At 62.4% G+C, this 41508-nt stretch carries 39 protein-coding genes and 1 tRNA gene; 26 read left to right on the plus strand and 14 right to left on the minus strand.

Annotated elements, in window-relative coordinates; translation table 11 throughout:
- From BUB53_RS20565 to BUB53_RS20645, 17 genes are all read left to right on the plus strand, one after another.
- The coding region (locus BUB53_RS20565; protein WP_200797770.1) for an EF-Tu C-terminal domain-related protein at positions 1-92 on the plus strand (92 nt) is incomplete at its 5' end.
- A gap of 156 nt (positions 93-248) precedes the next feature.
- Positions 249-905 (plus strand): CatB-related O-acetyltransferase, encoded by a 657-nt coding sequence (locus tag BUB53_RS20570; protein ID WP_073037718.1) that lies wholly within the window; start codon positions 249-251, stop codon positions 903-905.
- 288 nt (positions 906-1193) lie between these two features.
- Positions 1194-2054: an HTD2 family dehydratase gene (locus BUB53_RS20575; RefSeq protein WP_073037720.1), complete on the plus strand. Its 861-nt coding sequence runs from the start codon at positions 1194-1196 to the stop codon at positions 2052-2054.
- The gene (locus tag BUB53_RS20580; RefSeq protein WP_073037722.1) at positions 2051-3289 is read left to right on the plus strand and encodes a CoA transferase; all 1239 of its coding nucleotides are present in this window, start codon (positions 2051-2053) and stop codon (positions 3287-3289) included. Before BUB53_RS20575 ends, BUB53_RS20580 begins: the two co-directional genes overlap by 4 nt.
- 97 nt (positions 3290-3386) lie before the next feature.
- Positions 3387-3462 (plus strand) — tRNA-Trp (locus tag BUB53_RS20585).
- A gap of 225 nt (positions 3463-3687) precedes the next feature.
- Positions 3688-4425 (plus strand): hypothetical protein, encoded by a 738-nt coding sequence (locus BUB53_RS20590; protein WP_073037724.1) that lies wholly within the window; start codon positions 3688-3690, stop codon positions 4423-4425.
- Between the two features lie 117 nt (positions 4426-4542).
- Positions 4543-4740, plus strand: a complete 198-nt coding sequence (gene secE, locus BUB53_RS20595) for a preprotein translocase subunit SecE (protein WP_073037726.1) — start codon at positions 4543-4545, stop codon at positions 4738-4740.
- 193 nt (positions 4741-4933) lie between these two features.
- Positions 4934-5467 carry a transcription termination/antitermination protein NusG gene (gene nusG, locus BUB53_RS20600; protein ID WP_073037728.1) on the plus strand — a complete coding sequence of 178 codons (534 nt, stop codon included), beginning with the start codon at positions 4934-4936 and terminating at the stop codon, positions 5465-5467.
- Between the two features lie 106 nt (positions 5468-5573).
- A complete protein-coding gene (gene rplK, locus BUB53_RS20605) occupies positions 5574-5999 on the plus strand; it encodes a 50S ribosomal protein L11 (protein WP_073037730.1) in 426 nt (141 codons plus the stop codon).
- Between the two features lies 1 nt (position 6000).
- A complete protein-coding gene (gene rplA / locus BUB53_RS20610; RefSeq protein ID WP_073037732.1) occupies positions 6001-6699 on the plus strand; it encodes a 50S ribosomal protein L1 in 699 nt (232 codons plus the stop codon).
- 245 nt (positions 6700-6944) lie between these two features.
- Positions 6945-7463 (plus strand): 50S ribosomal protein L10, encoded by a 519-nt coding sequence (gene rplJ / locus BUB53_RS20615; RefSeq protein ID WP_073037734.1) that lies wholly within the window; start codon positions 6945-6947, stop codon positions 7461-7463.
- Positions 7464-7539: 76 nt separating this feature from the next.
- On the plus strand, positions 7540-7920 hold the full coding sequence (gene rplL / locus BUB53_RS20620; RefSeq protein WP_073037737.1) for a 50S ribosomal protein L7/L12: 381 nt from the start codon (positions 7540-7542) through the stop codon (positions 7918-7920).
- 240 nt (positions 7921-8160) lie between these two features.
- Entirely contained in the window at positions 8161-12303 is a 4143-nt protein-coding gene (gene rpoB / locus BUB53_RS20625; protein ID WP_073037740.1) for a DNA-directed RNA polymerase subunit beta, read from the plus strand.
- A gap of 102 nt (positions 12304-12405) precedes the next feature.
- Entirely contained in the window at positions 12406-16650 is a 4245-nt protein-coding gene (gene rpoC / locus BUB53_RS20630; RefSeq protein ID WP_073037742.1) for a DNA-directed RNA polymerase subunit beta', read from the plus strand.
- A gap of 155 nt (positions 16651-16805) precedes the next feature.
- Entirely contained in the window at positions 16806-17822 is a 1017-nt protein-coding gene (locus BUB53_RS20635; protein WP_073037744.1) for a C4-dicarboxylate TRAP transporter substrate-binding protein, read from the plus strand.
- Between the two features lie 93 nt (positions 17823-17915).
- The gene (locus BUB53_RS20640) at positions 17916-18563 is read left to right on the plus strand and encodes a TRAP transporter small permease (RefSeq protein ID WP_073037746.1); all 648 of its coding nucleotides are present in this window, start codon (positions 17916-17918) and stop codon (positions 18561-18563) included.
- Complete coding sequence (locus tag BUB53_RS20645; protein WP_073037748.1) at positions 18563-19963, plus strand: TRAP transporter large permease; 1401 nt, start codon at positions 18563-18565, stop codon at positions 19961-19963. Before BUB53_RS20640 ends, BUB53_RS20645 begins: the two co-directional genes overlap by 1 nt.
- Positions 19964-19968: 5 nt before the next feature.
- Here the strand turns inward: BUB53_RS20645 and BUB53_RS20650 are convergent, their stop codons facing one another.
- The gene (locus tag BUB53_RS20650; RefSeq protein ID WP_073037790.1) at positions 19969-20637 is read right to left on the minus strand and encodes an NnrU family protein; all 669 of its coding nucleotides are present in this window, start codon (positions 20635-20637) and stop codon (positions 19969-19971) included.
- A 163-nt stretch (positions 20638-20800) separates the two neighbouring features.
- Here BUB53_RS20650 and BUB53_RS22880 point away from each other — a divergent pair, with 163 nt between their 5' ends.
- Positions 20801-20950 (plus strand): hypothetical protein, encoded by a 150-nt coding sequence (locus BUB53_RS22880; protein ID WP_159437886.1) that lies wholly within the window; start codon positions 20801-20803, stop codon positions 20948-20950.
- Positions 20951-21007: 57 nt separating this feature from the next.
- On the opposite strand, the gene BUB53_RS20655 is transcribed toward BUB53_RS22880, so the two are convergent.
- The 11 genes from BUB53_RS20655 to BUB53_RS20705 all read right to left on the minus strand — a co-directional run bounded on the left by BUB53_RS20655 (position 21008) and on the right by BUB53_RS20705 (position 30763).
- The gene (locus BUB53_RS20655; RefSeq protein ID WP_073037749.1) at positions 21008-21241 is read right to left on the minus strand and encodes a hypothetical protein; all 234 of its coding nucleotides are present in this window, start codon (positions 21239-21241) and stop codon (positions 21008-21010) included.
- Positions 21238-21978 (minus strand): CbiX/SirB N-terminal domain-containing protein, encoded by a 741-nt coding sequence (locus BUB53_RS20660; protein WP_073037751.1) that lies wholly within the window; start codon positions 21976-21978, stop codon positions 21238-21240. The genes BUB53_RS20655 and BUB53_RS20660 overlap by 4 nt, the downstream gene beginning before the upstream one ends.
- Positions 21935-23482, minus strand: coding sequence for a nitrite reductase (locus tag BUB53_RS20665; protein WP_073037753.1), 1548 nt, complete (start codon positions 23480-23482; stop codon positions 21935-21937). The genes BUB53_RS20660 and BUB53_RS20665 overlap by 44 nt, the downstream gene beginning before the upstream one ends.
- A complete protein-coding gene (nirJ, locus tag BUB53_RS20670) occupies positions 23457-24674 on the minus strand; it encodes a heme d1 biosynthesis radical SAM protein NirJ (RefSeq protein ID WP_073037755.1) in 1218 nt (405 codons plus the stop codon). Before nirJ ends, BUB53_RS20665 begins: the two co-directional genes overlap by 26 nt.
- 1 nt (position 24675) lies before the next feature.
- Positions 24676-25164 carry a siroheme decarboxylase subunit beta gene (ahbB, locus tag BUB53_RS20675; protein WP_073037757.1) on the minus strand — a complete coding sequence of 163 codons (489 nt, stop codon included), beginning with the start codon at positions 25162-25164 and terminating at the stop codon, positions 24676-24678.
- Positions 25161-25610, minus strand: a complete 450-nt coding sequence (locus BUB53_RS20680) for an Lrp/AsnC family transcriptional regulator (protein WP_073037759.1) — start codon at positions 25608-25610, stop codon at positions 25161-25163. The genes ahbB (BUB53_RS20675) and BUB53_RS20680 overlap by 4 nt, the downstream gene beginning before the upstream one ends.
- Positions 25607-26596 (minus strand): siroheme decarboxylase subunit beta, encoded by a 990-nt coding sequence (gene ahbB, locus BUB53_RS20685; protein WP_073037761.1) that lies wholly within the window; start codon positions 26594-26596, stop codon positions 25607-25609. The genes BUB53_RS20680 and ahbB (BUB53_RS20685) overlap by 4 nt, the downstream gene beginning before the upstream one ends.
- Before the next feature lie 3 nt (positions 26597-26599).
- Positions 26600-27715, minus strand: coding sequence for a cytochrome D1 domain-containing protein (locus tag BUB53_RS20690; protein WP_229709615.1), 1116 nt, complete (start codon positions 27713-27715; stop codon positions 26600-26602).
- A 128-nt stretch (positions 27716-27843) separates the two neighbouring features.
- Entirely contained in the window at positions 27844-28146 is a 303-nt protein-coding gene (locus BUB53_RS20695) for a c-type cytochrome (RefSeq protein ID WP_073037764.1), read from the minus strand.
- Positions 28139-28924: a uroporphyrinogen-III C-methyltransferase gene (gene cobA, locus BUB53_RS20700; RefSeq protein WP_073037766.1), complete on the minus strand. Its 786-nt coding sequence runs from the start codon at positions 28922-28924 to the stop codon at positions 28139-28141. The genes BUB53_RS20695 and cobA overlap by 8 nt, the downstream gene beginning before the upstream one ends.
- An 81-nt stretch (positions 28925-29005) precedes the next feature.
- Positions 29006-30763 (minus strand): nitrite reductase, encoded by a 1758-nt coding sequence (locus BUB53_RS20705; protein WP_073037768.1) that lies wholly within the window; start codon positions 30761-30763, stop codon positions 29006-29008.
- A 112-nt stretch (positions 30764-30875) separates the two neighbouring features.
- On the opposite strand from BUB53_RS20705, the gene BUB53_RS20710 reads away from it, so the two are divergent.
- The 8 genes from BUB53_RS20710 to BUB53_RS20745 all read left to right on the plus strand — a co-directional run bounded on the left by BUB53_RS20710 (position 30876) and on the right by BUB53_RS20745 (position 39654).
- The gene (locus BUB53_RS20710; RefSeq protein ID WP_073037771.1) at positions 30876-32939 is read left to right on the plus strand and encodes a NosR/NirI family protein; all 2064 of its coding nucleotides are present in this window, start codon (positions 30876-30878) and stop codon (positions 32937-32939) included.
- 4 nt (positions 32940-32943) lie between these two features.
- The gene (locus tag BUB53_RS20715) at positions 32944-34143 is read left to right on the plus strand and encodes an NnrS family protein (protein ID WP_073037773.1); all 1200 of its coding nucleotides are present in this window, start codon (positions 32944-32946) and stop codon (positions 34141-34143) included.
- 93 nt (positions 34144-34236) lie between these two features.
- Positions 34237-34689 (plus strand): c-type cytochrome, encoded by a 453-nt coding sequence (locus BUB53_RS20720; RefSeq protein ID WP_073037775.1) that lies wholly within the window; start codon positions 34237-34239, stop codon positions 34687-34689.
- A gap of 15 nt (positions 34690-34704) precedes the next feature.
- A complete protein-coding gene (locus BUB53_RS20725; protein ID WP_073037778.1) occupies positions 34705-36069 on the plus strand; it encodes a cbb3-type cytochrome c oxidase subunit I in 1365 nt (454 codons plus the stop codon).
- A gap of 5 nt (positions 36070-36074) precedes the next feature.
- Positions 36075-36887, plus strand: a complete 813-nt coding sequence (locus BUB53_RS20730) for a CbbQ/NirQ/NorQ/GpvN family protein (protein ID WP_073037780.1) — start codon at positions 36075-36077, stop codon at positions 36885-36887.
- A 9-nt stretch (positions 36888-36896) separates the two neighbouring features.
- Entirely contained in the window at positions 36897-38834 is a 1938-nt protein-coding gene (locus tag BUB53_RS20735; RefSeq protein WP_073037801.1) for a nitric oxide reductase activation protein NorD, read from the plus strand.
- A complete protein-coding gene (locus BUB53_RS20740; RefSeq protein ID WP_073037784.1) occupies positions 38831-39379 on the plus strand; it encodes a cytochrome c oxidase subunit 3 in 549 nt (182 codons plus the stop codon). The genes BUB53_RS20735 and BUB53_RS20740 overlap by 4 nt, the downstream gene beginning before the upstream one ends.
- A gap of 5 nt (positions 39380-39384) precedes the next feature.
- A complete protein-coding gene (locus BUB53_RS20745; RefSeq protein WP_073037785.1) occupies positions 39385-39654 on the plus strand; it encodes a hypothetical protein in 270 nt (89 codons plus the stop codon).
- A gap of 201 nt (positions 39655-39855) precedes the next feature.
- Here the strand turns inward: BUB53_RS20745 and BUB53_RS20750 are convergent, their stop codons facing one another.
- Together BUB53_RS20750 and BUB53_RS20755 are read right to left on the minus strand one after the other, a co-directional pair.
- Positions 39856-40416: a DUF4202 domain-containing protein gene (locus tag BUB53_RS20750; protein WP_073037803.1), complete on the minus strand. Its 561-nt coding sequence runs from the start codon at positions 40414-40416 to the stop codon at positions 39856-39858.
- Positions 40413-41120, minus strand: a complete 708-nt coding sequence (locus tag BUB53_RS20755; protein WP_073037788.1) for a Crp/Fnr family transcriptional regulator — start codon at positions 41118-41120, stop codon at positions 40413-40415. Before BUB53_RS20755 ends, BUB53_RS20750 begins: the two co-directional genes overlap by 4 nt.
- Positions 41121-41508: the final 388 nt, after the last annotated feature.

The raw sequence follows: 41508 nt of genomic DNA on the forward strand, positions 1-41508 counted from the left end.
CCCCGATTGCCATGGAAGACGGCCTGCGCTTCGCCATCCGCGAAGGCGGCCGCACCGTCGGCGCCGGCGTCGTCTCCAAAATCATCGACTGATCCGACGATCATATCGGTTCGGAAAGGGCGCCTGTTCGGGCGCCCTTTTCTTTTTCCGGTGTGCGATATAGATTGAAGCACTTCGATGGAGGATATCGTGAACAAAGCTGCCTGACCAAATCCTTATGCCTTGATCCCGGTAGAGGCCGCTTTCCGATGCCCAATTCCTTTCCGCCTCCGCACCTGCGCCATCCACTGATCTTGCCGGACGGCACGACCCATATCGGCACGGTGTTCCTGAAGGCCGTCATCGACCACCCACGTATCGAGGTCGGCGAGTATACCTATGCCGATGCCTTTGATCCGCCCGCAAACTGGGCGGCGCGGTTGGCCCCGTACCTGCATCCGCAATCGTCCGAGCGGTTGGTGATCGGCAAGTTTTGTCAGATCGCCGATGGCGTGGAATTCATCACCGCGTCGGCCAATCACCGTTATGACGGAGGATCGAGCTATCCTTTCGCCCTTTTCGATGGTGGTATCGGCACCGAACGTGCCTCGTTACCCAGACCGGGGCCAGACACGGTGATCGGGAACGATGTCTGGCTTGGTCGTCGGGCAATGATCTTGCCGGGTGCGCAGGTTGGTGACGGGGTGATTGTCGGCGCGGGTGCCGTGGTGGCAGGTGAGGTGCCGGCCTATTCCATCGTGGCCGGCAACCCAGCGCGCGTGGTACGCCAACGATTTGCATGCCGAACTGCCGAACGCTGGCAGGCTTTGGCGTGGTGGGACTGGCCGATTGCCATGATCCTTGAGCATGAAGAGGCGATCTGCGGTGGTGATCTGTCTGTGCTCGAACAGGTTAGGCCGACCTGAAGGCAAGGCCTGAGCGATCCGAATGAACGGGGTTTCGGGCAAAGCTGGGTCAATCCGCCGCAATGTGCGGTCGGTGGATCATCGGGTTTTCAGGTGCAGAAACAGCCGGTTTTCCCGCTGCGTTTCTGTTGGAACAGATCGGATTTTTCCGATGTAAAACAATGCGGCTGCAAGTTTTCTGCATATGCAGTATCGGGGAATGCATACCATGGTATTCAGCTAAGTCATTGAAAACTTGATTTTTTTCCAACTTCCCGCAGGCTTTAGGGAGCAGCGGAGGAGAGGCTTATGGATCAGTTGAACGTCAAGGCCTGGGAGGGGCGGACCGATCACGAGGAAGGCTGCATTTCCGAGCGGCGGGCTGCGGAAATCCATGCGACGCTGGGTGCAGGGCACGGACCGGCCCCGCGCGAGGGGGAGGAGATGGGCCCGCTGTGGCATTGGTGTGCGTTCAACCCGACGGTTCCGCTGAATGAACTGGCGCGCGACGGGCACCCGGCGCTTGGGGATTTCCTGCCGCCCGTCCGGCTGGAGCGGCGCATGTGGGCCAGTGGCCGCCTGACCTTTGGTGCGCCGCTGCGTGTGGGCGAGAGGCTGAGCAGACGGTCCTTCATCCGCTCCGTGGCCGAGAAGGAGGGCAAGACCGGGCCGATGGTGCTGGTTTCGGTCGATCACAGGATTTATGGCGAGCGGGGGCTGGCCATCGAGGAACGCCAGGACATCGTTTACCTGGACATCCCCGACAGGTTCCGCCCGCCCGCCGAGCGGCCCTTGCCGCCCGATCCGGTTCTGCACAGGCGACAGCCGATCAGCGAGGCCTTGCTGTTTCGCTATTCGGCGCTGACCTTCAACGCGCATCGCATCCATTACGACCTGCCTTATGCGCAGGAGGTCGAGCATTATCCCGGCCTTGTGGTGCATGGCCCGATGCAGGCGACATGGCTGATTCAGGCCGCGTGCCGGTACAGGGGCCGCCGCCCGCGCCATTTCGATTTCCGGGCGGTGCATCCGGTGTTCCTGACGCCGGGGGACAGCCACGAGCTGGATATCATGGCGAGTGAGGATGAGACCGGCGCGCTTCTGCTGTGCACGGGGCAGGGTGGGTATCAGGGGATGCAGGCCACCGCGATGTGGGAGGAAACCGTATGACCCGGATTTTGAAAGGGATGCGCGTGGTCGAGGGATCGGCCTTTGTGGCAGTGCCGCTTGCGGGGATGCAACTGGCGCAGATGGGCGCCGAGGTGATCCGGTTCGACCGTATCGAGGGCGGGCTGGACGCGGGGCGCTGGCCGCTGGCGCCATCGGGGCGCAGCCTGTTCTGGGCGGGACTGAACAAGGGCAAGAAATCCATTGCCGTCAACATGCGCAGCCCCGAGGGGCAGGAACTGATCACCCGGATCGTGACCGCGCCGGGCGAGGATGCGGGGCTGTTCCTGACCAACCTGCGGGTGCGTGGCTGGATGGATTACGAGACGCTCAGCCAGTATCGCCGCGATCTGATCATGGTGACGCTGATGGGTGACAGGCATGGCCGGCCGCAGGTGGATTACACGGTGAACCCGGCGCTCGGCATTCCCGACATGACCGGACCCGAGGATCATGACGCGCCCGTGGCCAGTGCGCTGCCGGCATGGGACCTGATCGCGGGGAACATGGTGGTGTCCTCGCTGCTGGCCGCTGAAAGGTACCGTTTGCGCCACGGCGAGGGGCAGGAGGTGGAAATCGCGCTCAAGGACGTGGCGGCGGCGACCATCGGCCATCTGGGCATGATCGGCGATGCGGTTCTGAACGACGAGGAGCGCGGCAAGGCGGGCAATTCGCTGTATGGCGCCTATGGGCAGGATTTCATTTGCGCCTGCGGCCAGCGCGTGATGGTCATCGGCCTGACCGCGCGGCAATGGTCGGGGTTGGTCAAGATCACCGGGACCGGCCGGCAGATGGAGATGCTGGCCAAACGCTCGGGCCGCGATCTGCGCGATGAGGGTGTGCGTTGGGCGTTGCGCCACGAGATCACGGATATTCTGGCCCCGTGGTTCGCCGCGCGACGGGTCGGGGATTTTGCCGACTCGTTCGACAAGGCTGGTGTCACGTGGTCGATTTTCCGCAGCGTGAAAGAGGCGGTTCGGCACGATCCCGATCTGGGCGAGGCCAACCCGATGTTTTCCATGCTGGATCAGCCGGGGCTGGGCCGGTTTCCGGTGCCGGGCTGCGCGGCGGAGTTTTCGGCGCGGGCGCGCACCAAGCCTGCCCCGGCCCCGGACCTGGGCGAGCATACCGAGGAAATCCTGGGCGATGTGGCACGGCTGAGCGACACCGAGATATCGCAATTGTTCGACAAGGGCGTGGTGGAAAGCCCCCGTTATACGGCGCGGTCTGCCGCCTGAGCCGCGCGAAAGGGGGATATTTTCGGAAAAGCCGCGACAAAGTCCTGAAAGGCGGCTTGATTCCCGTGCGCATGTGCCTTAATTCGGCGCGAGGTACAGGGGTATAGCTCAGCTGGTAGAGCGACGGTCTCCAAAACCGTAGGTCGCGGGTTCGAACCCTGCTGCCCCTGCCAAAATCTCCAGCAGAATTGATGTTGTTTGTTGCGCCGGATCGCCCGGTTCCGCGGTTTTCCGGGGATTGTGTGCGCTTTGGAAACTGCGCCACGATTGTGGCCCGTGTCTGCCATGATTTTGCCCGATTTCGGCCCCACTAATACCGTGAATCGACTGGGTCGCGGCAGGTGTCTGTATTTCCGGATATTGCTGCGTTGGGGGTGTTGATTTGAATGAGTGCTGCCATGACCGATGTACCGGCGTCCAGTAAGCGCAGGGTGTCATACCTGCCGCATGATGGCGAGGAATTGCAGGGGAAAACCCCGGAAGACGCGTGTTCGCCCGAAGTGGCGGAGCAAACTGCGGATCGCCTGATCCAGCGCATGATGCTGGACCAGAAGCGCGAGATGAATCGCAAGAGCCTGCCCGAGATCGCGCCGAGCGAACCAGAGCCCGCGCCTGCCCCGAAGACCCGGCCCGCGCGGCACAGCCGGAATATTTCGAAGCAGGTGGCCGAGGGGATTTTCGATCATGGAGACCCCGAGCCGGATGCGGCGATCCCATCGCGCCTGCCGGGTATCCTGACCAGAGTGAAAGCCTACCGCCCGAACCGCCGGACGCTGGTATTGTGCGGGCTTGCCGCGATCGTGATCTGGCGGCCCCTGCTGATTCCGTCGCTGGTGCTTATCTTTGTTCTGGTCACGGCGATTGCCTATCTGACGCTTGGGCATGACCGGTTTTTTGAAATCCTGTCGGCGCGCTGGACACGCTTTGCCATGCGCCGCCCGGCAATGGCCGAAGGATTCAGGCGGCGGGCCGATGGGATGGCATTGCGTTGGGATGCGATTCTGGACCGGCTGCCGGAAAAATGGGCCGGGCGCCTGGCCTTGCCCGATTTCTCCGATGCCGGAGCGGATCAAATGAAACTGGACGATGCGCCCGATCCGTTCGACCGTCTGGCCGCCGAACGACATCAAGGCTGAAACGCCGTCAGCATTTGGATGCATGGATATGGCCAGGGGGCGACCCTTGGCCCTTGAATTTGTGCGCTGGCCCGCGTATGTGCCCCGTCAACCCGTATGAGAAAGAAGACAGCGCCCATGGCACGCACCAATCCGCTTCAATTCATTCAGCAGGTTCGCTCGGAAGTGGCCAAGGTTGTCTGGCCGACCCGCCGCGAAGTGCTGTTGACCACGGTGATGGTCTTTATCATGGCCGCGCTGACGGCTGTGTTCTTTGCCCTCGTCGATCTTGGCATTCGCAGCGGATTGCAGGGGATTCTGGCGCTGTTTGGCTGATCGGGCAGAAAATCCGGCCTTGGACCTTGAAATCAGGGGCGATGGGCGGTAATTGGCTGCACACTTCGGGACATGGCGCGCGGCGATTCGGGTTGCGCGCCGCTTTTTGTTTCGGAGACACGGGGTGAAACTCCCCTGAGAATTCTGGAATTTTCGGTCTTGTGGCCGGTAACGACAAGGGCATGGGTCGGACATGGCAAAACGGTGGTACTCGGTCAGTGTTCTCTCGAACTTCGAGAAGAAAATCGCCGAGCAGATCAGACAATCCGTTGCCGAGCAAAGCCTCGAGGATCAGATCGACGAAGTTCTGGTTCCCACTGAAGAAGTGATCGAGGTGCGTCGCGGCAAGAAGGTGACGACCGAGCGTCGTTTCATGCCCGGTTACGTGCTGGTGCACATGGAAATGTCGGATCAGGGGTATCACCTGATCAACTCGATCAACCGGGTGACCGGATTTCTTGGCCCGCAGGGCCGCCCGATGCCGATGCGCGATGCCGAGGTGAACGCGATCCTGAACCGCGTTCAGGAAGGCGAAGAGGCGCCGCGGACCCTGATCCATTTCGACGTGGGCGAGAAGGTCAAGGTGAACGATGGCCCGTTCGAGGATTTCGACGGCATGGTCGAGGAAGTGGACGAAGACAACCAGCGCCTGAAGGTGACGGTGTCGATCTTTGGCCGGGAAACCCCGGTGGAACTGGAATTCACTCAGGTCACCAAACAGGCCTGACGTGTGAGCCGTGGGAGGCGAGGGCGCCGCGGCGCCCGGACCGCACCACACAACTGAGACCCCGAGGGGCGCGCCCTGACGGGAGTTGGAAAGAAGGAGAGGCCAGATGGCCAAGAAACTCGCAGGCACGATGAAGTTGCAGGTGCCCGCAGGTCAGGCGAACCCGTCCCCGCCCGTGGGGCCGGCGCTTGGTCAGCGTGGGATCAACATCATGGAATTCTGCAAGGCGTTCAACGCCAAGACGCAGGAAATGGAGCCCGGTGCGCCGTGCCCGACCGTGATCACGTATTATCAGGACAAGTCCTTTGACATGGACATCAAGACGCCCCCCGCGTCTTACTACCTGAAGAAGGCCGCCAAGCTGAAATCCGGGGCAAGCACTCCGGGCCGCGCGACCGCAGGGTCGGTGACCACCAAGCAGGTGCGTGAAATCGCCGAAGCGAAGTGGAAAGACCTGAACGCAAACGACGTCGAAGCCGCGATGAAGATCATCCTCGGCAGCGCGCGTTCCATGGGCATCGAGGTGAAGTAAGATGGCAAAGCTTGGAAAACGTACCCGCGCTGCCCGCGAAGCCTTTGCCGGCAAGGAAAACCTGAGCGTCGAAGACGCCGTTGCCCTGGTCAAGGCCAATGCAAACGCCAAGTTCGACGAAACCATCGAGATTTCGATGAACCTGGGCGTCGATCCGCGTCACGCCGATCAGATGGTTCGCGGTGTTGTCGGCCTGCCGAACGGCACCGGCAAGGACGTACGCGTTGCCGTGTTCGCCCGTGGTCCGAAGGCCGAGGAAGCCCAGGCCGCCGGTGCCGATATCGTCGGTGCCGAAGACCTGATGGAAACCATTCAGGGCGGCACGATCGAATTCGATCGCTGCATCGCGACCCCGGACATGATGCCGATCGTCGGCCGTCTGGGCAAGGTGCTGGGCCCGCGTAACCTGATGCCGAACCCCAAGGTGGGCACGGTGACCATGGACGTGGCGGATGCCGTCAAGAACGCCAAGGGTGGTGAAGTGCAATTCAAGGCCGAAAAGGCCGGTGTGGTTCACGCCGGTGTCGGCAAGGCGTCCTTCGACGAAGGCAAGCTGGTCGAAAACGTACGCGCCTTCGTGGCCGCCGTTTCCAAGGCCAAGCCGACCGGCGCCAAGGGCACCTATATGAAGAAGATTTCGCTGACCTCGACCATGGGTCCGGGTGTCAGCATCGACGTGGCCAACGCCGCGTCGGAATAAGAATTTGCGCCGGTCCGGACGGGCCGGTGTGAATGGCGGGGCCGCGAACCGGCCCCGTCCTGTCCGAGATGGAGGGTTGGGCGAACGTCCAATAATTCCTTCCTGAGATGGGGAACGAGATGAGATTCAGCGAAGGTTACCGCCTTCGGGTGATCTTGGGCTCGGGACCCTGAAATTGGACCCGAACGGCGGGGCGACCCGCCAAACTTGAGCCGGGGGGAGACCCCCAAAACTGGAGTGAAACTGTGGATAGAGCCCAGAAAGAGAAAGTGGTCGAGGAACTCGGCCAGATCTTCGAAAGCTCTGGCGTCGTAGTGGTTGCCCACTACGCGGGTCTGACAGTTGCCGAGATGCAGGATCTTCGTGCGCGTGCCCGCGACGCCGAAGCCTCCGTTCGCGTCGCCAAGAACAGGCTCGCCAAGATCGCCCTAGAGGGCAAGCCGTGCGAAAGCATTGGCCAATACCTCTCGGGTATGACCGTTCTGACCTATTCCGAAGACCCCGTGTCGGCCGCCAAGGTCGCCGAAGGGTTCGCCAAGGACAACTCGAAATTCGAGATCCTCGGCGGTGCAATGGGGTCGGACGCTCTGGACCGTGCCGGTGTCAAAGCCGTGTCCGACATGCCGTCGCGCGAAGAGCTGCTTGCTCAGATCGCTGGTATGCTGGGTGCGCCCGCTTCGAACATCGCCGGTGCAATTGGCGCCCCTGCTTCGAATATCGCGAGCATCCTTTCGACCATCGAAGAGAAGGCGGAAGCTGCGTAAGCGAGCAACTGGAATATCTGCGTATGGGTTATTGCCCGACGTTGGAACACATCTTTAATACGGAAAGAGCTGAAAAATGGCTGATCTGAAAAAACTGGCTGAAGAGATCGTTGGTCTGACGCTTCTCGAAGCACAAGAACTGAAAACCATCCTGAAGGACGAGTACGGCATCGAGCCCGCAGCAGGCGGCGCTGTCATGATGGCGGGTCCGGCAGGCGACGCAGGCGGCGCAGCCGCTGAAGAGCAAACCGAGTTCGACGTCATCCTGAAGTCGGCCGGCGCCTCCAAGATCAACGTGATCAAGGAAGTCCGCGGCATCACCGGCCTGGGCCTGAAAGAAGCCAAAGAGCTGGTCGAAGCCGGTGGCAAGGCCGTCAAGGAAGGCGCTTCGAAAGAAGAAGCCGAAGACATCAAGTCGAAGCTGGAAGCAGCCGGCGCAGAAGTCGAGCTCAAGTAATCGGCTTTCCGGGGCAACCCGGAGCGATTTGTCAGGCTGGGTCCGGATTTCCGGGCCCAGCCGAACCTGTCTCAGAAAGGCCCTGACGGAACAGGGGTTTTCTAAGGCGAGGTTCACGCGATCGGGAGGCCCCTGGTGGGACAGGGGCCGGGAATGGATCGCACCCGCCATCTCGGATGGTTGCGCTGCTGGGGCCCGACAGCGCGCGCAGCCAGTGAGAAACGAAAGGTGACCAGACACATGGCTCAGACCTTCCTTGGCCAGAAACGTTTGCGCAAATATTTCGGCAAAATCCGCGAAGTGCTGGATATGCCGAACCTGATCGAGGTTCAGAAATCCTCGTATGATCTTTTCCTGAAATCCGGCGATCAGCCCGAGCCGCAGGACGGCGAGGGGATCAAAGGGGTTTTCCAGTCGGTCTTCCCGATCAAGGATTTCAACGAAACCAGCGTGCTGGAGTTCGTGAATTACGATCTGGAACGTCCGAAATACGATGTCGAAGAATGCATGCAGCGCGACATGACCTACAGCGCCCCGCTGAAGGTGACGCTGCGCCTGATCGTGTTCGATGTCGACGAGGATACCGGCGCCAAGTCGGTGAAGGACATCAAGGAACAGGACGTGTTCATGGGCGACATGCCCCTGATGACGCCGAACGGCACGTTCATCGTGAACGGTACCGAACGCGTGATCGTCAGCCAGATGCACCGCAGCCCCGGCGTGTTCTTCGACCATGACAAGGGCAAGACCCACAGTTCGGGCAAACTGCTGTTCGCCTGCCGGATCATTCCCTATCGCGGCTCGTGGCTGGATTTCGAATTCGACGCCAAGGACATCGTGTTCGCCCGGATCGACCGTCGTCGCAAACTGCCGGTGACGACCCTGCTCTATGCCCTCGGGCTGGATCAGGAAGGCATCATGGATGCCTATTACGACACGGTCGATTACAAGCTGAAGAAGAACAAGGGCTGGGTCACCAAGTTCTTCCCCGAGCGTGTGCGCGGTACGCGCCCGACCTATGATCTGGTCGATGCCAAATCGGGTGAGGTGATTGCCGAGGCGGGCAAGAAGGTGACACCGCGCGCGGTCAAGAAACTGATCGACGAAGGCGAGGTGACCGAACTCCTGCTGCCGTTCGAGCTGATCGCGGGCAAGTTCGTGGCGCGCGACATCATCAACGAGGAAACCGGTGCGATCTATGTCGAGGCCGGTGACGAGTTGACGATCGAGCGCGACAAGGATGGCGACATCATTGGCGGCACGGTCAAGGAACTGCTGGATGCGGGGATCAGCGACATTCCCGTTCTGGACATCGACAACATCAATGTCGGCCCCTACATCCGCAACACCATGGCCGCGGACAAGAACATGAACCGCGAAACCGCGCTCATGGATATCTACCGCGTCATGCGCCCCGGTGAACCGCCGACGGAAGAGGCCGCTTCGGCCCTGTTCGACACGCTGTTCTTCGACGCCGAGCGCTATGACCTCAGTGCCGTGGGCCGTGTGAAGATGAACATGCGCCTTGCCCTGGACAAGCCGGATACGCAACGCACGCTGGACCGCGAAGACATCGTCGCCTGCATCAAGGCGCTGGTCGATCTGCGTGACGGGAAGGGCGATATCGACGATATCGACCACCTCGGCAACCGTCGTGTGCGTTCTGTTGGCGAGTTGATGGAAAACCAGTACCGCGTCGGCCTGCTGCGCATGGAGCGCGCCATCAAGGAGCGCATGAGCAGCGTCGAGATCGACACTGTCATGCCGCAGGACCTGATCAACGCGAAACCCGCCGCGGCTGCGGTGCGTGAATTCTTCGGCTCGTCGCAGCTGTCGCAGTTCATGGACCAGACCAACCCGCTGTCGGAAGTCACCCACAAACGCCGCCTGTCGGCGCTTGGGCCGGGTGGTCTGACGCGTGAGCGCGCGGGCTTCGAGGTGCGCGACGTGCACCCGACGCACTATGGCCGGATGTGTCCGATTGAAACGCCGGAAGGGCCGAACATCGGCCTGATCAACTCGCTGGCGACGTTTGCCCGCGTGAACAAGTACGGCTTTATCGAAACGCCCTATCGCAAGGTCGATAACGGCAAGGTCACCGACGAAGTGGTCTATATGTCCGCGACCGAGGAAATGCGCCATACCGTGGCGCAGGCCAACGCCAAGCTGGACGATGACGCAAAGTTCGTGAACGATCTGGTTTCGACCCGTCAGTCGGGCGAATACATGCTGGCGCCGAACGAGTCTGTCGATCTGATCGACGTGTCGCCCAAGCAGCTGGTCTCGGTTGCCGCGTCGCTTATTCCGTTCCTGGAAAACGACGACGCCAACCGCGCGCTGATGGGGTCGAACATGCAACGTCAGGCCGTGCCGACGCTGCGCTCGGAGGCGCCGCTGGTCGGCACCGGGATCGAGGGCGTCGTGGCCCGCGACTCGGGCGCGTCGATCATGGCGAAACGTGCCGGTGTCATCGACCAGGTCGATGCGGCCCGTATTGTTGTGCGCGCCACCGAGGATCTGGAAATCGGCGATCCGGGTGTCGATATCTACCGGATGCGCAAATTCCAGCGTTCGAACCAGAACACCTGCATCAACCAGCGTCCGCTGGTGAAAGTGGGTGACAAGGTGCAGAAAGGCGAGGTGATCGCCGATGGCCCGTCCACCGATATGGGGGAACTGGCGCTTGGCAAGAACGTCATCGTCGCCTTCATGCCCTGGAACGGTTACAACTACGAGGACTCGATCCTGATCTCGGAACGGATCGCGCAGGATGACGTATTCACCAGCGTCCATATCGAGGAATTCGAAGTGGCCGCGCGCGACACCAAGCTGGGGCCGGAAGAGATCACCCGCGATATCCCGAACGTGGGCGAGGAAGCGCTGCGCAACCTTGACGAGGCGGGTATCGTCTATATCGGTGCCGATGTGGAGCCGGGCGATATCCTGGTGGGCAAGATCACCCCCAAGGGCGAAAGCCCGATGACGCCGGAAGAAAAACTCCTGCGCGCCATCTTCGGCGAAAAGGCCAGCGATGTGCGTGACACGTCGCTGCGCGTGAAGCCGGGGGATTATGGCACCGTGGTCGAGGTGCGTGTGTTCAACCGCCACGGCGTCGAAAAAGACGAGCGTGCGCTTCAGATCGAGCGCGAGGAAGTCGAGCGTCTGGCCCGTGACCGGGACGACGAACTGGCGATCCTTGATCGTAACATCTATGCGCGTCTCAAGTCGCTGATCCTGGGCAAGGTTGCCGTCAAGGGGCCGAAAGGCGTCAAGGCAAATTCCGACATCACCGAAGAGTTGCTGGAAACGCTGACCAAGGGTCAGTGGTGGCAGCTGGCCCTGAAGGATGAAAAAGACGCCCAGATCGTCGAAGCCCTGAACGAGCAGTACGAGCAGCAGAAACGCACGCTCGAAGCCCGCTTCGAGGACAAGGTCGAGAAAGTCCGCCGTGGCGACGACCTGCCGCCGGGTGTGATGAAGATGGTCAAGGTCTTCATCGCCGTGAAGCGCAAGTTGCAGCCGGGCGACAAGATGGCCGGTCGTCACGGGAACAAGGGTGTGATTTCCAAGGTCGTGCCGATGGAGGACATGCCGTTCCTTCAGGACGGGACGCCGGTCGATTTCTGCCTCAACCCGCTGGGTGTGCCGTCGCGGATGAACGTTGGTCAGATCCTCGAAACCCACATGGGCTGGGCCGCGCGCGGCCTTGGCATCAAGGTGGACGAGGCATTGCAGGAATACCGCCGGTCGGGCGATCTGACCCCGGTACGCGAAGCGATGAAACTGGCTTATGGCGAGGATGTCTATGACGAAGGCATCGCTGGCATGGACGAAGGCCAGCTTGTCGAAGCGGCGGGTAACGTGACCCGCGGTGTGCCGATCGCAACGCCGGTCTTCGACGGTGCGAAAGAGGCCGACGTGAACGACGCGCTCAAGCGTGCCGGGTTCGATGAATCGGGCCAGTCCGTTCTGTATGACGGGCGCACGGGCGAACAGTTCAGCCGTCCGGTGACGGTGGGTGTCAAATACCTGCTGAAACTGCACCACCTGGTCGACGACAAGATCCACGCACGTTCGACCGGGCCGTACAGCCTTGTCACGCAGCAGCCCCTGGGCGGTAAGGCCCAGTTCGGCGGCCAGCGTTTCGGCGAGATGGAAGTCTGGGCACTGGAAGCTTACGGCGCCGCTTACACCCTGCAGGAAATGCTGACGGTGAAATCGGACGACGTGGCAGGCCGGACCAAGGTCTACGAGTCGATCGTCAAGGGCGAGGACAATTTCGAAGCCGGTGTGCCGGAATCGTTCAACGTTCTGGTCAAGGAAGTGCGCGGCCTCGGCCTCAACATGGAACTCCTGGATGCGGAGGAGGAAGACGCGGAGTGATGTGCGAGCGGTGCGCAGTAAATGCGCACCCTACACCCACGCCGCAGGGTGTGCCCTTGGGGCGCACCTTCCCCCGCACCCTCTCAGAATTGAGGACATCAAATGAACCAGGAACTCACAAACAACCCGTTTAACCCGGCCGCCCCGGCCAAGGTGTTCGACGAGATCAAGGTCAGTCTTGCCAGCCCCGAGCGTATTCTCAGCTGGTCCTATGGTGAGATCAAGAAGCCCGAAACGATCAACTACCGCACGTTCAAGCCTGAACGCGACGGTCTGTTCTGTGCGCGCATTTTCGGCCCGATCAAGGACTACGAATGCCTGTGCGGCAAATACAAGCGGATGAAATACCGCGGTGTCGTCTGCGAAAAATGCGGTGTCGAGGTGACGCTGCAAAAGGTCCGCCGCGAGCGTATGGGCCATATCGAACTGGCTGCGCCCTGTGCGCATATCTGGTTCCTCAAGTCGTTGCCGTCGCGCATCGGCCTGATGCTGGACATGACCCTGCGTGATCTCGAACGCGTCCTGTATTTCGAAAACTACGTGGTGATCGAACCCGGCCTGACCGATCTGACCTATGGCCAGATGCTGACCGAAGAAGAATACATGGATGCCCAGGATGCCTATGGCATGGATGCCTTCACCGCCAATATCGGCGCCGAGGCGATCCGCGAGATGTTGCAGAACATCGACCTCGAAGCCGAGGCCGAGCAACTGCGCGCCGACCTGGCCGAAGCCACGGGTGAGCTGAAGCCCAAGAAGATCATCAAGCGTCTCAAGGTCGTGGAATCCTTCATCGAATCCGGCAACCGCCCGGAATGGATGGTGATGACGGTGATCCCGGTCATTCCGCCCGAGCTGCGCCCGCTGGTGCCGCTGGACGGTGGCCGTTTCGCCACGTCGGACCTGAACGATCTGTATCGCCGGGTGATCAACCGGAACAACCGCCTCAAGCGCCTGATCGAACTGCGTGCGCCCGATATCATCGTGCGTAACGAAAAGCGGATGCTGCAGGAATCGGTGGATGCGCTGTTTGACAACGGCCGCCGTGGTCGCGTCATCACCGGCGCCAACCGTCGTCCGCTGAAATCGCTTTCGGACATGCTGAAGGGCAAGCAGGGCCGTTTCCGCCAGAACCTTCTGGGGAAACGGGTCGACTTTTCGGGCCGTTCGGTCATCGTGACCGGCCCGGAACTGAAGCTGCATCAGTGCGGCCTGCCCAAGAAGATGGCGCTGGAACTGTTCAAGCCGTTCATCTACTCGCGGCTGGAAGCCAAGGGCATGTCCTCGACCGTGAAGCAGGCTAAGAAGCTGGTGGAAAAGGAACGCCCCGAAGTCTGGGATATCCTTGACGAGGTGATCCGCGAACACCCCGTGCTGCTGAACCGTGCGCCAACGCTGCACCGTCTGGGCATTCAGGCGTTCGAGCCGGTTCTGATCGAAGGCAAGGCCATTCAGTTGCACCCGCTGGTCTGCTCGGCCTTCAACGCCGACTTCGATGGCGACCAGATGGCCGTGCACGTTCCGCTGAGCCTCGAGGCGCAGTTGGAAGCGCGTGTGCTGATGATGTCGACGAACAACGTTCTGTCGCCCGCCAACGGCGCGCCGATCATCGTTCCGTCGCAGGATATGGTTCTGGGCCTCTACTATACCTCGATCATGCGCGAAGGCATGAAGGGCGAAGGCATGGCCTTTGCCTCGATCGAAGAGGTGCAGCACGCGCTGGACGCGGGTGAAGTGCATATGCACGCCAGGATCACGGCGCGCGTTCCTCAGATCGACGAGGAAGGTAACGAGGTCATGCAGCGGTTCGAGACCACGCCGGGCCGTGTACGCATCGGCGCGCTTCTGCCGCTCAATGCCAAGGCGCCGTTCAGCCTTGTCAACAAGCTGCTGCGCAAGAAGGAAGTGCAGCAGACGATTGACACCGTGTACCGTTATTGCGGGCAGAAAGAGTCGGTCATTTTCTGTGATCAGATCATGTCGATGGGCTTCAAGGAGGCGTTCCGCGCCGGGATCAGCTTTGGCAAGGACGACATGGTGATCCCCGACCAGAAATGGACGATCGTCGAAGACACCCGTGAGCAGGTGAAAGGCTTTGAACAGCAGTACATGGACGGCCTGATCACTCAGGGCGAAAAGTACAACAAGGTGGTCGATGCCTGGTCGAAGTGTAACGATCAGGTCACCGACGCGATGATGAACACCATCTCGGCCGAGGTGCGTGACGAGAATGGCGCGGTGAAAGAACCCAACAGCGTTTACATGATGGCCCACTCGGGCGCGCGGGGCTCGGTCACGCAGATGAAACAGCTGGGCGGCATGCGCGGCCTGATGGCCAAGCCGAACGGCGACATCATCGAAACGCCGATCATCTCGAACTTCAAGGAAGGTCTGACCGTTCTGGAGTATTTCAACTCCACCCACGGTGCCCGTAAGGGTCTGTCTGATACCGCCCTGAAGACCGCGAACTCGGGCTATCTGACCCGCCGTCTGGTCGACGTGGCGCAAGACTGCATCGTGCGCGAGCATGATTGCGGGACCGACCGCGCGATTACCGCCGAAGCGGCTGTCAACGACGGCGAAGTCGTCGCGACGCTGGGTGAACGTGTTCTGGGCCGTGTCGCGGCAGAGGATATCGTGAACCCGACCACCGAAGAGGTGATCGTCAAGGAAGGCGAGCTGATCGACGAACGTACCGCCGATGCGATCGAGGCTGCCGCCGTTCAAACGGCGCGTATCCGCAGCCCGCTGACCTGTGAGGCCGAGGATGGCGTTTGTGCGATGTGCTATGGCCGTGACCTGGCGCGCGGCACGATGGTGAACACCGGCGAAGCCGTGGGCATCATCGCGGCGCAGTCGATCGGCGAGCCCGGTACGCAGCTGACGATGCGGACCTTCCACATCGGCGGCGTTGCGCAGGGTGGTCAGCAATCCTTCCAGGAAGCCAGCCAATCGGGCATGATCGTGTTCGAAAATGCTCAGACGCTGGAAAACGCGTCGGGTGAAACGCTGGTCATGGGTCGCAACATGAAGCTGCGGATCATGGGCGAAAACGACGCCGAACTGGCCAGCCACAAGGTGGGCTACGGTACCAAGCTGTTCGTCAAGGACGGCGACAAGATCGAACGGGGTGACAAGCTGTTCGAATGGGACCCGTATACTCTTCCGATCCTGGCCGAGAAGGCGGGTACCGCCAAGTTCGTGGATCTGACCAGCGGCGTATCGGTGCGCGACGTGACCGACGATGCCACCGGCATGACCCAGAAGATCGTGACCGACTGGCGCGCAGCGCCCAAGGGCAACGAACTCAAGCCTGAGGTCCTTGTCGTGGGTGACGATGGCGAGCCGGTCCGCAACGATGCGGGCAATCCGGTGACCTATCCGATGTCGGTGGACGCGATCCTGTCGATCGAAGACGGCCAGAAGATCGAGGCCGGCGACGTGGTCGCGCGTATCCCGCGTGAAGGCGCCAAGACCAAGGATATCACCGGCGGTCTGCCGCGTGTGGCCGAACTGTTCGAGGCGCGCCGTCCCAAGGATCATGCGATCATCGCCGAGATCGACGGGTATGTGCGGTACGGGCGTGACTACAAGAACAAGCGCCGTATCAGCATCGAACCCGCCGACGAGTCGCTGGAGCCGATCGAGTACATGGTACCCAAGGGCAAGCACATCCCCGTTCAGGAAGGGGATTTTGTCCAGAAGGGCGATTATATCATGGACGGCAACCCGGCGCCGCATGACATCCTGTCGATCATGGGGGTCGAGGCCCTTGCCGATTACATGATCGACGAGGTGCAGGACGTCTATCGCTTGCAGGGCGTGAAGATCAACGACAAGCACATCGAGGTTGTCGTGCGCCAGATGCTACAGAAGTGGGAGATTCTCGATAGCGGGGATACCACGCTTCTGAAAGGCGAGCATGTGGACAAGGCCGAGTTCGATGCGGCGAACGAGAAGGCGATTGCCAAGGGCGGTCGTCCGGCACAGGGCGAACCGATCCTGCTGGGCATCACCAAGGCATCGCTGCAGACGCGTTCGTTCATCTCGGCGGCATCGTTTCAGGAAACGACTCGCGTGCTGACCGAAGCCTCGGTTCAGGGCAAGCGCGACAAGCTGGTGGGTCTCAAGGAGAACGTCATCGTGGGCCGTTTGATTCCGGCTGGCACGGGTGGCGCGACCCAGAAGGTCCGTCACATTGCGCAAAGCCGCGATAACGTCGTGATCGAAGCCCGCCGCGAAGAGGCCGAGGCCGCTGCGGCCCTGGCGGCGCCGGTCGAAGACGATATCGTCGGTGGCGACGATTTCGACAACCTGGTGAATACGCCGGAAAGCCGCGAAGACTGATCCCGGATCGGGACGGTTCAGAAAATCAGGCCCCGCCGGATGTTCCGGCGGGGTTTTTTCTTGCTATGGCTTGCGGTTTACAAGTGCCGCGGGGGCGGGCAATCTCCCTGTAACGGGCTTTAGCCCGGTCAAAATATAAATAAGGGAGAACACTGATGCGCAAACTGCTTGGAAAAACCGCGATTGCGGCACTGACGCTGGCCTTTGCCACCGAAGCGATGGCAACCGAATGGAATGTCTCGCTGTGGGGCAAACGCCGTGCGTTTACTGAAAACACCGAAAAGCTGGCGGAACTGGTCGCCGAGAAGACGAATGGCGAGTTCACCCTGAATATCAGCTATGGCGGCCTGTCCAATAACCGTGAGAACCTTGACGGTATCAGCATCGGTGCATTTGAAATGGCGCAGTTCTGCGCGGGCTACCACCGCGACAAGAATCCGACGATCACGGTTCTGGAGTTGCCGTTCCTCGGTGTCGAGACGCTGGAACAGGAACGTGAATTGTCGATGGCGCTCTATGAGCAACCCGCCGTCAAGGAGGATCTTGCCCGCTGGAACGCGACCCTGCTGATGCCGTCGCCGATGCCGCAATATAACCTTGTCGGTCTTGGCGATGCGCCGCGGACGCTGGAGGATTTTGCCGGTCTGAGCGTGCGCGCCACCGGCGGGATCGGTGCGGCGATGGAAGCGGTCGGCGCCGTGCCGACCTCGATGTCGGCCACCGAGGTGCGACAGTCTCTGGATAGCGGCGTGATCACGGCGGCAGCCTTTGCGCCGCATGCGCATATGTCGTTCGGCACGATCGAGAACGCCAAGTGGTGGACCACCAACCTGAACCCCGGCACCGTGAACTGCCCGGTGGTGGTGAATACCGACGCTCTGGAGGGGCTGTCCGATGAGCATCGCGAGGCGCTGCTCAGCTCGGTTGACGAAGCGTTGGACTATTACGTGGACAATTACACCAACAACACCATGAGTGCCTGGGGACCGGCGCTGGATGAGCGCGGGATCGAGCGGATCAGCTATGATGCCGATGCGCTGGCCGCGTTCCGCGATCAGGTTGCCGGCCCTGCTGCCGAGGCATGGATCGCAGACATGAGCGCCCGTGGCCTGCCCGCGCAGGAGCTTTACGATTTCGCCACTGCGAAACTGGCCGAACTGAAGGGCGAGTGATCGCCGGGTGCGATTGATGCCTCTGGCTGCGTCCGGTCGTGTCCGGGCGCGGCCCATTGGGTTATGCCGTAATCGAAAACAAAGGGGGCCGGGATGGCAGGTGCCGCATCTGTGCTGTCAGATGACAGCCGCCTCAGCCGGGTTGACCAGACGCTCTATAAACTGGAGCGATTGCTCGCGCTGTTGAGCGGTCTGGCGGTATTCGCGTTGATGATCCTCGCGGTGATCTCGGTCGCAGGGCGTAATTTCTTCAATCAGCCCTTGCCCGGCTATGTCGACTGGATCGAACAGGCGATGCCGTTGATCGCCTTCATGGGGGTCGCCTATACGCAGCGCGACGGCGGACATATCCGTATGGATATCGTTGTGGGAGCGCTCAGGGGGCGGTGGCTGTATCTGGCCGAGATCGTCACGACGCTGGCCATCCTGATTTTAGTGGTGCTTCTGGTCTGGGGCAGTTGGGCGCATTTCGAGCGCAGCTTTGATTGGAACTCACCACTCTGGAGCCGGGACAGTTCGATGGATATCGCCTTGCCGCTTTGGCCTGCCAAATTGCTGGCGCCCGTGGCGTTCTCGGTGCTGTGCCTGCGTCTGATCCTGCAACTTTGGGGATTTGGCCGGGCGTTCTGGCTCGGTGAGGCGCAGCCCGTTGCCGTGCCTCTGGTTCTGGACGCGGCGACGCAGGCCGCGCAAGAGGCCGAACATGTCAGTACCCGTGAAGACGGCGGGGGAGAGGTCTGATGGACACGATCGACATCGGACTTGCCGTTACCGGCGGATTGCTTGTTCTGGTGGTGCTTGGAATGCGCGTGGCTTTTGCTGCGGGTTTGGCCGGGCTGGTCGGGCTGATCTGGATATTCTGGTCCAAGAAGGGCTATGCGCCCGATGACTTTGGCTGGGCGCTGACCGTGGCGGCTAAAACCGCCGGTCAGGTGCCGCATTCCAAGGTCAGTTCCCAAGCGCTGAGCCTGATCCCCACCTTCATCCTGATTGGGTATCTGGCCTATTACGCCGGGCTGACCCGCGCGCTGTTCGAGGCGGCCAAGCGCTGGATCGCGTGGGTGCCGGGCGGATTGGCGGTGTCCACCGTCTTTGCCACGGCCGGGTTCGCGGCCGTATCGGGGGCGAGCGTGGCCACGTCAGCGGTTTTCGCGCGTATCGCCATCCCCGAGATGCTGAAGATCGGCTATGACAAGCGGTTCGCCGCGGGGGTCGTGGCCGCGGGCGGGACACTGGCCAGCCTTATCCCGCCATCGGCGATTTTGGTGATCTATGCGATCATCGTGGAGCAGGATGTTGGCAAGCTGCTGCTGGCCGGGTTCATCCCCGGTGCCTTTTCGGCGGTGATCTATGGGCTGTTGATCGTCGGGCTGGCCTTGACGATCAAGGGCTTCGGCCCGCCGGTGGGCGGGTTTACATGGCGCGAACGGCTGGTGTCTCTTCCGCCGGCGCTGCCCATCGTTCTGGTCGTCGTGACGATCATCTTTTTCGTTTACAATCCGTTTGGTGGCGATGCCTGGGGCACGCCCACCGAAGGCGGAGCCATCGGGGCGTTCATCGTGTTCCTCATGGCGGTCTGGCGTGGGATGCGCTGGGCCGAGTTGAAAGACGCCCTGCTGGAAACCGCCAAGCTGAGCGTGATGATTTTCACCATCATCTGGGGCGTGCTGATCTATGTGCGCTTTCTGGGGTTTGCCGATCTGCCGGGGGCGTTTGCCGACTGGATCACGTCGCTGACCCTGCCGCCCATGCTGATCCTGATCTGCATCCTGCTGGCCTATGCGGTGCTGGGGATGTTCATGGATGCCATCGGCATGCTGCTGTTGACGCTGCCGGTGGTTTACCCGGCGGTCATGGCCCTGAACGGGGGTGAGTTCGTCAGCGCCGCTGACAGCGCCTTTGGCATGTCGGGGCAGATGTGCGCGATCTGGTTCGGCATCCTCGTGGTCAAGATGGCCGAGTTCTGCCTGATCACGCCGCCCATCGGGCTGAACTGCTTTGTCGTGGCCGGGGTGCGCCCCGACCTGAGCGTGCAGGACGTGTTCCGGGGCGTGATGCCGTTCTTTATCGCGGATGCGATCACCATTGGCCTGCTGGTGGCATTCCCGATGATCGTGTTGTGGCTGCCGGGCCTGGCCTGATCCACTCAGGGCAGGGGGCTGACCCCGAACAGCCAGGGATGCATCGCGATCAGCCCGATGTAGAGCGCTGCGCCAAGAGCGATGCGTAGCACCGCGCCGGACACCGAGGCGGGCGCAGGCAGGAGGGGGGCGGCCCGCACGGCGTTGTTCAGTTGTTGCCAGCGGGGGCCCAATTCACGCTTGCGCCGCCGGGCGATCAAGGGCTGGCCCAACAGGGCAAACAGCGCGAAGACGCCGAACACGATCGCATGCGCCAGATCCCCGTTCGGGACCATATGCGCCAGCGCCCAGATCGCCAGTGCCGCCAGCAAGGGATGGCGCAGGTAGCGGACGATGCCGGGATGTGCGGGATCGAACCTGTCGTTATGTGCGCCGCCAAAGGAAAACGGGTTGGGGCGGCCAGGCGACAGCGCAACGATCAGGCAGACAATGCCCATGGCCGTCAAGGGCACATGGGTTTGCCACGCTGCGCGGTCCCACAGGGCCACATAGGGCGCGCGCCCCGCCGCCGCGATGATCCACCCCAGTATGGCCACGGACAAGGCGGAATACACTGCGGTGAATCCGGTCTGCCCCAGACGCCGTACCAACCACGGCCGCACCGGGGGGCGTACCGGAATCGAATGGCTGAGGAAAAAGACCACAAAGGCCAGTATGAATTCGCTCCACCCCATGTCCGTGCCTCGATTGTCCGGGGCATCACCCCCTTTGTGCAAATGATCGCGTTCGCGCGTGTATAGCATTGACGAAAGTCAAACACCTGAATTGTGCTGTCTTCTAGCGTTTTCGGAAAGGTCAGCCCATCCCGGACCAATCGAAAGGTAAGGCACGCATGACATGGACACGCCGACGGTTCTGACGATCACGGCAGCGGCTGTGGCCGCGCCTTCGGTGGCCCTGTCAGGCGGGGACGCGCAATGGAACGGGTATGCGATGGAGGCGCGTGCGCGGATGACCCTGTCAGGTGTGAGGCCCGACAGGCGGTGACGTGTTTCAACGGCGCGCGGATTGAATTTCTGGGCTAGGGGGATCGTCCCTCGCGGGTCATTTCCGCCCTTCAGCCTCGTCGATCAGGCCTTGTACCCAGCGGGTGGTGGCCCAGTTGATCGGTATTCCCAAAGGCACGCATAGGATCAGCGCCGTTACAGGTGACAGGGCGGGCCAGCCGATGGCCTGCCACATCAGCCCCAGCATGAACAGGTTGATCGCCACCGCCAAAGCGGTGAACGGGTAAAGCAGCAGGTAAAGCCGCCCAAAGCGGGGGTGAGTTCCGGTCATGCTGTCACCTTTTCGTGGGTCAGGGCCTGCGCCACAAGGGCCGGAACCTGCGGTGCGCAGCCGATGGGCTCAAGGCAAGCGCCCTTGAAATCGGCCAGTGTCAACGCCTCGGGGATGTCCTCCTGCACATGCCCGCCAGCCGCCGCAAAGAACGGCAGGCAGATGGATTTTTCCCCCAGACCAAAGGCCATATCGGCCAGAGAGGGCGATTCTTCCACGAAGCCCACGCGCATCTCGGCAAAGGCGAGGTGGCGGGCCAGCGCACGGGCGAAATCCTGTGTGTCGCATGCCGAGCGATTGCTGCGCCCGGACCCATGTGCGGCGATGAACAGCCGGGTATCGGCAGCCTGCCAGCCATGTTCGGCCAATACAGTGTTCAGCAGATCGACGGCCATTTCCGGCAAGCTGCTGTCCTGTCCGAAGGGCGGCAAGACGTGCCCAGATCGCGCGGCGATACGTTCTTGCAGGGCGTCGCTGGTGAACCACCCGCCGGTCATGAACAGCGGATAGATCGCCGCGCCGGGCCCGGTGGCCTGAAAGGCGCGGTCCAGCGCGCCGGGGTTGGCCAGTGTCGCGCTTTCGATCTGCCAGCCGGGCAGGGCGCGCGCCACCTGTGCGGCAAACCCTGCAAGGGCCGCTTCGGCGGGGGCCGGATCGGACGGTTGTCCGTGGCTGACGATGATCGCGCGGCCCTTAATGGCTGGTGCCCTCCGAGAAGGTGATCTTGTTGAACACATTATATTTTCCCGATGGTTTTCGCATGGGCAGGCGTTTCACGATCTCAAGGGTTTCGGCGTCATAGACCAGCACCTCGCCGTCATCCTCCCAGACCGAGACGAGCGCGTATTGTCCGTCGCGGGTGAATTCCACATGGGCCACGGTGGCCCCCGGGACGGGTTGCAGCGTCTTGACGATTTCCAGCGTCTGCTTGTCGATCACGTGCATCAGGTCGCGGTTCGGCCCGAAGAACACGTCGGCCCAGAAATAGGGGCTGTTTTCGTGACTGCGCAGGAAGAACCCCGGTCCGGCGGTTTCGATGGTGTCGGTGACGCTCCAGTCCTGCGTGTCGATGATCGACAGCATCCCCTCTTCCAGGTGGGGGGTGGCCATCACCCGGCGGCCATCCTTGTCCCATGAAATGCCCGAGCCCAGATGCGGCATGCCGGGCAGGGGCAGCTCGGCGATCTCGCGCCCGACATTCAGGTTGACGACGACGCCCTTGCCGGTGGTGCGCGCCGCGCCGATCAGGTTGCGGTAATCGTCGGTGAAAAAGAAATCGTCCAGCGGCGCGCTCAACATGATCCGTCGGCGGGCGAACAACCCTTCGGAGGAGGGCAGCCCCTCAATCATGCCTTTTTCGCGCGAGTGAACGAAGCCTTCATAGACGGCGTCGGCATCCGGATCGGTCGCGACCTCCCAGATTTCCGGCGTGTCCTTGAGCGCCAGGATGAAGCTGCGCCGCTGCGGGGCCTGATACACGGCCGAAACGCGGCTTTTGCGCCCGTCCTTGCCCACCACCGGCATGACTTTTTCAACGCTCAGGTCTTCGGTGGACAGGATTGTCAGTGTCATCGGCAGATAATTCGCCACCGCCAGGTGCTTGCCATCGGAACTGATCGCGATGTTGCGGCTGTTCAGGCCCGCCCGGACGCGGCCCACCTGTTGCAGTGACCAGATATCGTATTTCTGCACCCAGCCATCGCGCGACATGATGAACACATACCGACCCTCGGGGCTGAACTTGGGCCCGCCATGCACGGCAAAGGGGGTCTCGAAACGGTCCAGCACCTCGAACGTGTCACCATCCAGAACGCTGACATGATGATCGCCCGTTTCCACGACCAGCGTGATGTTCAGCGGATCGGCATCGAACACCGGGGCATTCGCTGGCGTATAGTCGGGATCGAGCCACAGGGTTTCCGCGATATCTTCGGTCTGCCATTCCGGATCGGTGTCGAGCGGGGTTTGCAGGTACTTGGCCAGCGCCGCGATTTCCTGTGGCTCTAGAACTTCGTCAAAGGCGGGCATCTGGGTGGCGGCGCGGCCATGGGCAATCACCTTTTCAAGGTTCGGCCCACGCATCCGCCCCAATGTCTGCGGGATCAGGGCGGGGCCGGTGCCACCAAGGCGGTGATCGCCATGACAGACTGCGCATTCGTCCGCATAGGTTTGTGCCGGATCGGCATGGGCTGCCATCGCCGCAAGGGCGAGCACACTAGTTAAAGCGATGAGCCGGGTCATGTCTCTTGCCTCGGAAGGGGGTGACGGTCAGGCGCTCGGTTTGGGTTTCGACGCCGATCTCGTCGTTGCTCAGGTAACAGGCCGGATCTTCGGCCCACGGATCGCCGGTCAGTTGCAAGGCCCGGATGCGGGTGTTGCCGCCGCAAACCGATTTGAAGGCACAGACCCCGCAGCGCCCCCTAAGCGGGCGGGGGCGGCGGCGCAACTGCGCCAGCATCGGATCGTCGCCCGTCCACAGATCGGAAAAGGCCTGTGTCTTGACGTTGCCGATGGTGTAATCCGACCAGTAGGTATCGGGGTGGACACGCCCCAGCGTGTCGATATTGGCCACCCCCAGCCCCGAGGAATTGCCGCCCCAGGCTTCGAGATGGTCGCGCAGGTTGGCAAGGCGGGCGTCGTCGAAATGGCGCTCGGCCCATCGCATCAGATAGACCGCATCGGCATCGTTGTTGCCGGTCACGATGTCCAGGGGCATGTCTTCGGCTGCCGCCACCCAGGCCCGGTCGATCAACTGATCGAGCGCGGCGCGGGTGTGATCGTGTACGGCGTCTTCGCCCCGGTTCTTGTCGCCCCGGCCCGCATAGACCAGATGCGACAGGTAAAACTTGTCCACGCCTTCGTCATCGCAAAGCTGCAACAGGTCAGACAACTGCCCGGCATTGTCACGCGTCAGGGTGAACCGCAGCCCAACCTTGATGCCCCGTTTCTTGCATTCGCGCACACCGCGCAACGCCTCGTCGAACGCCCCATCGACACCGCGGAACCAGTCATTTGTCTTGCCGATGCCGTCAATCGAGATGCCGACATAGTCGAACCCGATCTCGGCCACGCGATCGGCATTTTCACCGTGAATCTTGGTGCCGTTGGTCGACAGCGCCAGCATCCGCACCTTGGGGCGCGCCGCTTTGGCGATGTCGAAGAAATCGCAGCGATCCAGAGGTTCCCCTCCCGACAGGATCAGCGCCGGGATGCCGAAATGCCCCAGATCGTCCAGCGTGTCCATCGCTTGCGCGTGGGTCAACTCGCCGGGAAAATCCACATTCGCCGAGACGGTATAGCAATGCCGGCAGCGCAGGTTGCAACGCCGTGTCAGGTTCCAGATCACCACCGGTTTGACCGGCCCGGTGCCGCGTCTTTGGCGAACAGGGGTAGGTGTGACCAATTGGTGCATGTATTCCGAGAGGCGAAACATCTCAGCCCTCCTTCGACCGCAGCCGCAGCCCGGTCTTTTTCAAAATGCGCGAGGAATAAAGAATATCGCTGTTCCGGCAGGCCTGTCCCAGAAGGGCGGCGATTGCGGCGCGTTTCTCTTCCACCTCGTCACGGGATGCGCCGTGGATCATGGCGAACAGGTTGTAGGGCCAGTCGGGCAGAGACCGGGGGCGTTCATAGCAATGGCTGACGAACTCCAGTGCGCCCACTTGCGGGCCCAGATCGGCGATGCGGGCATCTTCGACATCCCACACCGACATGCCATTCGCAGTCATGCCGAGGGCATAGTGATTGGGTGCGACCGCAACACGCCGGATGATCCTGCGCTCCTGCATGTCTTGCATGCGCTCGATCAGGGCGGCTTCGGACAGGCCCAGATCGGCGGCGACACTGGCATAGGGATGCGGGACAAGCGGAAGGCCCGCCTGTGTTGCCGCGATGATGGCCCTGTCTGTCGAATCGATGCTCATGCCGCTACCCTGAAGCCGATGAAAAACTCCCGGAGTTTCGGGAAACGGAGCACGCGCAGCCCCGTTTCCCGTTCCAGGGACATAGCCACCGTCTCGATATCCTCTTCGGTTTCCGTGGCCAGAACGAACCACATGTTCAGCCGGTGACTGCGCTCATAATTATGCGCCACCTCGGCGAAGGAATTGACTTTTGTCACGACGGTTTCGAATTGATCTTCGGGCACTTCCATCGCGCACAGGCAAAAGGCCCCGCCCATGGCGGCAGCGTCGTAAAACGGGCCGAAACGTGTGATGATGCGCGCCTCCTTCATCCGTTCCAGCCGTTCCAGCAGGTTCTCTGTGGCGATTCCCAGTTCGGTGGCGATCGCATCGAACGGGGCTGGGGCAATCGGTATCCTGTCCTGCAGGCGATTGAGGATCGCTCGGTCGGTGTCATCGGGTGTCATGCAGGGCTCCTTTCGGGGCCGACCATTGCGCCGGTCTGTTTGAAGCAGCGGCTGGAAAACAATGCCCTGTGAGGCACGTCGCGCAGTTCCGGCAGGGCGGCGGCGGCGGTCAGTCGTTCAAGCGCCTCGGCCCGGCTACGCGCATGGAACATGGAATACAGGCGATAGGGCCAGACACCCTCGACCGGGGTCCGCTCGTAGCACAGCGTCACGCCCGGTTGCGCAGCCAATGCCGGCCCGGCGGTTGTGATCGTTTCATGCGGCAAATCCCAGACGACCATCGCGTTCGAACGCCAGCCAAGCGCGCGATGCCGCACGATCACGCCGAACCGCGAGATGATCCGCGCATCGCTCAGTGCTTTGATCCGGGCCATGACCTCGGTCTCGCTGCGGTTCAGGCGGTTTGCGATTTCCTTGTAGGGATGCGGAATGATCGGCAGTCCGCGCATCAGGGACTGCACGATATCCCGGTCTCCGGGTTGCAGGGCCGCAGCATTCGGGCTTGTTGCCATATGCTCGCGCCATTCGCCGCGCCGCAAACTGAAGCCGAGATCCAGTTTGAATGGTCGGACCAGCCGCAAATCCAGAACACGCAATCCGCTGCGCTGGCCGATACGTTCGAGGGCCGCATCGACATGCGCCCTGTCCGGGCCGGTGGCCACGAACCAGAGGTTCCAGTCATGTTCGCGCAGGTACGAATGGTTGACACCCCGTTCAGCGCCGATAATGCGGGCGACCTCTTCGATCCGGTCTTCGGGGGCGGCCACGGCGGCCAGCGTGCTGGCCGATATCGTGTTGGGCGCGCAGGTGGCGCCGACGCGGGTGATCTGCCCGTGTTCGATCTTGATGCGCAGTCGCGTGATGACATCGCTTTCGCTGGTGCCCAGATGTTCGGCCAATGTCAGAAAGGGCCGTGTGGTCACCGGGAAATCGCGTTGCCAGTCATCCAGCAGCGCCCGGTCGATGGGATGATGCACGCCCTCCATCTGTCACAGTCCCGTGCGGTGCGCGCGGGCTGTGAAAAAGATGCCCGACGGGCTTTCGGCGTCGATCTCGCGCAGTTTCTCGAAGGTCTGCGTGTCGTAAACCATGATCTTCCCGGCATCGCGCACCGACAGCCATACCTCGTGCCCTCGCGGGGTGAATTCCATGTGCAATACACCGGGGCCGGGTTCGAACTGATGGATGACGTCCTTGGTGATCGTGTCGATCACCTGGATCGTGTCGTTCTTCGGATGTGCGAAGTTCACCCAGACCTGCCGCCCGTCCGGGCGGGCCATGGCAAATACCGGCTGTCCGTGCGTGGCGGTGCGTCCGGTTTCCTGCAGGCTGCGGGCGTCCACCCACAGCACTTCATGCTGACCTATGGCGGGCAGCACGAATTCATGACCCGCCAGCGCCCAGCCCTCCAGATGCGGCATCTTGTAGACGGGCAGGCCCTCGCGGTCCCCGGCATAGCCGGGGAGGATCTTCTGCGGCTGGGGCGTGTCTTGCCAAAGGTCCAGCGCCGTCAGGTGGTCTTCTCCGAACAGCCCGGCGATATAGGTGCGCCCGTCGCTGGTGACCAGGGCATCATAAGGGTTGGTCCCGATACCTTCGATTTTCGTGATCCGGGCAGCGCCCGAGGACAGGTCGGCGATCCATGTCTCGCCCTGATCCCACAGCGAAAACACGAAGCGCCCTCCGGGGATGTCCACCAGCCCGATGGTTTTGCCTCCGGTCGGGATGTCGGCAACCATGTCCAGCGTATCGGCGTCAAAGATACGCACACCGCCCGGCTCGTAGTTCGATACGGCAACGTATTGTCCGTCGTCCGAAATCGCCCCGCCGATGGAATTCCCCGCCTGCATGACGCGCCCCACGACGGATTGTTCGACGATATCGACCTTGGTCAGACCACCGTCGCGGCCAAAGACATAGGCAAACCGTTCATCCGGCGAATAGACAAGCGATGCATGGGACAGATCGCCAAGCCCTTCGATCCGCCCGATCCGGGCCCGCTCGGACTGATCCACCACCACCAGAGATCCGGTGGCGCGTTCCACCACCAGCCCCAGATCGCCGGTTGCCCGGATATCCTGGGCGGTAACGCCGGTTGCGCACATTGCCAGCGCCACCGCCGCTATCGCGCTGCGCATCGCCAAACCGCGTCTTTCACCGTTCCGGAAATACTCCGGGGGAGTCGCCCAGCGGGCGACGGGGGCAGCGCCCCCGAATATACGTTGCAGTGCAGTCATTGCGTTGCTCCGTTCAGAAGGTAATCCGCGATCCAGGCGGCCTCGGCCTCGGTCAGAAGCGGACGCCAGGGGGGCATCGGGGTGCCGGGGATGCCATCCATGATCACGCCTTGCAGCACCTCGGGTTCATAATGCGACAGGGCTTTGGGGCGAATGTCCGGGCCCAGCCCGCCCCTGAGCGTCAGCCCATGGCACGATCCGCAATCCTGCCGCACCAGACGCTCCAACGCCTGTGTGTCCGGCCCTTCGGCCAGTGCGGGCGTTGCGATCAGCGCCAGTATGAGGGCAAACCTATTCACCGGCCATCACCGCCGCTTCGGCGACAGGTTCTGCCACCGGAATGGGCATGCCACGGTAAAGTGACACCACATGCCCGATAACGAACAGGACCGGCGCGCGCATCGGCGTCTCGGCGATGTCCAGACCGATCCGGTCCAGTCGCGATACAAGCCGCGCCTCGCGCGGGGTCGTGGCATTCGAGATCGCCAGCACCGGCAGCGCTCCGGGCATTCCCTCGCCCATCAGGCGCAGAGCGATTTCGGCGATATTGGCCGCGCCCATGTAGATGACCAGCGTCGTGTCTTGGCTGGCAAGGCTTTTCCAGTCCAGATCCAGCCGCGCATCCCTGGCCCTGTGCCCGGTGACATAGCGCACACCGGTGGCCAGTCCGCGATGGGTCAGCGGCACGCCGGTCCAGGCGGCCATGCCCTGCGCGGCGGTGATCCCCGGTGCATATTCCACCGCGATGCCGCAGGCCTCCAGATGCGCGGCCTCTTCCGAGCCGCGCCCGAAGATCAGCGGATCGCCCCCCTTCAGCCGCGCGACGGTCAGGCCGCTTTCGGCCAGTTCGACAAGAATCTCGTTGATCCGGTCCTGCGGAACGGTGTGGCATTTCGGGGCCTTGCCCACCGGCACCATTTGCGCGGCGGCCGGTGCGAGATCGAGAATTTCGGATGAAACCAGCCGGTCGTACACAACCGCATCGGCTTCTTTCAGCATCCTGACCGCACGCAGGGTCATCAGATCGACAGCACCGGGTCCGGCCCCGATAAGATATACTTTGCCTGTCCCTGTCATGTTGCTGGCTCCTGTTGCGCGGGCTTGCATGAATAATCGGTTGAGGATGCCGGGGGCCGTGACAGCCCCCGGCTGGGCGCGTCAGTAGACGTCCGCGCGTGTGTTGTAGACGTTGAACTTGCCCGTCGGTGTGATCAGGCGTTCGTCCTTGATCACCGTCTTGAGCTCCAGCGTCTTGTCATCGACCACGACGATGGCCGATTCCTTGTCCTTGGCGTTCCACAGCGAGAACCAGATCTCGTTGCCGGCCTTGTTGAACTCACCCTGTACGACGCGGGGCTGGCCATCGGCGATCCCGGCCCATTCCACCAGCGGCAGAACGGTGAACTCGGGCTCTTCCTGCGCCAGGTCGGCGATCTTGAAGACTGCGACCGAGCCGGAGACTTCGGCATCCGGGTTCAGCGTTGCATCGACATACAGATGCTCCGATTCCGGGTGCGTCTTGACGAAGAGCGACCCACCGCCCATCGCGTAGACCTGCTGGACCATTTTCCAGGCATGGTCGGGATGTCCTTCCGGGTCGGTTCCGATCATGGCCACGGTGTCGTCGCCGAGGTGTGAGGTCACCCATACGGGGCCGTAGGTCGGGTGGTTGATGTTGGCGCCGCGACCGGGGTGCGGGGTCAGGCCTTCGGTGTCGATCACCGCTTCGACGTCACCTTCCTTGGTGTCCATCACCACCACCTTGTTGCGGGCGTTGGCCGCCGTCAGGAAGTAGCGCTTGGAACTGTCCAGACCGCCGTCATGCAGGAAGCGTTCAGCCTCGACCTCGGTGATCTTCAGGCTCTTGATATCCGAATAATCCACGAGGTGAATCTTGCCGGTTTCCTTGATGTTGACGATGAACTCAGGGTTGTAGTGCGAGCTCAGGATCGCCGCCACACGGGGTTCCGGGTGGTAGGTCTGTTCGTCATAGATCATGCCGCGGGTCGACTTGATCTTGAGCGGTTCCAGCGTGTTGCCGTCCATGATCACGTATTGCGGCGGCCAATAGGACCCGGCGATGGCGTATTTGTCTTCCCAGCCTTCCATCTTCGACGTTTCGACCGACCGCGCCTCCGAGCCGACCTTGATCTCGGCCACCGTGGCGGGCTCTTCCATCCACAGGTCTATCATGTTGACCTTGGCGTCGCGCCCGATCACGAACAGATAGCGGCCCGAGGCCGAAATCCGGCTGATGTGAACGGCATAGCCGGTATTGATGATCGACTTGATCTCATAGCTGGAGCCGTCGATCAGGGCGATCTGGCCCGCGTCGCGCAGCGTGACCGAGAACAGGTTGTCGATATCGATATCGTTCATCTTCTCGGTAGGCCGGTCTTCGGGGGCGACATGCACTTTCCAGCTTGCCTTCATCTCGGGCATGCCGAATTCCGGCGGCTCGGCCGGGTCCAGCAGGATATAGCGGGCCATCATGTCGACTTCTTCATCGGTCAGGTCGCCCGAGGTGCCCCAGTTCGGCATACCGGCAGGCGAGCCGAAGGTGATGAAGTCGCGCAGGTACTCAAACCCGTTTTCGCGGGTGATGTCGGGGGTCAGGGCCTTACCTGTCGCACCTCTGCGCAGCACACCGTGGCAGCCGGCGCAGCGCTCGAAGTAGATCGTGTTGGCCTTTTGGTATTCGCTGGGCGTCATCACCGGGTCACCCGGTTTGCGACCGGGAATCTCGACCTGGAGCTGGCCCAGTGTCGTCATGCTGGGCTCATACGCGGCGGCAGGCCCGTCGGCATGGTCCTTTGGCTTTTCTTCCTGCGCATTGGCAGCCGATACGGCAAGCCCCATGGCTATGGCTGCACTCGACAAGAGCGTGGTGCGCCATTTGGAAATCTTCGCTGTCATTTGGGTCGTCTCCAATTCCGCTGGTGAGGCCCGCCAATGGTGCGCCTCATGGCCGGAATGCTCCTTGACTAAAGTCAACGCTTGCCGGGCGCGCCGGCGCGACTGTTGCGTCATGACCCGGATCACGACCCTTTGCCTGGCTATTCTGCTGCTTGGTGCGAGCATCGCGTCAGGCCCGCGTGCGGCGGTGGCTCAGGGCGTGGCGCGTCCCTCCTCGGAAGAGGTTGCACGCGCCGCTGTGCTTGATCGCGCTCTGGCGCAAACCCTGTTCGGGTTGGCCGGCTTGCCCACGATCCTGCGACAGGAGGGGCCGGTTGCAGGCTGGCAGGTCAGCGATCTTGACGGGCCAGTCGGCTATATCGCCTCGACATGGGAGATCGCGCGCTCGGTCGGATATTCGGGGCGGCCTCTGGATGTGCTGGTCGCCGTGGATCACAGCGGTCGTATCGCCGGGGCGCGACTGATGCGCCATTCCGAGCCGATCCTGACGCTGGGCCTGTCCGATGAGGACATTTCCGATTTCGTCGGCGGGTTCGCAGGCACCGATCTGGCCGCGCCCGAAGGTGCGGGGGACGGGCCGGACATGCCCGACATCATCTCGCGCGCGACGGTGTCAACGGGCGTGATCCGCGATTCGATCCTGCGCACCGCCCGCACGCTGGCCATAGCCCGCGGCATTCTGCCGGGCGGCGGGATCGACCGCGTCGGGTTTGCCTCGCACAGTTGGGCGGAACTGATGGGGCAGGGGGCGATTGCGAGCGGTACGGTGACACTGAGCGAGGCCCGCGCACGCCTCGAAGGGGCCAGGGTGGCGATCCCCGAGGGCGACGCACCGTTCATCGACCTTTACGTTGCACTGGCCGATCCGCCTTCGATCGGGCGCAACATTCTGGGTCAGCAGCAATATACGCGCGCGGTGGGGGCGCTGGCCCCCGGTGAAACCGTGTTGTTCGTGGCCTCGCGCGGGGTTTATTCGCATCGTGGTGTGGACTGGCGGCGCAGCGGGGTGTTCGACCGCATTACCGTCATTCAGGGCGAGGCGCGTATCGCCGTGGTCAAACCGGGCTACACCCGGATCGACGCGCTTGCCGCGCCGGATGCCCCGGATATGAAAGAACGCAGCCTGTTCCGCCTGCCGGGCGAAGGGTTCGACGCCACGCAGCCTTTTACCGTGGAACTGACCGCAACCCGCCCCGCCGCTGATGGCGGTGAGCTCCGGTTTTCCCTGTCGATCCCCTACCAGCTGCCCGGCGCCTATATCACCGAACCGCCCGCAGGCCCCGCCCCGCTTTGGCAGGCGCAATGGCAGAACAAGCGGTTCCAGGTGGCCAGCGTCGCGGCGATGATGGGAGCGCTGACCCTGATCATGCTGTTTCAGGAAACGCTGGTGCGCCGCCCGAAACTGTGGCTGCGCCTGCGCCTGAGCTTCCTCGCGCTGACGCTGTTCTGGCTGGGCTGGGGGCTGAACGGGCAGTTGTCGGTCGTGCAGGTGGTGGCCTTCGTGCAATCCCTGCTGTCGGGGTTCAACTGGGAAACCTTCCTCATCGAGCCGGTGATCTTCACCCTCTGGGCCGGTGTGGCGCTGGGCCTGCTGTTCTGGGGGCGGGGGGTGTTCTGTGGCTGGTTGTGCCCCTTCGGTGCGTTGCAGGAGCTGATGAACGCCGCCGCGCGCCGCCTTGGCATCGCGCAGGTCGCCGTGCCGCACGCCCTGCATGAACGGCTCTGGATCATCAAGTACACGCTTTTCGTGGCGATTCTCGCGCTGTCCTTCTATTCGATGAAACACGCCCTGATCCTGGCCGAGGCCGAGCCCTTCAAAACCGCCATTTCCATGCGGATGCTGCGCGCATGGCCCTTCGTGGCCTTCGTGCTGGTGCTTCTGGTGGCAGGTCTGTTCATCGAGCGGTTCTATTGCCGCTACCTGTGCCCGCTGGGGGCCGCGCTGGCGATTCCGGCCAAGCTCAGGATTTTCGACTGGTTGCACCGCCGCCCGCAATGCGGACGCGAATGCCGTTTGTGTGAAACCAAATGCACCGTCGGGGCGATCGACCCGATCGGGCGCATCAATCCCAATGAATGCGTACTTTGCCTGCGCTGCCAGGTGGTGATGAACGATTCCGCCACCTGCCCGGTTCTCAAGCGTCGCGCGCGCAAAGCCGCCCCTGCCGGAGACTGATCCGATGATCGCGACACTGAAACGAGTTCTGGGCGAGCCCTATCGCGTGTTCTTCATGGCGGCCGGTCTTTATGCCGTTTTCGCCCTTCTGGTCTGGGAAATCTGGCTGGGGGTACATACCGCCGGAGGAATGGTCAGTGACATGCCTTTCGCCGCAGCGCCGCATCTGTGGCATGCCCATGAAATGATCTTTGGCTATGCCAGCGCCGCGCTGGGCGGGTTTTTCCTGACGGCGGTGCCCAACTGGACCGGCTCGCGCGCGGCGGCGCAGGTGTTTGTCACGCTGGTCGCGCTGATCTGGCTGGCGGGCCGGGCCGTGATCTGGTTTTCCGGGAGCGTGCCGCCCTTGCTGGTAGCTGTGGTCGATTTGGCCTTCCTGCCGATGCTGGGGGGCAAGATCGCCATGATGCTGTTCAAGCGGCCCAAACCGCAGAACGTTGCATTCCTCGCTTTTCTGATGCTGGTCTGGCTGGGGAACCTGATGGTGCATCTGGAATGGACCGGCCTTACGGACGACACATTGTATACCGGGCTGCGCGTGGGGCTGTTTTCATTATGCCTGATGATCGCTGTGCTGGGCGGACGAGTGACGCCGGGCTTTACCCGCAACGCCATGAAACGCGCCGGTGTGGCCGAATCCGACCTGCCGCGCAGCCGCAAGCCTCTGGATATCGCTGCCGTCGCCCTGATCTCGCTGACTACTCTGGCGCTGCTTGTCGGCGCGCCCGAGGCCCTGACCGCCGCATTCGCCATCTCGGGCGGGGGCGCGCAAATTCTGCGAATCGCATTCTGGGGCACTCTCTGGACATTGCGGCAGCCTATCCTCTGGGCGCTGCATCTGGGGATGGGGATGCTTGGTGCGGGTCTTGTCCTCTGGGGCCTCAGTGCGTTCGGCCGGGGCAGCGAGGTTGCCGCACTGCATGTTCTGGGGATCGGTGCAGTGGGCGGTATGACGCTGGCGGTCATGAGCCGGGCAATCCTTGGTCATACGGGCCGCGCGCTGGTTGCTCCGGGGGCCGTGGCGCTGGCCTATGGCCTGATCGCGGGGGCTGCCGGGCTCCGGTGGTTTGCATCCAGCCTGTCGGTGGATCTGTATTTCCCGATGATGCTGGTCGCCGGTGCAATGTGGATCGCGGCTTTCACGCTCTATCTCGTGGCGCTTTGGCCCGCCTTTACCGGCCCACGCCTGCGCGGCGAAACATGACCCGGTGGTTGCGCTGTTGACTTTGGTCAAGGAGATAGCCCCGGCTCGCGCCGATGCTGTCCCCATCGGAACTCACGCGCAAAGGAGAGCATCATGCGCGAAGTCATGACCAAGAGCATGGCCCGGAACATATTTTATGGCGGGTCATTGTTCTTCATCATCATCTTCATCGGACTGTCGGTGCACTCGCACCGCTATATCGTGACCACCTCAACCAATGCCGAAACGCTGACCGAAAGCGTCGTGCTGGGCAAAAAGATCTGGGAGGACAAAACCTGCATCAACTGCCACTCGCTCCTTGGTGAAGGTGCTTATTTCGCGCCCGAACTGGCCAACGTGATGACCCGCTGGGGCGCCACGGACGATCCCGAGGCCGCCTATGAGATGCTTGATGGCTGGATGAAATCGCAACCCAGCGGCATCGAAGGCCGCCGCCAGATGCCGTTCTTCGACCTGAACGAAGAGGAAACCCGCGCACTGGCCGATTTCCTGCTCTGGGTCGACGATATCGACGCGCAGGACTGGCCCCCGAACGACGCGGGCTGAGAAAGGACCGGACCCATGAAATACGAATCACAAAAAATCGCACTGGCTTATTTCGGAGTGGCGCTCGGGCTGTTCGTCATTCAGATCATTGGCGGCCTTCTGGTCGGCTGGGTCTATGTCAGCCCCAACTTCCTGTCCGAACTCGTGCCCTTCAGCACGCTTCGGATGCTGCATACCAACTCGCTGATCGTCTGGCTGTTGCTGGGCTTCTTCGGTGCGGCCTATTTCCTGATCCCGGAAGAGGCCGAGCGTGAGATCCATTCGCCCAAACTGGCCTATATCCAGCTTGGCATTCTGGTGCTGGGCACGCTTGGCGTGGTCGTGACCTATCTGTTCAACCTGTTCGAGGGCCACTGGCTTCTGGGCAAGGAGGGGCGCGAGTTCATCGAGCAACCCGTCTGGGTCAAGATCGGCATCGTCGTGGCGGCCCTGATCTTCCTCTACAACGTCACCATGACCATTCTGAAGGGGCGGAAAACCGCGATCTCCAACATCCTGGTTCTCGGGCTGTGGGGGCTGGCGCTGTTGTTCCTCTTCGCCTTCTACAACCCTCATAACCTCGCACTGGACAAACAGTACTGGTGGTACATCGTTCACCTCTGGGTCGAAGGCGTGTGGGAACTGATCATGGCGTCGATCCTGGCCTTCCTGATGCTCAAGCTGACGGGCGTGGACCGCGAGGTCGTCGAGAAATGGCTTTACGTCATCGTCGCCGCCGCGCTGTTCTCGGGTATCCTCGGCACCGGCCACCACTATTACTGGATCGGTACACCGGGCTACTGGCAGTGGATCGGCTCGATCTTCTCCAGCCTCGAGGTGATCCCGTTCTTCGCGATGATGGCCTTTGCCTTCGTGATGGTCTGGAAAGGCCGCCGCGATCACCCGAACAAGGCCGCGCTTCTGTGGTCGCTCGGCTGTGCCACGCTGGCCTTCTTCGGCGCCGGGGTGTGGGGCTTCCTGCACACGCTGCACGGGGTCAACTACTATACCCACGGCACGCAGATCACGGCCGCGCACGGGCACCTTGCCTTCTACGGCGCCTATGTCTGCCTGAACATCGCGATCTTCACCTATGCGCTGCCCATCCTGCGCAACCGCGATCCCTATAACCAGGTGCTGAACATGGCCGCGTTCTGGCTGATGTCGGGCGGGATGGTCTTCATGACCTTCACCCTGACCTTTGCCGGTACGATCCAGACCCACCTGCAACGGGTGATGGGCGACTATTACATGGACGTTCAGGACCAGCTCAGCCTGTTCTACTGGATGCGCTTCGGCTCGGGCGTGGTGGTGTTCATCGGGGTTCTCCTGCTGATCTACTCGCTGGCCCTGCCCCGTAAAGAAGTCATCACGACCGACGCTTCGGTCGCAGCGGAGTGACCCCCATGGACGGACATATCGACCTCCAACGGAAGGGGGCGGCCGACGCCCCCTTCTACCTGGCCCAGGGCGACGAATGCGCGCTGTTTCACGCGGCCAGCGAAAACGATCTGCCGGTCCTTCTGAAAGGGCCGACAGGCTGCGGCAAGACCCGCTTCGTCGCGCATATGGCCGCGCAACTGGGCCGCCCGCTCTATACAGTGGCCTGCCACGACGATCTGTCGGCGGCGGACCTGATCGGGCGTTACCTGCTCAAGGGCGGGGAAACCGTGTGGGTCGACGGGCCCCTGACCCGCGCCGTGCGCGAGGGCGCGATCTGTTATCTCGACGAGGTGGTCGAGGCGCGCAAGGACGTCACCGTCGTTCTTCACCCGCTGACCGACGATCGCCGCATCCTGCCCATCGACCGCACCGGCGAGGAAATCGAGGCCGCCCCCGGCTTCATGCTGGTGGCCTCCTACAACCCCGGCTACCAGAACATCCTCAAGACCCTGAAACCCTCCACCCGGCAGCGCTTTGTCGCCATGGAATTCGACTTCCCCGCCCCGGATCTGGAAACCCGGATCGTCGCGCAGGAAAGCGGCCTGTCCGAGGACCGCACCGCCGCACTGGTGCGCCTTGCCGGCAAGCTGCGCGCGCTCAAGGGGCAGGATCTGGAGGAAGGGGTTTCAACCCGCCTCGTCATCTATGCGGCCACCCTGATCGCCCGCGGCATGCCCGTGGAACGCGCGGTCGAGGCGGCGATGATCGAACCGCTGACAGATGACGCGGATACCAAACGCGGGCTCCTCGATCTTGTGACGGCCATCTTTGGGTGAGGTATGGCCATGACCAGGATTGAAATCGAGCCATGGGAACCCGAAGAAACCGTCGGGAAACTGTGGCACGCTTTTGCCAGCCGTCTCGATGCGCCCCAGGTGCATCACGGAGCCGCGGTTGACCTCTCCGAGGTCAGCGGGCGGCTGGCAGTCCTATTCCGGGGCCTCGGCGGGGCGCACTCGGTCGAGATCAGGCCGGTCTCGCCCGAGGTCTCGCGCCACCGCCTTGGCTTCCTGCGGCGTCTCGGCACCGAGGCCGAGATCGCGCCGCGCGCCAGTTTCGACGGCGAGGTGTTGCGCCTGCCCGATACGCTGGCCGTTTTCCCCGAGCGCGAGGCCAATGGCGCGCTCTACCTGTGGCTGGTGGCCGCCATCGCCCATGCGCCCCGTCACCGGCCCGAAACCGATCCGCTGCGCGCCGATCTGCGCGCCCTTGCCGCAGCGCATATCATGGCCGCAGATGCGCTCGACGCCGCGCCGGGGCTGCGTGACCTCTACGCATCGCTGTGTGCCGCCACACTGGCGCAGCGCAGCCGCCAGACCCTGCCGCGCGGCGAACAGGCGGTCGAGGATACGATCCGCCACCTCCTGGGCGACCCCGCGCCGCTGTCGCCTCGGGCGCAGACCCTGCTCGATGCCGTGATTTCAGGTGATCCGGGCGCGTTCGATGCCCCGCGCGGCTATCGCCCCTTCCTGCCCGTGCCGCTGTGGCCCGACCTGCGCGAACTGGCCTTCAGCGCCGGAACCGACGTGGAAAGCCGCGACACCGACGGCCCCCCCGAAGAGGCCGGGCAAGGCACGCATCGTGCCCGCCGCCGCAGCGCCGATCAGGCCGAGCGCAGCGACAGCCTGATCCTGCACAAGTTCGAGGCGATCCTCAGTTGGGCCGAGTTCCTCAACCTCAATCGCCGTGTCGATGACGACGATCCAGACAGCGCGAAAAAGGCCGTCGACGATCAGGACGAGATTGGCCTTGGCCAGATTTCCAAGGCTCCGGCAACACGCCTGAAACTGCATCTCGACCTCGCCCCCGAGGACGTGGATCGTGAACGCCTGTCCGGCATCCTGACCTATCCCGAATGGGACGTGCGCAGCGGACAATACCTGCCCGATCACGTGCGCGTCCTGACCAGTTTAGCGGACGACGACGATAGCCTCCCGTCGTTCCGCGAAGACCCGCGCGCCGCGCGCCGCATCCATCATGTCAAGCGCCAGTTCGAAGCCCTCCGTCCCGGTCGCATCTCCATTCCCGGCCAGTTGGACGGCGATGAGCTGGATATGGAAGCGGCGGTGCGTGCGCGGGTCGATATTCTGGCCAACGGTGCGGGGTCCAACCGCATCTGGCGTCAATCGCGCCCGATCGCCCGCGATCTGGCCGTGTCGATCCTGCTGGACGTTTCGCGCTCGACCGAAAGCGCCGTGGGCGACCGCGCCGTGATCGACATCGAACGCGAGGCTCTGGCCGCGCTCGCCTGGGGGCTCGACGCCTGCGGCGACGATTTCGCGATTCACGCCTTTTCCTCGCTCAAGCGCGACCGCGTCTACATGCAGGAATGCAAGGGGTTCGGACAGCCGATGAACGCCGGTGTGGAGCGGCGGATCGGCGCACTGCGGCCGGGATTCTACACGCGGCTTGGTGCGGCGGTGCGGCACTGTTCGGCGGAACTGTCCGCGCAGGCGCGCAAACGGCGGCTGTTGCTGGTGATCACCGATGGCAAGCCCAACGACCTCGACCATTACGAAGGCCGCCATGGTATCGAAGACACCGCCATGGCCGTGCGCGAGGCCCGCCGCGCGGGCCATTCGGTGTTCGGCGTGACGGTGGACAAACAGGCCAAAAGCTGGTTCGCGCGCATGTTCGGGCGCGGCGGTTTCCATGTCATTCCGCATCCCGAACGCCTGACCGAGGCTTTGCCGATGATCTACCGTGAACTGGTGGGGGCATGACGGAGGACAGCGTTCTGGACGAACTGCCCGGCGATCTGATGATCTGGGTTCTGATTGTCAGTGAATTGCTGGTGTTCGGGGCGGGGCTGGCGGCGTTTCTCGCGGTGCGCATCACCGATCCGGCAGGCTTTGCCGAAGCGCAGGACGCATTGCATCGCACCGGGGCCGGGATCAATACCGTTGTGCTGGTCACCAGCGGGGCGCTGGCCGCATGGGCCTTGCGCCTGCGCGAAGGCGCAAGGCGGGGCGCGGCCCGTTTGGCACTGATCGCGGCGGCCCTGTTGGGGGTTGTGTTTCTGTGGGTCAAGGGCGCGGAATACGCCGCCAAGGCCGCGCATGGCATTGGCTGGGATACGCACCCGTTCTATACGTTCTACTATCTTCTCACGGGGTTTCACGCCGCGCATGTGGTGGCCGGGGTTCTGGTGCTTTTGCTGGTCGCGTGGAAGGATGCGCCGCGCAATATTGAGGCCGGGGCCGCCTTCTGGCACATGGTCGATCTGGTCTGGGTGCTGCTCTTCCCCGTGATCTATTTGCTGAGGTAATCGCGATGCTGGCCGATCCCCTGTTGCGCGCGTGGCTGTGGCTGATCGGCCTCAGCCTTGGCTCGACCGCCGTGTCGCTCTGGTACTGGCCCCCCTCGTTCACGGCTCTGGCCGGGGCGGTGGTTCTCGTTCTGGCATGGCTCAAGGCGCGGGTGATCCTTGCCCGTTATCTCGGCCTTTCCGCCGCGCCGTTCTGGCGGCGCGGGTTCGAGATTTCTCTGGCCCTGTTCTGTTTGCTGCTTCTGGGCCTCTACCTCGCGCCACTGGCGGCGTAGGCAGGCAGTTTCGTGTCGGCGCGTGCTGGCAAACCTTAACGAAACCTTGTCGCATACCGCCCAAAAGCCACCGCACGCCTTGTTAACCGGGGCCGAAACCGATCTTCGCACCGACGCAATACCGACGTGATACCGACGCAATGCCGATCTGGATTGTTTCGGTATTTCAGTCGATTAACCGTGATTCGGGCAGGGTGCCCGTCAGACGCGGAATTTCTCTGCGAACGCCTCGGGCAAATCGAACTCGTCCAGCACCCGCGCCCGGCCCTCTGCCGACATCTTGCGCGCCGTTTTGGCGACGATCCTGTCCAGCTTGTCGGGGTCTTGTGTGCCTGCGAAGGGGGCGAAATACCATTTCAGGAAGACGAAACAGATCACGTCCTCCAACGCCTGCACATCCGCATCCCGCTTGATCCCTTCCTTGCGGATCATCCGGCCCGCGGCAGCGGCGTCATCCCCTGAATATCCCGCCTCTCGCATGATCTCGCCCACCCGCCGGGCATGGTGTTCTGCCAGCTCGCTGCGCCATGTCAGGTATCCGGTGCGGCCTTCTGGAAAATCCTTTCTTTTCAAGGTCCAGCGCTCGATATGCTGGCCCCGCGCCGCGATTTTCAGGGGGTCTGCGGCATCGGGAAACAGCCGCTCCATCTCGGCACTCATGCGCTGCCCGTACAGCTTCGCGGCAGGCTGCCCGTCTTCCTGTGTCGGATCGGCGGCATTGGCCGCATCGATCATGGCAAAGGCCTGTTCCAGCCGGGTCATGTCGCCTTGTTCCATGCGGCTGCGGGATCTTCCTCGGCATAGTCGCGCAGCGCCCCGATATCCTTGATCGCGGCGTGGTTGCGCGAAATGGTAACGCCGACCGGTTTGAGCTTGGCAAAGGCCCGCGACAGGCTCTCGGGTTTCATCCCCAGCCGCCCGGCGATCAGAACCTTGTCATACGGCAGCGTAACGATGCACTCCCCTTCCGGGCACTCACAGAGTTTCAAGAGAAATTCCGCCACCCGCTGCGCCCCCGTCTGCGCCTTGATCTGCTCGACCTGGCTGACCAGTTCGTGCAGGTGCTGAAAGGTCGACGCCAGGACCGCGAGCGCCACGTCCGGCTCTTTTCGCATGGTCGAAATGAAGCTGCGGGCCGAGATCAGCAGAATGGTGCAATCCGTCACCGCCTCGGCCGATACCGGGTAATCCCCGCTGCGAAAGGCGATCGCCTCGCCAAAGCTGTGGCCGCGGGTAAAGACGTTGACGACGGCCTCGTTTCCGTTCGGCCCCACGCGGTACAGCTTGACCCAGCCGTTCAGAACCACATGAATCGATTGGGCGGTTTCGCCCTGAAGAAAAAGCGTTTCGCCGCGTCCGTAATTGCGCTTGACCGCATCGGACAGAAGCGTTTCGACAATCGGCGCTGGCAGATTGCGCAGCAACAGGGAGTCGTGGGCCGCGTCGATGTTCTGAAGATGCGCCACGGCATGCCTCCTGCGTGCTTTGGTGGGCGGAAATGACCTCGATCCAATAGCATTCGAATACCTGCAAACGCGCATCTTCTCAATGGCTGGTTCGGATTTTCGGAAGTGCGAAGGCGTTCGGGCAACGTGCCTTCCGCCCGGCTTTGCCCGTCAACAGCATGAAATGCAGGGCAAAGCATCTGCCGGAAAGTCGGGAATGATCAGTATCGTCGCAGTCTGTTGTCCTTTCCTCGGATTTGCGCATGCTATGACGTAATGCAATAAACTTTCATCAGGGAGAGATTGAGATGTCGTCAGCGGGTGAGAATCTTCGAGTGAACGGAGACAGGCTGTGGGAGAGCCTGATGGAGATGGCGCAGATCGGGCCGGGTGTGGCGGGGGGCAACAA

Origin of the sequence: Roseovarius pacificus (assembly GCF_900142665.1) — a bacterium.
Classification (GTDB): Bacteria; Pseudomonadota; Alphaproteobacteria; order Rhodobacterales; family Rhodobacteraceae; genus Roseovarius; species Roseovarius pacificus.

Bases quoted from the DNA above. Each gene is read 5' to 3' on its own strand.
- BUB53_RS20590 (WP_073037724.1), top strand. From the start codon at position 3,688: ATGACCGATGTACCGGCGTCCAGTAAGCGCAGGGTGTCATACCTGCCG.
- BUB53_RS20640 (WP_073037746.1), top strand. From the start codon at position 17,916: ATGGCAGGTGCCGCATCTGTGCTGTCAGATGACAGCCGCCTCAGCCGG.
- BUB53_RS20720 (WP_073037775.1), top strand. From the start codon at position 34,237: ATGCGCGAAGTCATGACCAAGAGCATGGCCCGGAACATATTTTATGGC.
- nusG (WP_073037728.1), top strand. From the start codon at position 4,934: ATGGCAAAACGGTGGTACTCGGTCAGTGTTCTCTCGAACTTCGAGAAG.
- BUB53_RS20660 (WP_073037751.1), bottom strand. From the start codon at position 21,978: ATGTGTTCAACAAGATCACCTTCTCGGAGGGCACCAGCCATTAAGGGC.
- rplK (WP_073037730.1), top strand. From the start codon at position 5,574: ATGGCCAAGAAACTCGCAGGCACGATGAAGTTGCAGGTGCCCGCAGGT.
- BUB53_RS20575 (WP_073037720.1), top strand. From the start codon at position 1,194: ATGGATCAGTTGAACGTCAAGGCCTGGGAGGGGCGGACCGATCACGAG.
- secE (WP_073037726.1), top strand. From the start codon at position 4,543: ATGGCACGCACCAATCCGCTTCAATTCATTCAGCAGGTTCGCTCGGAA.
- rplL (WP_073037737.1), top strand. From the start codon at position 7,540: ATGGCTGATCTGAAAAAACTGGCTGAAGAGATCGTTGGTCTGACGCTT.
- BUB53_RS20570 (WP_073037718.1), top strand. From the start codon at position 249: ATGCCCAATTCCTTTCCGCCTCCGCACCTGCGCCATCCACTGATCTTG.
- BUB53_RS22880 (WP_159437886.1), top strand. From the start codon at position 20,801: ATGGACACGCCGACGGTTCTGACGATCACGGCAGCGGCTGTGGCCGCG.
- BUB53_RS20750 (WP_073037803.1), bottom strand. From the start codon at position 40,416: ATGACCCGGCTGGAACAGGCCTTTGCCATGATCGATGCGGCCAATGCC.
- BUB53_RS20665 (WP_073037753.1), bottom strand. From the start codon at position 23,482: ATGACCCGGCTCATCGCTTTAACTAGTGTGCTCGCCCTTGCGGCGATG.
- BUB53_RS20740 (WP_073037784.1), top strand. From the start codon at position 38,831: ATGACGGAGGACAGCGTTCTGGACGAACTGCCCGGCGATCTGATGATC.
- rpoC (WP_073037742.1), top strand. From the start codon at position 12,406: ATGAACCAGGAACTCACAAACAACCCGTTTAACCCGGCCGCCCCGGCC.
- rplA (WP_073037732.1), top strand. From the start codon at position 6,001: ATGGCAAAGCTTGGAAAACGTACCCGCGCTGCCCGCGAAGCCTTTGCC.
- BUB53_RS20715 (WP_073037773.1), top strand. From the start codon at position 32,944: ATGATCGCGACACTGAAACGAGTTCTGGGCGAGCCCTATCGCGTGTTC.
- BUB53_RS20710 (WP_073037771.1), top strand. From the start codon at position 30,876: ATGACCCGGATCACGACCCTTTGCCTGGCTATTCTGCTGCTTGGTGCG.
- ahbB (WP_073037757.1), bottom strand. From the start codon at position 25,164: ATGAGCATCGATTCGACAGACAGGGCCATCATCGCGGCAACACAGGCG.
- BUB53_RS20745 (WP_073037785.1), top strand. From the start codon at position 39,385: ATGCTGGCCGATCCCCTGTTGCGCGCGTGGCTGTGGCTGATCGGCCTC.
- BUB53_RS20735 (WP_073037801.1), top strand. From the start codon at position 36,897: ATGACCAGGATTGAAATCGAGCCATGGGAACCCGAAGAAACCGTCGGG.
- BUB53_RS20635 (WP_073037744.1), top strand. From the start codon at position 16,806: ATGCGCAAACTGCTTGGAAAAACCGCGATTGCGGCACTGACGCTGGCC.
- rpoB (WP_073037740.1), top strand. From the start codon at position 8,161: ATGGCTCAGACCTTCCTTGGCCAGAAACGTTTGCGCAAATATTTCGGC.
- cobA (WP_073037766.1), bottom strand. From the start codon at position 28,924: ATGACAGGGACAGGCAAAGTATATCTTATCGGGGCCGGACCCGGTGCT.
- BUB53_RS20645 (WP_073037748.1), top strand. From the start codon at position 18,563: ATGGACACGATCGACATCGGACTTGCCGTTACCGGCGGATTGCTTGTT.
- BUB53_RS20730 (WP_073037780.1), top strand. From the start codon at position 36,075: ATGGACGGACATATCGACCTCCAACGGAAGGGGGCGGCCGACGCCCCC.
- BUB53_RS20650 (WP_073037790.1), bottom strand. From the start codon at position 20,637: ATGGGGTGGAGCGAATTCATACTGGCCTTTGTGGTCTTTTTCCTCAGC.
- BUB53_RS20680 (WP_073037759.1), bottom strand. From the start codon at position 25,610: ATGACACCCGATGACACCGACCGAGCGATCCTCAATCGCCTGCAGGAC.
- BUB53_RS20725 (WP_073037778.1), top strand. From the start codon at position 34,705: ATGAAATACGAATCACAAAAAATCGCACTGGCTTATTTCGGAGTGGCG.
- BUB53_RS20705 (WP_073037768.1), bottom strand. From the start codon at position 30,763: ATGACAGCGAAGATTTCCAAATGGCGCACCACGCTCTTGTCGAGTGCA.
- ahbB (WP_073037761.1), bottom strand. From the start codon at position 26,596: ATGGAGGGCGTGCATCATCCCATCGACCGGGCGCTGCTGGATGACTGG.
- BUB53_RS20580 (WP_073037722.1), top strand. From the start codon at position 2,051: ATGACCCGGATTTTGAAAGGGATGCGCGTGGTCGAGGGATCGGCCTTT.
- BUB53_RS20655 (WP_073037749.1), bottom strand. From the start codon at position 21,241: ATGACCGGAACTCACCCCCGCTTTGGGCGGCTTTACCTGCTGCTTTAC.
- nirJ (WP_073037755.1), bottom strand. From the start codon at position 24,674: ATGTTTCGCCTCTCGGAATACATGCACCAATTGGTCACACCTACCCCT.
- BUB53_RS20690 (WP_229709615.1), bottom strand. From the start codon at position 27,715: ATGTGCGCAACCGGCGTTACCGCCCAGGATATCCGGGCAACCGGCGAT.